The sequence below is a fragment of the Halocola ammonii genome, assembly GCF_049334165.1.
In the GTDB taxonomy this organism is placed as follows: Bacteria; Bacteroidota; Bacteroidia; order Flavobacteriales_D; family Sanyastnellaceae; genus JBEGHD01.
The window spans coordinates 57,672-115,342 of the sequence record NZ_JBEGHD010000014.1 but is presented as its reverse complement, the minus strand read 5'-3'; the positions used below and the strand labels follow the sequence as shown (position 1 = coordinate 115,342).

52 protein-coding genes (1 of these 52 only partly in view) are annotated in these 57,671 nt (G+C 44.4%); 20 read left to right on the top strand and 32 right to left on the bottom strand.

Going from position 1 to position 57,671, the window contains the following annotated elements:
- Positions 1 to 5,385, top strand: the 3' portion of a protein-coding gene (locus ABHV44_RS14000) for an HYR-like domain-containing protein (RefSeq protein WP_459075331.1). The gene continues 1,173 nt to the left of window position 1, outside the view; the window shows 5,385 of its 6,558 coding nt (coding positions 1,174–6,558); its start codon lies beyond the left edge, outside the window; the stop codon is at positions 5,383 to 5,385.
- A 118-nt stretch (positions 5,386 to 5,503) separates the two neighbouring features.
- Here the strand turns inward: ABHV44_RS14000 and ABHV44_RS13995 are convergent, their stop codons facing one another.
- The 3 genes from ABHV44_RS13995 to ABHV44_RS13985 all read right to left on the bottom strand — a co-directional run bounded on the left by ABHV44_RS13995 (position 5,504) and on the right by ABHV44_RS13985 (position 8,394).
- Positions 5,504 to 6,868 carry a PhoH family protein gene (locus ABHV44_RS13995; protein WP_459075330.1) on the bottom strand — a complete coding sequence of 455 codons (1,365 nt, stop codon included), beginning with the start codon at positions 6,866 to 6,868 and terminating at the stop codon, positions 5,504 to 5,506.
- Positions 6,869 to 7,088: 220 nt separating this feature from the next.
- Complete coding sequence (gene rimM, locus ABHV44_RS13990; RefSeq protein WP_459075329.1) at positions 7,089 to 7,622, bottom strand: ribosome maturation factor RimM; 534 nt, start codon at positions 7,620 to 7,622, stop codon at positions 7,089 to 7,091.
- A gap of 91 nt (positions 7,623 to 7,713) precedes the next feature.
- Positions 7,714 to 8,394 (bottom strand): 30S ribosomal protein S16, encoded by a 681-nt coding sequence (locus ABHV44_RS13985; RefSeq protein WP_459075328.1) that lies wholly within the window; start codon positions 8,392 to 8,394, stop codon positions 7,714 to 7,716.
- Positions 8,395 to 8,627: 233 nt separating this feature from the next.
- On the opposite strand from ABHV44_RS13985, the gene ABHV44_RS13980 reads away from it, so the two are divergent.
- The 5 genes from ABHV44_RS13980 (at position 8,628) to ABHV44_RS13960 (ending at position 11,364) form a co-directional block, all read left to right on the top strand.
- The gene (locus ABHV44_RS13980) at positions 8,628 to 8,918 is read left to right on the top strand and encodes a muconolactone Delta-isomerase family protein (protein WP_459075327.1); all 291 of its coding nucleotides are present in this window, start codon (positions 8,628 to 8,630) and stop codon (positions 8,916 to 8,918) included.
- Positions 8,919 to 8,998: 80 nt separating this feature from the next.
- Positions 8,999 to 9,658, top strand: a complete 660-nt coding sequence (locus ABHV44_RS13975) for an HD domain-containing protein (protein WP_459075326.1) — start codon at positions 8,999 to 9,001, stop codon at positions 9,656 to 9,658.
- 83 nt (positions 9,659 to 9,741) lie between these two features.
- Positions 9,742 to 10,197, top strand: coding sequence for an OsmC family protein (locus tag ABHV44_RS13970; RefSeq protein WP_459075325.1), 456 nt, complete (start codon positions 9,742 to 9,744; stop codon positions 10,195 to 10,197).
- Positions 10,198 to 10,225: 28 nt separating this feature from the next.
- Positions 10,226 to 10,555, top strand: a complete 330-nt coding sequence (locus ABHV44_RS13965; RefSeq protein WP_459075324.1) for a hypothetical protein — start codon at positions 10,226 to 10,228, stop codon at positions 10,553 to 10,555.
- A 47-nt stretch (positions 10,556 to 10,602) separates the two neighbouring features.
- Entirely contained in the window at positions 10,603 to 11,364 is a 762-nt protein-coding gene (locus ABHV44_RS13960; RefSeq protein ID WP_459075323.1) for an exodeoxyribonuclease III, read from the top strand.
- Between the two features lie 57 nt (positions 11,365 to 11,421).
- Here the strand turns inward: ABHV44_RS13960 and ABHV44_RS13955 are convergent, their stop codons facing one another.
- Together ABHV44_RS13955 and gyrB are read right to left on the bottom strand one after the other, a co-directional pair.
- On the bottom strand, positions 11,422 to 12,840 hold the full coding sequence (locus ABHV44_RS13955; RefSeq protein WP_459075322.1) for a Glu/Leu/Phe/Val family dehydrogenase: 1,419 nt from the start codon (positions 12,838 to 12,840) through the stop codon (positions 11,422 to 11,424).
- A gap of 164 nt (positions 12,841 to 13,004) precedes the next feature.
- Complete coding sequence (gene gyrB, locus ABHV44_RS13950; RefSeq protein WP_459075321.1) at positions 13,005 to 14,957, bottom strand: DNA topoisomerase (ATP-hydrolyzing) subunit B; 1,953 nt, start codon at positions 14,955 to 14,957, stop codon at positions 13,005 to 13,007.
- 446 nt (positions 14,958 to 15,403) lie between these two features.
- On the opposite strand from gyrB, the gene ABHV44_RS13945 reads away from it, so the two are divergent.
- Entirely contained in the window at positions 15,404 to 17,713 is a 2,310-nt protein-coding gene (locus ABHV44_RS13945) for a hypothetical protein (protein WP_459075320.1), read from the top strand.
- A 74-nt stretch (positions 17,714 to 17,787) separates the two neighbouring features.
- On the opposite strand, the gene rplS is transcribed toward ABHV44_RS13945, so the two are convergent.
- The 3 genes from rplS to trmD all read right to left on the bottom strand — a co-directional run bounded on the left by rplS (position 17,788) and on the right by trmD (position 19,899).
- Positions 17,788 to 18,150 (bottom strand): 50S ribosomal protein L19, encoded by a 363-nt coding sequence (rplS, locus tag ABHV44_RS13940; RefSeq protein ID WP_459075319.1) that lies wholly within the window; start codon positions 18,148 to 18,150, stop codon positions 17,788 to 17,790.
- 215 nt (positions 18,151 to 18,365) lie between these two features.
- On the bottom strand, positions 18,366 to 19,211 hold the full coding sequence (locus ABHV44_RS13935; protein WP_459075318.1) for a formimidoylglutamase: 846 nt from the start codon (positions 19,209 to 19,211) through the stop codon (positions 18,366 to 18,368).
- Complete coding sequence (gene trmD / locus ABHV44_RS13930) at positions 19,204 to 19,899, bottom strand: tRNA (guanosine(37)-N1)-methyltransferase TrmD (RefSeq protein WP_459075333.1); 696 nt, start codon at positions 19,897 to 19,899, stop codon at positions 19,204 to 19,206. Before trmD ends, ABHV44_RS13935 begins: the two co-directional genes overlap by 8 nt.
- Before the next feature lie 227 nt (positions 19,900 to 20,126).
- Here trmD and purB point away from each other — a divergent pair, with 227 nt between their 5' ends.
- From purB to ABHV44_RS13915, 3 genes are all read left to right on the top strand, one after another.
- On the top strand, positions 20,127 to 21,482 hold the full coding sequence (gene purB, locus ABHV44_RS13925) for an adenylosuccinate lyase (RefSeq protein WP_459075317.1): 1,356 nt from the start codon (positions 20,127 to 20,129) through the stop codon (positions 21,480 to 21,482).
- Positions 21,483 to 21,525: 43 nt separating this feature from the next.
- The gene (locus tag ABHV44_RS13920; RefSeq protein ID WP_459075316.1) at positions 21,526 to 23,358 is read left to right on the top strand and encodes an ABC transporter ATP-binding protein; all 1,833 of its coding nucleotides are present in this window, start codon (positions 21,526 to 21,528) and stop codon (positions 23,356 to 23,358) included.
- A gap of 110 nt (positions 23,359 to 23,468) precedes the next feature.
- The gene (locus tag ABHV44_RS13915) at positions 23,469 to 24,383 is read left to right on the top strand and encodes a YihY/virulence factor BrkB family protein (RefSeq protein ID WP_459075315.1); all 915 of its coding nucleotides are present in this window, start codon (positions 23,469 to 23,471) and stop codon (positions 24,381 to 24,383) included.
- A 5-nt stretch (positions 24,384 to 24,388) separates the two neighbouring features.
- Here ABHV44_RS13915 and tamL read toward each other — a convergent pair whose 3' ends face one another.
- The 4 genes from tamL to ABHV44_RS13895 all read right to left on the bottom strand — a co-directional run bounded on the left by tamL (position 24,389) and on the right by ABHV44_RS13895 (position 33,171).
- Positions 24,389 to 26,686, bottom strand: a complete 2,298-nt coding sequence (gene tamL / locus ABHV44_RS13910; protein WP_459075314.1) for a translocation and assembly module lipoprotein TamL — start codon at positions 26,684 to 26,686, stop codon at positions 24,389 to 24,391.
- Positions 26,687 to 26,718: 32 nt separating this feature from the next.
- Positions 26,719 to 31,704, bottom strand: a complete 4,986-nt coding sequence (locus tag ABHV44_RS13905) for a translocation/assembly module TamB domain-containing protein (protein WP_459075313.1) — start codon at positions 31,702 to 31,704, stop codon at positions 26,719 to 26,721.
- 72 nt (positions 31,705 to 31,776) lie between these two features.
- Complete coding sequence (locus ABHV44_RS13900) at positions 31,777 to 32,619, bottom strand: hypothetical protein (protein WP_459075312.1); 843 nt, start codon at positions 32,617 to 32,619, stop codon at positions 31,777 to 31,779.
- A 120-nt stretch (positions 32,620 to 32,739) separates the two neighbouring features.
- The gene (locus ABHV44_RS13895) at positions 32,740 to 33,171 is read right to left on the bottom strand and encodes a DUF983 domain-containing protein (RefSeq protein ID WP_459075311.1); all 432 of its coding nucleotides are present in this window, start codon (positions 33,169 to 33,171) and stop codon (positions 32,740 to 32,742) included.
- Between the two features lie 148 nt (positions 33,172 to 33,319).
- Here ABHV44_RS13895 and ABHV44_RS13890 point away from each other — a divergent pair, with 148 nt between their 5' ends.
- Complete coding sequence (locus ABHV44_RS13890) at positions 33,320 to 34,084, top strand: DUF4252 domain-containing protein (protein WP_459075310.1); 765 nt, start codon at positions 33,320 to 33,322, stop codon at positions 34,082 to 34,084.
- A 62-nt stretch (positions 34,085 to 34,146) separates the two neighbouring features.
- Here ABHV44_RS13890 and ABHV44_RS13885 read toward each other — a convergent pair whose 3' ends face one another.
- Positions 34,147 to 35,451: an Nramp family divalent metal transporter gene (locus ABHV44_RS13885; RefSeq protein ID WP_459075309.1), complete on the bottom strand. Its 1,305-nt coding sequence runs from the start codon at positions 35,449 to 35,451 to the stop codon at positions 34,147 to 34,149.
- A 96-nt stretch (positions 35,452 to 35,547) separates the two neighbouring features.
- On the opposite strand from ABHV44_RS13885, the gene ABHV44_RS13880 reads away from it, so the two are divergent.
- A complete protein-coding gene (locus ABHV44_RS13880) occupies positions 35,548 to 36,024 on the top strand; it encodes an Mpo1 family 2-hydroxy fatty acid dioxygenase (protein WP_459075308.1) in 477 nt (158 codons plus the stop codon).
- Between the two features lies 1 nt (position 36,025).
- Positions 36,026 to 36,991 (top strand): AlbA family DNA-binding domain-containing protein, encoded by a 966-nt coding sequence (locus tag ABHV44_RS13875; protein WP_459075307.1) that lies wholly within the window; start codon positions 36,026 to 36,028, stop codon positions 36,989 to 36,991.
- Here ABHV44_RS13875 and ABHV44_RS13870 read toward each other — a convergent pair.
- Positions 36,978 to 38,015 (bottom strand): App1 family protein, encoded by a 1,038-nt coding sequence (locus ABHV44_RS13870; RefSeq protein WP_459075306.1) that lies wholly within the window; start codon positions 38,013 to 38,015, stop codon positions 36,978 to 36,980. The two genes, ABHV44_RS13875 and ABHV44_RS13870, sit on opposite strands and share 14 nt — an antisense overlap.
- Positions 38,016 to 38,073: 58 nt before the next feature.
- Here ABHV44_RS13870 and ABHV44_RS13865 point away from each other — a divergent pair, with 58 nt between their 5' ends.
- The 3 genes from ABHV44_RS13865 to ABHV44_RS13855 all read left to right on the top strand — a co-directional run bounded on the left by ABHV44_RS13865 (position 38,074) and on the right by ABHV44_RS13855 (position 39,718).
- On the top strand, positions 38,074 to 38,994 hold the full coding sequence (locus tag ABHV44_RS13865) for a diacylglycerol/lipid kinase family protein (RefSeq protein ID WP_459075305.1): 921 nt from the start codon (positions 38,074 to 38,076) through the stop codon (positions 38,992 to 38,994).
- A 161-nt stretch (positions 38,995 to 39,155) separates the two neighbouring features.
- Entirely contained in the window at positions 39,156 to 39,323 is a 168-nt protein-coding gene (locus ABHV44_RS13860; RefSeq protein ID WP_459075304.1) for a YegP family protein, read from the top strand.
- Between the two features lie 227 nt (positions 39,324 to 39,550).
- Complete coding sequence (locus ABHV44_RS13855) at positions 39,551 to 39,718, top strand: hypothetical protein (protein WP_459075303.1); 168 nt, start codon at positions 39,551 to 39,553, stop codon at positions 39,716 to 39,718.
- A 220-nt stretch (positions 39,719 to 39,938) separates the two neighbouring features.
- Here the strand turns inward: ABHV44_RS13855 and ABHV44_RS13850 are convergent, their stop codons facing one another.
- From ABHV44_RS13850 to ABHV44_RS13840, 3 genes are all read right to left on the bottom strand, one after another.
- Positions 39,939 to 40,361: a hypothetical protein gene (locus ABHV44_RS13850; protein WP_459075302.1), complete on the bottom strand. Its 423-nt coding sequence runs from the start codon at positions 40,359 to 40,361 to the stop codon at positions 39,939 to 39,941.
- Between the two features lie 336 nt (positions 40,362 to 40,697).
- Complete coding sequence (locus ABHV44_RS13845) at positions 40,698 to 41,189, bottom strand: VOC family protein (protein ID WP_459075301.1); 492 nt, start codon at positions 41,187 to 41,189, stop codon at positions 40,698 to 40,700.
- 82 nt (positions 41,190 to 41,271) lie between these two features.
- Positions 41,272 to 41,745, bottom strand: a complete 474-nt coding sequence (locus ABHV44_RS13840) for a gliding motility lipoprotein GldH (RefSeq protein WP_459075300.1) — start codon at positions 41,743 to 41,745, stop codon at positions 41,272 to 41,274.
- A gap of 215 nt (positions 41,746 to 41,960) precedes the next feature.
- Between ABHV44_RS13840 and ABHV44_RS13835 the strand changes: the two genes are divergently transcribed.
- Positions 41,961 to 42,587, top strand: coding sequence for a protein-tyrosine phosphatase family protein (locus ABHV44_RS13835; protein WP_459075299.1), 627 nt, complete (start codon positions 41,961 to 41,963; stop codon positions 42,585 to 42,587).
- A gap of 90 nt (positions 42,588 to 42,677) precedes the next feature.
- Here ABHV44_RS13835 and ABHV44_RS13830 read toward each other — a convergent pair whose 3' ends face one another.
- From ABHV44_RS13830 to ABHV44_RS13780, 11 genes are all read right to left on the bottom strand, one after another.
- Positions 42,678 to 43,427 carry a DUF6090 family protein gene (locus tag ABHV44_RS13830; RefSeq protein WP_459075298.1) on the bottom strand — a complete coding sequence of 250 codons (750 nt, stop codon included), beginning with the start codon at positions 43,425 to 43,427 and terminating at the stop codon, positions 42,678 to 42,680.
- Positions 43,428 to 43,512: 85 nt separating this feature from the next.
- Positions 43,513 to 44,277, bottom strand: coding sequence for a DUF6090 family protein (locus ABHV44_RS13825; protein WP_459075297.1), 765 nt, complete (start codon positions 44,275 to 44,277; stop codon positions 43,513 to 43,515).
- On the bottom strand, positions 44,274 to 44,966 hold the full coding sequence (locus ABHV44_RS13820) for a hypothetical protein (protein ID WP_459075296.1): 693 nt from the start codon (positions 44,964 to 44,966) through the stop codon (positions 44,274 to 44,276). Before ABHV44_RS13820 ends, ABHV44_RS13825 begins: the two co-directional genes overlap by 4 nt.
- A gap of 29 nt (positions 44,967 to 44,995) precedes the next feature.
- Positions 44,996 to 45,781 (bottom strand): DUF6090 family protein, encoded by a 786-nt coding sequence (locus ABHV44_RS13815; protein ID WP_459075295.1) that lies wholly within the window; start codon positions 45,779 to 45,781, stop codon positions 44,996 to 44,998.
- Between the two features lie 3 nt (positions 45,782 to 45,784).
- The gene (locus tag ABHV44_RS13810) at positions 45,785 to 46,552 is read right to left on the bottom strand and encodes a DUF6090 family protein (protein ID WP_459075294.1); all 768 of its coding nucleotides are present in this window, start codon (positions 46,550 to 46,552) and stop codon (positions 45,785 to 45,787) included.
- 3 nt (positions 46,553 to 46,555) lie between these two features.
- Entirely contained in the window at positions 46,556 to 47,329 is a 774-nt protein-coding gene (locus tag ABHV44_RS13805; RefSeq protein ID WP_459075293.1) for a DUF6090 family protein, read from the bottom strand.
- Positions 47,326 to 48,057: a hypothetical protein gene (locus tag ABHV44_RS13800; protein WP_459075292.1), complete on the bottom strand. Its 732-nt coding sequence runs from the start codon at positions 48,055 to 48,057 to the stop codon at positions 47,326 to 47,328. The genes ABHV44_RS13805 and ABHV44_RS13800 overlap by 4 nt, the downstream gene beginning before the upstream one ends.
- On the bottom strand, positions 48,054 to 48,782 hold the full coding sequence (locus ABHV44_RS13795; RefSeq protein WP_459075291.1) for a DUF6090 family protein: 729 nt from the start codon (positions 48,780 to 48,782) through the stop codon (positions 48,054 to 48,056). The genes ABHV44_RS13800 and ABHV44_RS13795 overlap by 4 nt, the downstream gene beginning before the upstream one ends.
- A 19-nt stretch (positions 48,783 to 48,801) precedes the next feature.
- The gene (locus ABHV44_RS13790; RefSeq protein ID WP_459075290.1) at positions 48,802 to 50,193 is read right to left on the bottom strand and encodes an MFS transporter; all 1,392 of its coding nucleotides are present in this window, start codon (positions 50,191 to 50,193) and stop codon (positions 48,802 to 48,804) included.
- Positions 50,190 to 51,494 carry a DUF418 domain-containing protein gene (locus ABHV44_RS13785; protein WP_459075289.1) on the bottom strand — a complete coding sequence of 435 codons (1,305 nt, stop codon included), beginning with the start codon at positions 51,492 to 51,494 and terminating at the stop codon, positions 50,190 to 50,192. Before ABHV44_RS13785 ends, ABHV44_RS13790 begins: the two co-directional genes overlap by 4 nt.
- 150 nt (positions 51,495 to 51,644) lie before the next feature.
- Entirely contained in the window at positions 51,645 to 52,277 is a 633-nt protein-coding gene (locus tag ABHV44_RS13780) for a DUF2202 domain-containing protein (RefSeq protein ID WP_459075288.1), read from the bottom strand.
- 235 nt (positions 52,278 to 52,512) lie between these two features.
- Between ABHV44_RS13780 and ABHV44_RS13775 the strand changes: the two genes are divergently transcribed.
- The 3 genes from ABHV44_RS13775 to ligD (ABHV44_RS13765) are packed head-to-tail and all read left to right on the top strand — an operon-like array spanning position 52,513 to position 54,985.
- Entirely contained in the window at positions 52,513 to 53,097 is a 585-nt protein-coding gene (locus ABHV44_RS13775) for a DNA polymerase ligase N-terminal domain-containing protein (RefSeq protein ID WP_459075287.1), read from the top strand.
- Positions 53,094 to 54,083, top strand: a complete 990-nt coding sequence (ligD, locus tag ABHV44_RS13770) for a non-homologous end-joining DNA ligase (RefSeq protein ID WP_459075286.1) — start codon at positions 53,094 to 53,096, stop codon at positions 54,081 to 54,083. Before ABHV44_RS13775 ends, ligD (ABHV44_RS13770) begins: the two co-directional genes overlap by 4 nt.
- 32 nt (positions 54,084 to 54,115) lie before the next feature.
- Positions 54,116 to 54,985 carry a non-homologous end-joining DNA ligase gene (gene ligD / locus ABHV44_RS13765; RefSeq protein ID WP_459075285.1) on the top strand — a complete coding sequence of 290 codons (870 nt, stop codon included), beginning with the start codon at positions 54,116 to 54,118 and terminating at the stop codon, positions 54,983 to 54,985.
- A 14-nt stretch (positions 54,986 to 54,999) separates the two neighbouring features.
- On the opposite strand, the gene ABHV44_RS13760 is transcribed toward ligD (ABHV44_RS13765), so the two are convergent.
- The 4 genes from ABHV44_RS13760 to ABHV44_RS13745 form a co-directional block, all read right to left on the bottom strand.
- Positions 55,000 to 55,350: a hypothetical protein gene (locus ABHV44_RS13760; RefSeq protein WP_459075284.1), complete on the bottom strand. Its 351-nt coding sequence runs from the start codon at positions 55,348 to 55,350 to the stop codon at positions 55,000 to 55,002.
- 76 nt (positions 55,351 to 55,426) lie between these two features.
- A complete protein-coding gene (locus ABHV44_RS13755) occupies positions 55,427 to 55,825 on the bottom strand; it encodes an endonuclease domain-containing protein (protein ID WP_459075283.1) in 399 nt (132 codons plus the stop codon).
- Positions 55,826 to 56,098: 273 nt separating this feature from the next.
- Complete coding sequence (locus tag ABHV44_RS13750) at positions 56,099 to 56,806, bottom strand: hypothetical protein (RefSeq protein ID WP_459075282.1); 708 nt, start codon at positions 56,804 to 56,806, stop codon at positions 56,099 to 56,101.
- A gap of 235 nt (positions 56,807 to 57,041) precedes the next feature.
- Positions 57,042 to 57,599 (bottom strand): hypothetical protein, encoded by a 558-nt coding sequence (locus ABHV44_RS13745; RefSeq protein WP_459075281.1) that lies wholly within the window; start codon positions 57,597 to 57,599, stop codon positions 57,042 to 57,044.
- Positions 57,600 to 57,671 lie beyond the last annotated feature (72 nt).

Here is a 57,671-nt window from a genome sequence, read left to right as displayed (position 1 = left end):
GTTTGGACGATCAATGTAGAAGACAAAACAGCACCTGTTATCACAAACGTACCGGAGGCCCAAGTGCTTGAGTGCGGAAATGAAGGTGAAGTTGTTCTTCCAGATGCGACTGACAACTGCGATAGTTCGGTAGTTGTGACTTATGCGGACTTTGACTTAATCACTCCGTGGGTATTCACTTCTACTTCCGGAGACGGCTTTGGCGAAGCTAACGAAGATGGACTGACACTAGAAAGCTCAGATTCAGGAACACTGGTTAGCCAGATTGTAGCCCTCACATCAGCAGCAAAAGCGCTGACCATTAGCTTCGACTGGGATTACCTGACCACCGATGTAGACGGACCAGCTTATGAAGAGTTCGGCTACACCTTAGACGGAGTGTTCACACAGCTGTCAGACAATGCAGGAGCAAACGATCAGTCAGGCAGTGCTTCTTTCGAAGTACCAGCCGGCAGCGAGATCGCCTTCATCATCAACGCAACAGACGACCAGCTCGGATCGGCCGTAGCCAACGTAACGAACATCACGATCACAGCCACCCCACTGGAATGCCCGGTAGTGGATTGCTTCATCAGAGAGTTCACAGCAACAGACTCGTGCGGTAACTCTTCTGTAGCATACCAGTTCTTCACAATCGAAGACAACACTGCTCCTGAAGTGCTAAGCGCACCTGATGATGCGACAGTTGAATGCAGTGATGAACTTCCTCAAGTGGAGCCAGTGTTCACCGACTCTTGCGATGATTCACTCGATGTAGTAGTCGCTTCAAGTATTGTTCCTCAGGAATGTGGATACATAATCAACCGAAGCTGGACCGCGACTGATGATTGTGGAAACTCAACTACTGTAGATCAGACGATCACAGTGATTGATACTACTTCACCTACTGTAGTTTCGGCTCCGGAAGACGTAACTATCGAATGCGGAGAGCCAGAGCCAACCGATCAGCCAGTGTTCAGCGACAACTGCGATGAGGAGCTCCAGATCACAGCTATTAGTTCTATCTCTAACAATGAGTGCGGTTACACAATCAGCAGAAGCTGGACAGCGACCGATGATTGTGGTAACTCGACAAGTGTTAGCCAGGTGATCACGGTAGTAGACACAACTGCACCGGTGATTAGTGGAGAAGATAGCACAGTGGAGCTGGCTTGCAATGTTCAGCCGACAGTGATTGAGCCGACAGTAACCGACAATTGCGATGAAGACATCTCACTTGAATTTGAGATCGAAACCATCGATGGTGACTGTCCGAACAACTACACTCAGAACTACATCTGGACAGCAACTGATGCTTGTGGAAATAGCTCGCAAAGAGTGTTCACATTCATCTTCACTGATACTGAAGCTCCAATATTGAGCGCTACACCAGAGAACCTGACGATCGAATGTGATGAAGAGGTACCGGCTTACGAGATCACAGCTAGCGACAACTGCAGCCCTGAAGTGGCAGTATCGTTCAACGAGTCAGTTGAATCTCTTGACTGTGGATACGCTCTGAACCGCACCTGGAGTGCGACAGACGAATGTGGCAACACAACTACTCACACTCAGGTGATCACTGTGACAGACACAACTGCACCGATAGTGGTTTCTGCCCCAGAAGATGTAACCATCGAGTGCGATCAGCCAGAGCCAACCGATCAGCCAGTGTTTAGCGACAACTGCGATATAGAGCTCGAACTGACAGCCATCAGTTCAATCTCCGCTGGAGACTGCGGATACCAGATCCAGAAAACATGGTCAGCGACAGACGATTGCGGAAACTCAACTTCTGTTAGCCAAACCATCACGGTTGTGGATACCACTGCTCCTGTTCTCAGTGAAATGCCTGAAAACCTAACGGTAGAGTGTGATGAAGAAATTCCATCGTACACAATTACAGCTACTGACAACTGTACAGACACTGTGGAAGTGTTTATGGCAGAAGGTCTGGAAGTGCTGGATTGTGGTTACACATTGACTCGCACCTGGAGTGCTGCAGACGATTGTGGAAACACCGCTTCTCATACTCAGGTGATCACTGTTGTCGATACAACGGCTCCAGTGATTGAAGCAGAGATTGAAGTTGAAATGTCTTGTGACAACATCAACATGGCAAATCTGGTTTCAGCTACTGATAATTGCTCAGAAGAGTTGGAAATCAGCTTTGTTGATAACCCAGCTTCAGGAGGTTGTGCAGGTAGAATCCTCAGAAATTACACGGTAGCAGATGAGTGCGGAAACGAAGCTTACTTCGAGCAAATCATCACACTCATTGATACTGTTGCTCCGGTTTTCGAATCATTCCCACAAGATCTCACGGTTGAGTGTGATTCTGAAATCCCTTCTGCAGATGGAGTTGAAATTCTCTTCAGTGACAACTGCACCGATGTGACTCTCACTTATGAAGGTGAAAACATCATTGGAGGTGATTGCCCTCAGAGCTACATCATCGAGCGCACCTGGACTTTGATTGACGAATGCGGAAACGAAACAAGTGCCGTTTGGACGATCAACGTTCAGGATACAACTGCACCTGTTCTCCATGGAGTGCCTGCTGATGAAACTATCAGCTGTGATGAAGCGCTTCCTCAGTATCAAATTACAGCGACAGATAATTGCGATCCAGACGTGTTGATCACAATGGTTTCTGATGTTGTTGAAATGGATTGCGGAGCACAGGTTATCAGAATTTGGACAGCAACTGACGACTGTGGTAATTCAAGCTTCCACACACAAACAATTACGATTGTAGATGAAGAAGCTCCGGTCGCTGAATCAGTTCCTCAAGATGTAACCATCGAATGTGGAGATCCTGAGCCAACCGATCAGCCAGTGTTTAGCGACAACTGCGATGAGGAGCTTCAGATCACAGCGATCAGCACCATTTCGCAAGACACTTGCGGATACCAAATCTCAAGAAGCTGGACAGCTATTGATGATTGTGGAAATGAAACAACCGTTAGCCAGGTGATCACAGTGGTTGACACAACTGCACCGGTGATCAGCGGAGAAGACAGCACAACAGAACTTGCTTGCAACGTTCAGCCGACAGTGATTGAGCCAACAGTGACCGACAACTGCGATGAAGACATCGAACTTGAATTTGAGATCGAAACCATCGATGGTGACTGTCCAAACAACTACACTCAGAACTACATCTGGACAGCGACCGATGCTTGTGGAAACAGCTCGCAACGAGTGTTCACATTCATCTTCACTGATATCGAAGGACCAATGTTGAGTGCTACTCCAGAGAACCTGACCATCGAGTGCGATGAAGAGGCTCCAACTTACGAGATCACAGCGACTGACAACTGCAGCCCTGAAGTGGCGGTAGTGTTCAGCGAGTTCACTGAAGATCTCGATTGTGGATACGCTCTTAACCGCACCTGGAGTGCAACAGACGAATGTGGTAACACAACTACTCACACTCAGGTGATCACGGTAACTGACACAACTGCTCCGGTAGTCGTTTCAGCTCCGGAAGACGTAACAATTGAGTGCGACCAGCCAGAGCCAACAGATGCGCCAGTGTTTAGCGACAACTGCGATCCAGAGCTCGAATTGACAGCAATCAGTTCTATCTCCGCTGGAGACTGCGAATACCAGATCCAGAAAACATGGACAGCCACAGACGATTGCGGAAACTCAACTTCTGTGACTCAGATTATCACAGTGATTGACACAACAGCTCCAGCAGTAGTTGTAGGTGTTGAAGATCTCACATTCGAATGTGGTCAGGTTGGTGAAACTGGCGAGCCGCAATTTGCAGACAACTGTGACGAAGAGCTAGAAATCTTCTATGCAACTACGGACATCGTTCAGGAATGCGGATACCAAATTGAAAATGTTTGGACAGCGGTTGACAATTGCGGAAACGAAACAACGGTTACGCAAGTGATCACTGTTGTAGATACTACAGCGCCTGTAATTATCGGTGAAGTAGAAGATGCGACAGTAGCTTGTGCTAGCGATGTGCCAGCACCAGCTCAGCTGACTGCAGAAGACAACTGCTCTGGAGTAGAGTTTACGTTTAGCGAATCAGTAGTTGGAGACGAAACTTCTTGCGAGTATCAAATCGTGAGAACGTGGACAGCAACTGATGCTTGTGAAAACTCAGCTCAAGTTCAGCAAACAATCACTGTTGCTGATACAGAAGCACCTGTCTTTACAGCAGTTCCAGAAGACCTCACTCTCGAGTGCTCCGATGAGATACCTTCTTCTGAGGCATTTGCTGAAGACAACTGCGGAACAGCTACAGTGACATCTGTTGATAACACGCTTCCTTCAGATTGCCCAAGTGAGTATGTGATTGAGAGAGTCTTTACTGCAGTTGATGAGTGTGGCAACCTCGCTTACTACACCCAGACAATTACAGTTCAGGATACTCAAGCACCAACGTTGAGCGAACTCCCAGAAGATATCGTTCTCGACTGTGAGTCTGATCTTCCGGAAGTTCCTTCAATTACAGCATCTGATGTTTGTGATGGAGACGTTGACGTGACTTTCGAGCAAACTTACATTGGTGAAGCACCAGACGAGGAAGCTGAAGGTCAGTGCATGCTTGTTCAGCCTGAGAGTCCTTACTACAACCCTGATTGGGCGTTGTTCCTCAATAGCTTCCCTGGTGGATACGAGTACTACACATTGGTAGACGGATCGTGGATGGAGTATGAAGATGGTTCTGCTCAAATTACAGCAACAGTTGTAAGTGTGGACAATCCGAATGCCGGATGGGAAGTGAGCATCCTGTTGGAAAATGGCTTGCCATGGAACCAGTGGAGTACTCAAGGTTTCGCCAACAGCTATAAAGATGACTTTGGAATTGCTGGTGACAACTACGAAGATTGGATCTACTACATCATCAACAACGAGGAGTCAACGCTTACTGGTTGGGGAGATTTCGCTGGATCTGATCTGAGTCTGAGTCACGCGCCTTCAAGCTACTACTACGGATACCAGCTTGGTGTAGCTGCCAACAACGTAAACGATCAGTACGGTAGCGGTGGATGGTTCAGCTACGATGGACTCTTTGTAGATGCTAGCACACAATTTGAAGACGAAGTAAGTGGAGCAGGAGATGTGGCATTCAACCACGATTGCTGCCCACAATACGAAGTGGTTTGGACGTGGACTGCAACAGACTGTGCAGGAAACACAACAACTCACTCAATAAACATTTCTTTCGAAGACTTCGAAGACGATGTTACTGAAGAGCCACAAGGCTGCCCAGGTGACTTCAACTTCGATGGCTACATCGGAACAGGTGACTTACTCATGTTGCTCTCAGGAATGGGATGTCAGCAAGACTGCGGAATCCTTGATGTGAACGGTGACGGAAAAGTAGGAACAGAAGAGATTCTATTCGAGTTGTCAGTCTTCGGAACAGAATGTGACTAAAGGTTTAACTACTGAGGTCTCTACACTCTATTGAACAAAAAATCGCCCCGTTTGGATTTCCAAACGGGGCGATTTTATTTGAGACAGCCTGCTCGGTGTTGTTTGAATTTCAGATCTGTTACAGAAACTCGTTGGCCAGATTAGCGAGTTCAGAACGCTCTCCTTTTTCCAGTGTTACGTGACAATAAAGAGGATTTCCTTTCAGCCTGTCGATGACGTAGGACATTCCGTTCGATTGCTCATCCAGATAAGGCGTATCGATCTGTCTCACATCTCCAGTAAGAATGATTTTCGTGTTTTCTCCTGCTCGGGTAATGATTGTTTTCACCTCATGAGGTGTGAGGTTTTGAGCTTCGTCTACAATAAAAATGATGTTCGACAAGCTGCGACCACGGATGTAGGCAAGTGGAGTAATCTGAATTTTACCGCTCTCTTGCATTTCTTCTATTGCCCGGTACTTCTTTTCGTTTTCTCCAAATTGACTCTTGATGAACTTTAGGTTGTCCCAGAGCGGCTGCATAAAGGGATTGATCTTCTCTTCAGCATCACCGGGCAAAAAACCGATGTCTTTGTTGCTTAGTGCTACAATAGGACGGGCAAGAATGATTTGCTCGAACTTGTTTTTTTGTTCGAGCGATCCGGCAAGCGCGAGTAGCGTTTTTCCAGTACCTGCCACCCCGGCTATGGTTACGAGTCTCACGTCTGGGTTCATGATGGCGTGCATGGCAAAGGCCTGCTCCGCATTTTTAGGTTTGATTCCGTAGGCGTAGCGCTTGTCTACTCGCTCAATAGTTTTGTCCCTGTCGCTGTAGAAGGCGAGGGCAGAGGAGGTACAATTTTTTAAGATGTAGAAATGGTTGTTCGACCGCTCTTTTCCAAGGGAAGTGATTTTTCGACTTTTGCCGCTTTGGTAAATCTTCCGAATCACTTCGCTGTCTACATTCTCTACAACTGACCTTCCTGAATAGGTGATGTTTTTGCCCTTCACTTTTCCGGTCCTGAAATCTTCTGCCGGGAGTCTGAGAGCTTTGGCTTTTAGCCGCAGATTGATGTCTTTGGAAACAAGCGTTACTACTGCTTTCGGCTCTTGTTTGGTCAGTAGCAAAGCTGCATTCAAAATCTTGTGATCGTTCTTTCGATCGTTGAAAATTGAAGTGGCATCTCCATCTTCTGGCGGCCCGTTCATAATTATTTTGAGCATTCCCTGGGGAGGCTCTTCCATTTCTTCATCATCTTCAGTTCTGGAAATCGGAATCCAGTCCTGGAGGGTGTAGTCTTTCGAAATCCTGTCGATAGTCCGGATAGATTCCCTCGCCTCAAAATTTCTTGTTTCGTTGCCGACTTTGAAATTGTCGAGCTCTTCTAAGACGGTGATTGGGATGGCGATGTGATTGTCTTCAAAGCTGAGAAGAGAACTGTGATCGTGGAGGAGAACTGACGTGTCGAGAACGTAGATTTTCTTCACTTTTTTCTTTGCGCTCATAGTCTGGAGAGTGTTTTGTGGGTAAAAACTGCTTTACTACCGGCCGTTGCCGGAGGTGAGCTTTGGGGCTCACAACTCTTCCTAATGTAATGAGTTAACGAAGTGAATATTGGTTTGTGAGGTGAGAGTTATCCACTTTCTATCCATGGAAAAAACGAGTTTGCTGTTTTAACCTCGGCTTAACTTCAGAAAATTAATTTGCCGTTTTTTCCGGTCCGGTTTAGCTGAATAGCTCGAAGAATCCCTCAGGTGTAGAGATATAGATTTCTTTCTTCGTCTTATCTATTCCGCGAAAGAAAGCATCATTAATAGGTATCAGAATTTCTTTTTCATCACGCTCCACCACGAGCATATGGTTTGCACCCTGATCTGCAACTGAAGAAACGATGCCGACTTCACCGTGGTCTTCGTCAACCACTTTGAAATCGATGATTTCGTGGTAGTAGAACTGATTCTCACCTAATTCTGGTAATTCTTCAAGAGGTAGATAAATGGCCTTGTTGACGAGTGTCATAGCCATCTCTTCGCTGTCGATGTCTTCAATACGAACCCTAAAATGTTTGTCTCGCTTTTGCTGCAATTCTTCAATAAAGTGCGGAACCAACATAGATTGCTTTGGGTTCATTTCTACATAGAACATGTCGAGCTCTCGATAGACCTCAGGTTGATCTACGTCCAGAAAAATCTCCAACTCACCTTTAAAGCTGTGAAGCTTGGTGATTTTCCCCAGGTAAAAGCACTCTTCTTTTGTCATTGCTAAATGGTTGATCAGTGGTTAGAAAGCATAAAAAAACCGCCACGGTCGAGCCGGGGCGGTTTTAGCGAGATTTATGAAATAAGGAAAATTATTTGTCTTCTTTCTTGTCATCCGCAGACTCGTCTTTCGCTTCGTCTTTTGGTTCTTCTTTCTTCTCCTCGGCCTTAGGCTCTTCTTTCTTCTCTTCTTCCTTTTTCTCTTCAGTTGCTTCTGCAGCCTCTTCTTTCGCTTCTGCTTTCTCTTCGGCAGGAGCTTCTTCAGTTGCAGCTTCTGCAGCTGGTGCTTCTTCAGCCTCTGTTTCTTCTACTTCAGGAGCATTGGCAGCAGCCAATTCTTTTGCTCTTGCTTCGCTAACTTCTTTTTCTTTAGCTAGACGATCCGCAGCTTCTTTGGCTTCAGATTCACTGAGTGTTTCTTTCTTTTTCTCGATTTTTTGCTCTTTCTCCGCTAGCCATTGCTCGTACTTTTTGTCAGCTTCTGCTTCCGTCAAAGCACCTTTTCTAACTCCGCGAAGAAGGTGGTTGCGATAAAGCACACCACGGTAAGATAAAATCGCTCTTGCAGTATCGGTGGGAACAGCTCCATTTTGCAACCATCTCAAAGCAGCATCTCCATCGAGCTCGATGGTGGCTGGGTTGGTGGTTGGGTTGTAGCTTCCGAGGCGTTCGATGTAGCGTCCATCTCGCTTGGCTCTAACATCTGCTGCCACAATGTGGAAAAATGGTTTTCCTTTTTTCCCGCGTCTCTGTAGTCTGATTTTTACTGGCATGTAATTAATTGTTAAAAGGGTCCGAAACCCAGTTAATTAATAAAACTTGATTTTTTAAGGGTGCAAATGTAATCAATATCTTTTGACCTTAAGAGGTTAGGCCAAAAAAATATTCGTGCTGGAAACATACTCCAAATTTGACTTTTTGTCAGGCGCCAAAAGGGATTGCAAAGAACGGAATTGTTTTTGTTCTGACGATGGAGAATAACACTTAAAAAAGGAAGAGTTACGATATGTATTATATGATAGAATTTAAAGTTCCGCCCATCACCAAATCGCTAAGCAGGATGATCCCTATCCAGCAGATGAAAGTGGACGAACTGATGACTTCTGGACGAATGATTAGTTATGCACTTTCAACAGACAGAAAGAAACTTTGGGCTGTGGTAGATGCTGAAACAGAATTTGAAGCGATGGATATTATTGCAGAGTTGCCAATGACGGTTTACATGAAAGCAGATGTGCAGCCGTTGATGTTTCACAATAGTGCTCAACACGTAATGCCAACATTTTCGGCCAACTAGATAGTTTTAGACAATAAATTTTTGAAAAGCATTTTGAGCCCTCATCGAAACTACGGTGAGGGTTTTTTAATTTAGTGCAAATGGAAGATTCACAGAAAACAGTAATCGAAGCTGTCGAGCAGGATGTCAAAAAAAGATTCGAAGGTGAAGGAACCGGGCACGATTGGCATCATATCGACAGGGTTAGGAAAATCGCTCTCAGGATCGCTAAAGAAGAGAATGCCGATTTATACATCACCGAGCTAGGAGCTTTGCTGCACGATATTGCCGACCACAAGTTTTTCGAAGGAGATTTGGAAAGAGGGCCGCTGCAGGCTGAAATGATCTTGAGAGAACACAGTGCTGACAGTGCTACTATTGACGCTGTCAAGGAAATCATCAGCGAAGTGAGTTACAAGGGAGCTGGAGTAGAAACTCCCGTAAGCTCCAAAGAAAGTGCTTGTGTGCAGGACGCTGACAGGATTGATGCTCTGGGGGCCATTGGCATCGGCAGAACCTTTGCATACGGTGGTTTTGTAGGTAACTCAATGCACGAACCTAAGCTGAAGCCAGAAATGCACGATGACTTTAAAGAATATTCATCTGCTAATGGCTCTACAATCAATCATTTTTACGAAAAACTCCTTTTATTGAAAGACAGGATGAACACAGCCGAAGGAGAGAAGATAGCAGTGAGTAGGCACGAATTTATGGAACAATACCTCGATAGGTTCTTCAAAGAATGGGAAGGAGACTGTTGAGATTCCAAGAATCCGGGAATGAGTATTAGCTTATTTCAATAGATTCGATCACCTTAGTTTTATCAACTAACTTCACTAAAATCATGATTCAGAAAATTTCAGTTTCTGCCAGTAAACAGGAAGGGGCCGATCACTTTGTCGGTCAAAATCCCGAAGGTCTTCAAATAACCTTAGATGGAAATAAAGAGAGTGGCAAAGGAGTGACGCCTTTGGAGTGTCTTCTTTTGTCTGTTGCTGGTTGCAGTGGTGCAGATGTTGTAGATTTTCTCAAGAATGAAAACGACCAGGTGAGTGAGCTCAAAATAGATGTGTCTGGTTGGCGCGATAAATCGACAGCGCCAGCCCCAATTCAAAATATTGCTATAGATTATATAGTCATCGGTGAAGTCCGCGAGTCGAAACTGAAACGCGCTGTTTCCCTGTCGATAGAAAAGTACTGCGCTGTATTGAAGAGCCTAAACACCGATGTGAATTTGGACTACACGGTTCACTTAAATGGCGAAAAACTCGAAATTGTATCTGAGCTTAAAGAGATCTGAGTATCTTTTTCAAAAATTTATTTAACCGATGGAAGATGTAAAAAAATGGTCTAGAGATCAGTATCACGCCTTTATTTTGGTTTATGCCGCTCACGCTGATCTGCAGGTCAATCAAGAAGAAAAAATCTTTATCTCAGAGAAAGTTGGTATCGAGAATTATCGCTTTGCCGAAGATATTTACGAAGAATACTCCGACTATGAGAATGTCCAAATGGTCATCGAAGGACGAAAGCATTTTTATCCTTCGGAAGATGACAAGAAAAGATTGGAGTCGGAGATTCAGACTTTGTTCGCTGCCAACCACGACTACGACACACTGGAAGAAAATTTACTTTTGGCACTGAGAAAAGTGCTTTAAAAATAAACTCCCCGGCACAACTTTTTAAAACTTTAAAATCACTCTAGATGAACCTGATCTCCTGGAATGTTAATGGCATCAGAGCCATTGCCAAAAAAAACTTTGCAGAACAAATCGAAAAACTCAATCCTGATATCCTTTGTCTGCAGGAGACAAAGGCGCAACAAGATCAGGTAGTGGAAGCCATTGACCATGTAAACGGGTATCACGTTTTCACAAACTCTGCAGATAGAAAGGGCTACAGTGGAACAGCAATTTTGTCGAAAGAGGAGCCTAAAAATCTGATTTATGGAATTGGTGTTGAGCACCACGATACAGAGGGGCGTGTGATCACCGCAGAATTTGACGACTATTTTGTAGTTACGGCTTATGTACCGAACTCTGGACAAAAGCTGGTCCGCCTTGATTACAGAGAGCAGTGGGACCGCGATTTTCTGGCTTTTGTGAAAGATCTCGAAAGCACCAAACCAGTGATATTGTGTGGAGACCTCAATGTGGCTCATCAACCAATTGACATTGCCAGGCCAAAGGCGAATTACAACAAATCTGCCGGCTACACCCAAAAGGAAATTGATGGGATGACCAGATTCCTGGAATCAGGATTCGTAGATACCTTCAGAAGGTTTTATCCAGACGAAGTGAAATACAGCTGGTGGAGCTACAGAATGAATGCCCGTGAGAAGAACATCGGGTGGCGGCTCGATTATTTTCTGGTGAGCGAAAAGCTATTCTCAAAAGTAGAAGAGGCATTTATCCTCAACGACTTCTATGGCTCGGACCACTGTCCTGTTGGCATTCAACTGAAATAGAAATAAAAAACCCGATGTCATTAGATCATCGGGTTTTTGTTCATTTCCTCTTTTGGATTATGGGAAAATTCCCAGGTCCATGTAGCTAACAGAAATCTTTTCAAGCGCAAGCACGAAGGCCGCAGAGCGCATGCTGTCTATATTTTTCTTCTTGCGTGTTTCATTCATTTTGTGGTAAGCGTCTACCATGCTTTCTTCCAGTCCAGATTGAACCAGGTCTCTCTCGTCAGCTCCCTGAATGATAATGTCCTTTTGCTCCTGGCTAAATCGTTTGCCGGTAGCTTTCTCGATGCTTTCCACCAGAGTGTTGTACTTCTGCATGTCGTAGCGTTTTTCGAGCTTCCCAAAAGATACTCGCGAAAGGTTTTTCAACCACTCGAAATATGAAACCGTAACACCACCGGCATTGAGATACATATCCGGGATGATGAGAATGTTGTTCTTCGAAAGTATTTGTTCTGCCTCTTTGGAAACTGGTCCGTTGGCCGCCTCTCCAATAATTTTTGCTTTTATCCCAGAGGCGTTTTCCTTCGTGATTTGGTTTTCTAAAGCAGCAGGAATGAGCACGTCACACTTAGTTTCAAGCAGTTCGCCCGGTTTCTCTACAAACTTTGCTTTTTCGTAGCCTTCGAAAGTTTTGTTTTCCTTGAAGAAATCTTTGGCAGCGCCAACGTCAATTCCGTTTTCACTGTAAAGTCCTCCGTTGTATTCTGCGATTCCAATGATTTTTGCTCCGGCTTGTTGCAGGTAAAGTGCTGTATAGTAACCCACATTACCAAGTCCCTGCACGATCACTTCCTTGCCGTCAAGTCCGGTGGATAGACCGAGTTTGTCCATGTCTTCTTTCACTGAAACGGCTTCTCTGATTCCCAGAAAAACTCCCATACCAGTGGCCTCAGTCCTGCCGTCAATACCGTGTTGCGAAAGTGGTTTTCCGGTGACACAGCCTTTGGCGTTAATCACTTCTGGATTAAATGCCTGATAAGTGTCAACTATCCAGGCCATTTCTCTGGCTCCGGTTCCGTAGTCGGGAGCGGGAACATCAATGGCGGGTCCTATAAATTTCTTATTTATCAGCTCAGAAGTATAGCGTCTTGTGATTTTTTCTAGCTGTTCAACAGTATATTTTCTGGGATCGATGCGCACACCACCTTTCGCACCTCCAAAAGGAACATCAACGAGCGCGCATTTGTAAGTCATTAGCGCTGCCAGACCTTTCACCTCATCCGCATTTACTTGCTCACTGTAGCGGATACCACCTTTTGTGGGAGTCTTGTGGTGAGAGTGCTGAACGCGATACCCACTCAGGACTTCGTAAGTGCCATCGTCCTTTCGCATGGGAAAGCTAAATTCATAAACACTGTTGCACTGCTTTATTTGGTTGACCAACCCAGGGTGGATGTCCATGTATCGAGCAGCATCGTCAACAAAGCTGCTGACATCATTGAATAAATTAAACTTTGAATTATTTGACATAAAATGAAATTGTTTATTCGACAGTACTGTTTTTAAGCAGTTTTGTCGGCTATTTTGTTTTCAGAATCGGCTATATTTTTCATCGAGGAGAAATGTAATTTCATAAAAAAACCCGGAAATAAAAACCGGGTTTTTTTCAATATGTGTATTATACAATTATTCTGCTATGCATCGATGTTAGCGTATTTCGCATTCTTTTCGATGAATGCTCTACGTGGTGGTACTTCATCGCCCATGAGCATACTAAAGATGTGGTCGCTCTCAGCAGCATTTTCAATTGTCACCTGGCGGAGAGTTCTGAACTCAGGATTCATGGTGGTGTCCCACAATTGCTCTGCGTTCATCTCACCAAGACCCTTGTAACGCTGGACAGAAATACCGGCTTCCGATCCTGAAGGACCTTTCAGCTCTTTTACTTTAGCCTGTCTGGCTTCCTCTGACCAGGCATATTCCTGTGTTTTTCCCTTTTTGATAAGGTAGAGTGGAGGCGTGGCGATGTAGATGTATCCTCTTTCGATCAACTCTTTCATGTGGCGGAAGAAGAAAGTAAGAATCAATGTTTCAATGTGGCTACCATCCACATCAGCATCACACATGATGATGATTTTGTGGTAACGCAGCTTGTCCATGTTCAGGGCTTTGCTGTCCTCCTCGGTTCCGAGAGAAACTCCGAGTGCCGTGTAGATGTTTTTGATCTCCTCGTTTTCAAAAATCTTGTGGGTCATGGCTTTCTCCACGTTGAGGATTTTACCCCTAAGTGGCATGATCGCCTGAAAGTTTCTATCGCGACCTTGCTTTGCTGTTCCACCCGCAGAGTCACCCTCAACGAGATAGATTTCAGAGATTGCAGGATCTTTTTCAGAACAGTCAGCGAGTTTTCCCGGTAGTCCGCTTCCGCTCATCACAGTTTTTCGCTGAACCATTTCACGAGCTTTTCTGGCTGCGTGACGTGCCTGCGCTGCAAGGATTACTTTGTTAACGATGGTTTTCGCATCGTTAGGATTTTCCTCGAGGTAGTCGGCAAGCATTTCGCTCACTGCCTGACTCACTGGCGCAGTAACTTCTCGGTTACCGAGCTTGGTTTTTGTTTGTCCTTCGAACTGCGGCTCTGCCACCTTTACAGAAATGATAGCAGTGAGACCTTCTCTAAAGTCGTCTCCCTGAATGTCAAATTTCAACTTCGAAAGCAAGCCGCTTTCTTCAGCGTATTTTTTCAGGGTGTTTGTAAGACCTCTTCGAAATCCTGAAAGGTGAGTACCACCTTCGTGAGTATTGATGTTGTTCACGTAGGAAAACACATTCTCATTGAAAGTGGAGTTGTAAACCATCGCCACTTCAACTGGGATTCCGTTTTTCTCACTTTCCATGTGAATCACCTTCTCGATGAGCTGGTCGCGAGTTTCGTCAATGTATTCAACAAATTCTGCAAGTCCGCGCTCAGAGTAGTAAGAGTTGGTGATGTAATTTCCTTCTTCGTCTTTTTCACGCATGTCGGTGATTGTCAGACGAAGCTTTTTATTGAGGAAAGATAATTCCCGCATCCTGTTAGCAAGCGTTTTGTAGCTAAACTCGATGGAGTCGAAAATTGTATCGTCTGGAGTGAAAGTTACAACAGTTCCCTGCTTGTCTGTTTCCCCCACTTTTTTCACATCGTATTGCGGCTTTCCTTTTTTGTATTCCTGAGCCCAAATCACACCTTCTCTGTAAACTTCGGCTTTCAGATCGTTAGAGAGTGCGTTCACACAAGAAACCCCAACACCGTGGAGTCCCCCGGAAACTTTGTAAGAATCTTTATCGAACTTACCACCGGCACCAATTTTTGTCATCACAACTTCGAGGGCACTTTTGCCTTCTTTTTTGTGCATATCGACCGGAATTCCCCGACCGTTATCTTCCACGCGAATGGAATTGTCTTCGTTGATCACTACTGTAATCGAATCGCAGTAGCCGGCCATGGCCTCATCGATTGAGTTATCCACAACCTCATAAACGAGGTGGTGAAGTCCACGCGTTCCCACGTCTCCAATATACATTGACGGACGCATGCGCACATGCTCCATTCCCTCTAGCGACTGAATACTGTCCGCTCCGTAAACGTTCTTTGGTTTTTCGCTCATTACAAATTACTTTTCATTACAAATAAATCGGTGAGCGTCAGTGCGTACCGACACCCTCCGAAATTGATTTTATTTTCCTTCGGTTTGGCGATGAAAAATCACCCTGCAAACCACTCGAAAATCAGTGTGAAAAACTGAATTTTTCACAGCCAAACAAATATACGTATTGAGGCCGCAATTACCCAGTAAAGACAGGGGAATTAGCATTATTTATCAACATGAAATTAACAGTTTGTCAACAGTTTTTGAACAATTGGAAAAGTGATGCTTTTGGGCGCTTTATTTCAGCAATTCTTGAAAGCGATTATTCGGTCTTTTTCCTACATTATGACACAATTAATTGCCGTATTTTTCCGGTAGTAATATTTAAGACTCAAATTTTGATCAGTGCCTTTCGTTGAAGTCTTTAATGAAAGGTGGTTTTGCCGAATGAAAAGAATAGAAAGTTGAGTGATAATCACAAAGTCGGTTTTCGTGTAAAGTGGAGGAGGTTCGTTTACTTCTTTCCTTTTCGACTGTTGATGCTTCACCTAAAGAAGAATCACTTCCTGCTTTTTTTCTGGGTGTTGTTGATTGGCTTTACAATTAATGTTTTTGCCAGCCGGTATGGTGTAGTTTACCAGTTTCTCTATCCCGAATATCGGGGAACTTCAACTTTTGTATCATTTGCCATGGTTGGCTTTGCTCTGGGTGGATTCATCCTTGCTTTCAACCTCTACACATATATTCTCCACGGGTTTCGCTTCCCGTTTATCGCGACTTTGCAGCGGCCTTTCTACAAGTTTAGTCTCAACAACTTCATCATTCCGCTGGTATATGTAATTGTTTATCTCTACGCTACTATCAAATTTCAACTGGAGAAGGAGCTGCTTGGAGGCTGGGAAGTAGCTCAAAACTGCGCGGGGTTCATCGCGGGGATGTTCATTTTTTTGATCGTCTCTCAATTATATTTTTTCTACACCAATCGCTCTGTGCATCACTTCACGGCAGAAGTAAGTGACGAAGAAGATCTGATCGAAGAAATGGCGAGTGACGAGAACCCTGTGAAAACTACTATTCACAACAAAAATCGTTGGAGTCAAAAGGATTTACATAGCAGAAGTTGGCGAGTGTTGACTTATCTGTCTACCCCGTTTAAGATAAATCTCGCGCGGCAGAGCCAGCACTACCATTCCGATGTGTTGAATAAAGTGTTCTCGCAAAATCACATCAACGCATCGATATTCGAAATAGTCCTGGTTGTATCTTTCATCCTAATCGGCACGTTCAGAGAAAACTCATTTTTTGTGATTCCTGCTGCAGCCAGCGCATTGCTCTTTTTTACAATCTTGCTGATGGTGGTTAGCGCTCTCTTCTCATGGGTGAAAGGATGGACACTTACGTTTTTCATTTTCATCTTCGTGATGATCAACTACTCGTTCGAAAGTCTGCCTTTCATGAATATTGAAAATCACGCTTACGGATTGGACTACTCAGGCGAGAAAGCCGAATATTCTGCAGAGAGAATTGAGAGTTTAAACACAAACGATAGTTTGCTGAAAGCTGACGAATCGAGTACGATTGAGATTCTCAACAATTGGAAAAGCCGCAACACACATTCTGAAAATGGAGTGAGAAGAAAACCAAAACTCGTTATCGTAAACACTAGTGGAGGTGGCTTGCGAAGTGCTTTGTGGACCATGAACAGTCTTCTGCATGCCGATAGTGCCTTGAACGGAAAGCTGCTCGAGCGAACGCAGTTTATCACTGGTGCATCGGGTGGAATGGTGGGGGCTGCCTACCTCAGGGAGCTTTATTACAGAAAGCAATTGGGAGCAGGAATCGACCTCTATGACCCTCGCTACATAGAAAACATCAGCAAGGATCTGCTCAACCCCATTCTGTTTAGCATCGCTACGAACGACTTTTTTATTCGGTACCAATCCTTCGAGTACGATGGCCACTCTTACACCAAAGACCGGGCTCACGCATTCGAAAAGCAACTTCATCAAAATACGGATTACGTACTCGACAAGCAGCTTGGAGAGTACGCTGTGCCAGAGAAAGAAGGACTGATCCCGATGATGGTCTTGAGCCCAACGATCATTAATGATGGTCGAAGACTTTTGATTTCTTCACAGCAGGTTTCTTACCTGACGAGAAACCAGGCTGATCAAAGCGTGCACTCGAGTGCGATTCCAGAAGACGTAGAATTTTCAGAATTGGTGGGAGATGACGAGGCAAACGACCTGAGGTTTTCTAGTGCCTTGCGGATGAATGCTACTTTCCCTTACATTTTGCCTTCTGTGTCGCTGCCTACTGACCCAACGGTGAGCGTAATGGATGCTGGACTTAGAGACAATTTCGGAACCAAAACCACTCTGCAGTACATCTACACGTTTCGCGAGTGGATTAATGAAAATACGAGCGGAGTTGTGATTTTGCAGGTTCGAGATACGCAGAAGACCTTTGGGTTGATTGAGCGCAAGCAGTCGCTGATCGATAAGTTTACTGCCCCTTTGGGTTCGATCTATGGCAATGTGACTCGAATGCAGGAGTACAACAACGACCAGCTCATTCGGTATATCTCAGCGTGGTTTGAGCAGGATGTGGACGTGGTCACTTTTCAGCTCGATGAGGAAATTGAAGATCAGAAAGACACGCACATCTCTCTAAGCTGGCACCTGACGGAGATTGAGCGCAAAAGAATTCTTGACGGAATCAGATCAGACCAAAACCAGAAAGAACTGGAGCGCCTGGTAGAATTGCTCAACTAGATAATCCTGCTTTCAAATTTGGGCATAAAAAAACCCCGAACAAGTCGAGGTTTTGATTTGGAAAGAATCCAAAATTATTTTTCTGCAGTAAAGCGTTTTTTCTCTTTGATTCGAGCTGCTTTTCCTGTTCTTCCACGCATGTAGAATACACGAGCTCTACGCACTTTACCGTGTTTGTTCACTGTGATTGATTCGATGTGAGGAGAAGACATTGGGAAGATTCTCTCAACACCAACACCACTGGACATTTTTCGAACAGTGAAAGTTTCCGTTGTACCGGAACCTCTGCGCTGAAGAACAACTCCCTGGAACTGCTGAAGACGCTCCTTGTTTCCCTCTCTAATCATATAGTTAACAGAAACAGTGTCACCAGCTTTGAATTCCGGCCACTTTTTGGTTTCTGTAAGTTTTTCTGAAATTTCTCTAACAATGTCCATTGTGCTAAATCTTTTTTGCTGCCCGAAAATGAGGGTGCAATATTACGAATATTATTTGAATTGAAATATTTCTTAGAATTATTTTTCGTCAGACAGATACTGGGTTTTCAGTTGTTTCTATCCAAGTCTCAAATAACTCTACGTGAGAACATTTACCATTGTTTCTCAACGAGCGGCAAATAGACAAAGAACTGTCTGGCTCCTGAAAATTATGTCTAGTTTTTTTCCAATTTTGATTGTGCAAAATAGTGACAAGAGGTTGCTGCAAGTCGTGCAGTTACATCATCTCGGTCGAATCGAGGGTTGAGTTCATAGATTCCGAGCGACTTCACTTTGTCGTGACTTCCGCTGAGCTCCATCATTTGGTGCGCTTCAGTAGGTGTAAACCCTTCCACGGCAGGTGCCGAAACTCCCGGAGCAAATGGCGAAGCCACGCTGTCGAGGTCGAAACTCACTACCAAGTGATCGCATCTTGAAGCCAGTTCATTGAGAACTTTCGAGAACTCTTCTTTCACGCTTTTCTCTCGCAACTCGGGGAAAGTCACTGTTTTTACCCCGTGGCTTTTAGCAAAATCCCAGAGTTCGGGAGCGTTGCAGTGTTCCTGAATGCCAAACTCAATGAGGTTTTTTCCATCGATGACACCTTCAGAAAGGGCCACAAAAAATGGGGAGCCACTGGTGAATTTTGGCTTCGGCTCTCGCATGTCGAAGTGGGGGTCGATGTTGATGCAGCCGATGGTCTTGTCTGGGAATGCGCGACTCACACCAGCCAGATGACAGTAGATGTAATCGTGGCCTCCGCCAACAATCACGCTGAAGTCTTTCGACTGAGAAATCGAGCTAATTTTTTCAATGGCCGCTTCGTGTTTTTCACTCAAGCTTCCAGTCCCCAGATCGAAATCAATTTCGTTTTCCAGAGAATCATTTACCGGGAAATGTGGTTTGAGCTTGTTGTAAAAAGTGGAAAACGACTGCGGACCCTGAGCGGCTCCGATTCGTCCACCAACGTTTTTTACTCCTTCGTCATCAGCAATTCCTAAGATGCTCCAATTTTTACTCATTTTTTCCTTCTTCTTTTTGGATTAAGTCCGGTCGCCTTTCGCGCGTTCTTCGCTCTGCTTCCTCCAGGCGCCACTCTTCAATTTTTTTGGTGTTACCGCTAGTTAGCAGCTCAGGGACTTTCATCCCTTTGTAATCCGCAGGCCTTGTGTAGACTGGTGGTGCCAGCAAGCCATCCTGAAAAGAATCCGTGAGAGCGCTGGTTTCATCGTTGAGCACACCGGGCAACAGGCGGATTACGGCATCTGAAATCACAGCAGCCGCCAATTCTCCACCGGACAGCACGTAGTCGCCAATAGAAATCTCTCTGGTGATGTAATGATCGCGCACTCGTTGATCAACACCTTTATAATGTCCGCAGAGAATAATCAGGTTTCCTTTGGTAGAAAGCTCATTTGCCATCTGCTGGTTAAGCGTTTTTCCGTCAGGAGTGGTATAAATCACTTCATCGTAGTCGCGCTCAGATTTTAACTTGTCGATGCAGTCGGCAATCGGCTGAATGCTCATAACCATTCCCGCGCCTCCGCCAAAAGCGTAGTCGTCTACGTTTTTGTGCTTGTCTGTGGAGTAGTCGCGAATGTCGTGAACGTGAACTTCTGCAAGGCCTTTTTCCTTTGCTCGTTTTAAGATAGAATCCGCAAACGGGCTTTCCAGTAGGCGAGGCAAAATTGTGAGAATGTCGATCCGCATGGTTTCCTTTTTATTGAAATCGAAGGTGCAAAGATAGGTATTACAAAGTCTTTTGTCCGCCTTGCGTACACTCAGCTTTTCCAGTTCTGGTCGTTTACAACTGACAGCCTTCAACCTTTTGGAGCTTGATGCACCTATCGAGTTTGCCACGACTTTGGGAGCCCGGTTTAATCGGCCGGATCAATTGATTACTTTTGCTGCTTCAATTCAAGCTAAGAAAAAACAAAATGGAGCTTACATCGCTTACAGCCATTTCTCCGATTGACGGACGTTATAGCCGACACACATCAAGTCTCAGGAACTTCTTTTCAGAATCAGCGCTCATCCGCTACCGGGTGAGAGTGGAAGTGGAATACTTTATCGCGCTTTGCGAGTTGCCGTTGCCACAACTCAGCGGTTTTGATAAATCGAAATACGATTCTCTGCGAAAAATCTACCTGGATTTTACAGACAGTGACGCTGCAAAAGTGAAGTCGACAGAAAAAGTCACCAATCACGATGTGAAGGCGGTTGAGTATTTTGTAAAAGACAAGTTTGATGAGTTGGGTCTCGATAAAGTGAAAGAGTTTATCCACTTTGGCCTCACTTCGCAAGACATTAATAATACTTCAGTTCCGCTTTCAATAAAAGAGGCTCTGGAAGAAGCGTTTTTCCCGTTGATTCTTTCGGTAGTAGAAAGCCTGGAAGGAAAAGCTCAGGAATGGAAGAACGTTCCGATGCTTGCCAAAACACACGGCCAGCCGGCATCACCTACGGTTCTGGGAAAAGAGATTCAGGTTTTTACTGAGAGGATTCGGACACAACTCAGCCAGTTAAGAAGTGTACCTCACTCGGCAAAGTTTGGCGGAGCAACTGGAAATTTCAACGCTCATCAAATTGCATATCCCGATGTGGACTGGGTGAGCTTCGCAAATGACTTTTTGAAAGATCAGCTCGGATTGATCCGCTCGCAAACCACCACTCAGATTGAGCACTACGACAATCTGGCAGCGACTTTTGATGCTGTGAAACGGGTCAACAATATTTTGATCGACTTTAGCCGCGATGTGTGGACTTACATTTCAATGGATTATTTCAAACAGGAAATTAAGGCCGGAGAAGTTGGATCCTCTGCCATGCCTCATAAAGTGAACCCCATTGACTTTGAAAATGCGGAAGGCAATTTAGGACTGGCCAATGCCATGCTCGAGCACCTTTCAGCAAAATTGCCTATATCCAGGCTTCAACGCGATTTGACAGATTCGACTGTATTGCGCAACGTTGGCGTTCCTTTTGGTCATACGATTATCGCCTTGAGGTCTCTCGAAAAAGGAATCGGAAAGCTGAAGTTGAATGCCCAGGCAATCGATCAGGATTTGGAAAACAACTGGGCTGTTGTAGCGGAAGCACTGCAAACGATTTTGAGAAGAGAGGGCTATCCAAAACCTTACGAAGCGCTCAAGGATTTGACCCGCACCAACGAGAAAATGAATCAGCAGAGGATTGTTGAATTTGTAGATGGACTGAATGTTTCAGATGAGGTGAAAGAGGAAATGAAAAAAATTACACCTCAAAATTACACTGGAGTAAACCTCGTGAGGTAATCCGGGGCACTCTCTATCTGCTTAAACCAAACAAGAAAAAATAGTGAGAAAATTCTGGGACATATTTGCTCTAGTGGGCGGCTACAAAGGCTACCTGGCGATGAATGTGATTTTCAACATTCTCAACGCCATCCTCTCACTTTTTACTTTCCTGGCAATTGTTCCATTTCTTCGAATTCTCTTTAGTGAAGCTACTGAACCGGCCTCGCCACCTTCGCCAGACTTGAGCAAGTGGAGTGGCGATTACTGGATGCAACTGGCGAGCTACAAACTGGATGAGCAGATTGCCCAGCACGGCCGTCTCGACATGCTCATGTACATGTGCCTCTTCATCATCACCATGGCATTGCTCAAAAATCTCGTGTTGTACTTTTCGCTTTTTAGCTTGAGCACCATCCGCGTGGGAGTGGTGAGAGACCTTCGAAGAAAACTCTATCGAAAGGTTGTGATGCTTCCACTCAGCTACTACAGCGAGGAACGCAAGGGAGACATTCTTTCCCGAATGACCAACGATGTGATGGAAATTGAGTTTTCCGTTATCGGAACACTTGAAATTCTCTTCAAGTCGCCCATCATGCTTATCGCCTATCTGGGAACACTCTTTTTTATGAGTTGGGAATTGACCCTGTTTGCACTCATCTTTTTGCCATTTAGTGGATACATCATCAGTAGAATGGCCAAAGGCCTGAAAAATGCAGCCGGACGCGGAAAGTCGAAACTCGGAGAGCTCATCAGCGTGTTGGAAGAAACGCTTACCGGACTGAGAATCATCAAAGCCTTTAATGGAGAAAAGATCTTCAAGGAAAAATTTGAGCGGACCAACAACCAGTACTTCAGGTTGATGATCAAGCTTTACAAAAGAGAGTATCTCGCTTCGCCTTTTAGCGAGTTTGTAGGAATTTCTGTCGTTGCCATTTTGCTCTGGTATGGAGGAAGGCTTGTAATCCTGGGAGACAGCGGTCTCGATGGAAACTTCTTCATCGGCTATTTGGTGGTTTTCTCACAGATTTTGCCACCGGCCAAAAGCTTTTCGGATGCGATCTTTAGGATTAACAAAGGAGGAGCTTCCATTGACAGGATTAACAGCATCCTGCATGCCGATGTTAGAATCGAAGACAAACCAGACGCGCTGTCGATAGAATCGTTTAAAGATAAGATCGAATTTGAAGACATCCACTTCAGCTACGATGGTAAAGAAGAGGTGATTAAGGGAATTTCTTTTTCGCTGAAAAAAGGAGAAACCGTTGCCCTTGTTGGCCCGTCAGGAGGAGGGAAGTCGACCATTGCCAACCTGATCGGTCGTTTTTACGACATCAATTCAGGTTCAATAAAAATCGATGGTCACGATCTTCGCGATTACAAACTTTCCAGTGTGCGCGATCTCATGGGCATCGTTACTCAGCAGTCGATTCTATTTAATGATACTGTGCGCAGTAACATCACGCTCGGACTTCCATTGAGAAACCCAGAGGATGTGGAAAAAGCCGCAAGAGTGGCCAACGCTCATGAATTTGTCAGCGAACTGCCCGGAGGGTACAACTTTAACATTGGTGATAACGGGGACAAACTTTCCGGAGGTCAAAAACAACGACTGAGCATTGCACGGGCAGTTTTCAAAAACCCTCCAATTTTGGTGCTGGATGAAGCTACTTCTGCGCTGGATACGCGTTCTGAAATTTTGGTTCAGGAGGCGATCAACAACCTTATGAAAAACCGCACTTCGCTTGTAATTGCCCACAGGCTGAGCACTATTCAGAATGCCGACAAGATCATTGTGATCATGGATGGAAAAATTGCCGAGATGGGAACTCACGATGAGCTGATGGCCAAAAAGGGTAGTTACCACTCGCTGGTGGAGCTTCAAAACTTCGATTAGTCTCTAATTGACTTTAAGGTGAATACTACCCAGGTCTTTGAACATTTTCACCTGTTTTTAACTGTTAACTAATATATCAAAAAATAAAACTTCAAATGTGCTAATTCCTTATGAGTGTAAAGAAGGGAAAACTTAGAGCCGCTTACGACCTGGTAAAAACCAGTCTTTCAGAATTCGGAACAGCCGATCCGATGACTCACGCTGCTGCAATTGCATTTTACACCATTTTCAGTCTGCCGGCAGCCATTTTTATTATCGTCTTTTCTGCCGGTTACATCTACGGTCAGGAGGCAGTGACAGGTGAATTGTTTTATCAGATTAAAGACCTGGTTGGTGAAAATGCCGCCAAGCAAATTCAGGCTATCCTTTCCAATGTGAAGACCTCAGGGAATTCTTTTTTGGCCACACTACTCACCATTGGGGCACTGCTTTTTGGTGCTACCACGGTTTTTATCTCCATCCAAAACGGATTGAATTCAATTTGGGGAGTAAAGCCAAAGCCCTCTTCAGGCATTCTAAAGTTTGCACTCGATCGAATGTGGTCTTTTACCATGGTTTTGAGTCTCGGCTTTCTGCTTTTGGTTTCTCTTATCATCGACACCGTGCTGGTGGTGCTGGCAGACTACGTGGAGCGTTTTCTTCCAGAGGTTTCAGTTTTCATGATGCAGATCGCAAACTTCGCTATTTCCCTGGGGGTGATTGCTGCTGTGTTCACACTCATTTTCAAGGTACTTCCCGATGTGAAAACCGGCTGGCGTCAGTGCTGGGTTGGCGGATTTATCACTTCAGGTCTATTCTTTATCGGTAAATATTTGATTGGTTTTTACTTGAGCCAAAGCGATCTTACCAGCACTTACGGAGCTGCTGGATCGCTCGTTCTTATTTTGATCTGGGTTTTCTACTCTTCAGTTATTCTCTTGCTGGGAGGGAAGGTTACTGAGGTTTATGTCAAGGAAGTAGAAGGTCAGGTTCGACCTTCGAAATTTGCGATTCGTTTTAAGCATGATCACATAACTGACGAATGATTCGGCTAGAACGGATAGCCGATAGCCACGTTCCAAACCAGGTTTTCCCTGCGCCAGTCGGGCATTCCAAATTGAATTTCGTCAACCACCCAACGTTCGGCCCGTGTCCGTATCCAGGGTTTTCTGATCGGGAATCCGACATCGAGCCTCAGCAAAATGAAGGATGCGTCAATGCGCAGTCCCGCTCCAGTACCGACAGCAAACTCACCCCAAAAAGTTTCGATATCGAACTGACCTCCGGGCTTTTCTTCCCGTTCATTGATCAGCCACACGTTTCCTCCATCGACAAACACTGCTCCTTTGAAAATGCTGTTGAAGGAGTAGCGCAACTCGAAGCTGCCGGCAATTTTCATTTCTCCCGACTGATCCAGGAAGGCAGAAGCATCGCCTCCACCAGTAAAGTCAAACGTTCCAGGGCCCACACTGCGCGGCAGGAAGGCTCGAATGCTGTTGGCACCACCCACAAAAAACTGCTTTGAGTAAGGAAGAGTTGAAGAGTTTTGGTAGGGAATTCCCGCAGCTAAAATCCTGCGCATGGCAAAGGTCATTTTCCTGCTGAGCTTCCAGTAAAGTCGATAATCGATTTCTGCCCTGGCATATTGCGAAAAAGGAACTCCACCAATTTGGTAATCGCGAGAATCGCTGGCCGAAAACGCTCTGTAACCTGCAAAAAGTGAATTACCTGCCAACTCCAAAGTTCCCTTGAAATAGTGGGTTGTTTTTTTCTCTTCAGGAACATGACCCTGGTTGCTGTGAGTGTAGGAGTAGATGGTTCCAAAAATCAGTTGATCTTCGAAACTCTCTCGCAGAAGCGCATTGGTACTAATCAAATCCTGAAACTCTTCGCTCTGATCGAGCAGATGGATGTAATTAATATTGATCAGCCGAAGGTCGTGGCTCTTGATTTTTGTCTCCTGCCAGTTGTAACCAAAACCTCCGCTAAAAGAGTTGAGGCTGTAGAAATTGGCGCGATTGAGCAATTCGTACTTGAGCTCGAAAAAAGTCCTCGGAGCAAATCGCGTACTCATTTTATCAAACTTTATCGGCCCAGAGTAACGCGGTAAATAAAGTCGGGAGGTGAGCGTCACGCTGTAACTGTTTAGCCGTTGTCGGTCACTTCCTCCGCCAAACTGAGTTTCATAACCAGCGCTCAAATCGATGGTGAGCAGTTCTGCTCCGCCAAAAGTGTTTCTGTTTCTAAACTGAAAACCAATTTCCGGTCCGGTAAAATTGTTGCTCTTAGTGGTCATCAGGAGCTCAGTCCGGATACTTTTCTTTTTCATCGGGCTCAGCAATACTCTTACATCAAGCGAGTCGGTATTGGCAACTCTGTCAAATCGAATATTCACGAACTGAAATATTCCCAAATTTGACAACTGCTTCAGAGTGATATCGTGTTTGTTGATGTCGTAAAGATCTCCGGGATCGAGTTTAACGGCTGCCAAAATTCGTTTCGGCTTGAACTGGTCTTTCTTAGAGATAAATGCAATCTTATCAACCTTTGTGGTATCAGCTTGCGACCTGGTTGTATCTTTTTCGAGACTGTAATTGGTGTTGACCTGAACGTTTCTCAGGTAGTAGCGCTGAAGAGCCCAGTCTGGAACGGTCTCTTTGAGTTTAAAGTAAATTTCGACCTTGTGGTCACCTTTTGTGCTGTCCACCTGGTAGAGTAGGTAATCGGGCTGAAAAAAGAAAAAGCCTTCTTCTTTCATCCTTCCTGAAATGCGGTCGCGCTCATCAACGAGTTTGTCCAGCGAATAGATTTCACCAGTGTCAAGAGTGGTTTCTTGCAGTGCCAAATCGAGAATTTGAAGTGCAGTTGTGCTGTCGCGTTTTGGTAGGTGAATTTTTTGAACGCGATAAGGATATTTTACTTCGAGTTGGTAAATGAGCTCAGCTGAGTGTTTTCCGAGAGACGTGTCGTGCGAAGCTGTGGCGTAGAAAAAGCCTTCATTAACTGCTTTACCAGAGAGAATCTCTTCGTTTTGGTCGATGTTGACATCGCTCAGTAGAACCGGCTTTTCACCTAGCTTCGTTTTTACGAAGTGACGAAAACCTTTGTCTTTTTCCACTTCTCCAGCAACGTGGTAGAACCAAACCTTTGGGCGACTGAAAAAAATCTTTTGGTTGGGCTCGGGCCTAACGGAGCTTTCGAGGTTTCTCTTTACTCGTTCGGGAACAGAGTCTAGCTTATTGTACTCCACCGAAGCTCCATCGTAGTAGCGCTCGCCTTCTTCGAGCCATTTGTTTCCAGTGCACGAAGACAACGAGATTGCCACTGCAGCAAAAAACCATAGCCACATGTTTTTCAGTGATATTTTATTTCGCCACTGTCTCATTCTTTTTCCTCTTTCACTCGGTTTTGGTCGTCTTCTGGTTTTCTAAAAAGTTCTTTAAATTCGTTGTAATCGCGGGTGAAAATTATTCCTCCACCGGTTTCGGTGACCTGTCCCACAGCAAGGTTTTCGTAACTGTTTACTCTAAACGCTTTAAATCTGTAGCGACCGTCTTCGGTAATTTTGTACTCCAGCACAAGGTCTCCAGTGATGTCGCTGGCATTTTGCCGTTGTGCTGCTTCACCTTCTACAGCGATTGAGCTACCAACACGCAAGATCAGCCTGTCGTTCATCAGACTCTTGCTGACGTTTAGGTTAACGTCCGTTTGTCCGGCAGCACCTCCGCTGGAGAAGTCTTCGTAGGATTCGACATCCACCTGCACATCAACACCCTGAATGTATTTGTCAGAAAGTCGATTGAGCTGATCACTGAGGAAGCGGCTCACCGATTTTCGCGCTGCTGAAGAAGCTGGGTTTGAGCCATCATTGGCTCCGGCAGTGGGATCCTCAGCAATGAAGCTATTGAGTACCAGCAAGGCGAAAACCTGTTTGTTCAGTGCAGATTCGTTTTCTCGAAGTTGATTGAGTCGGGCGTAAACCCGTCCACCCATTGCGTTGCGCTGATTTTCGGGAAGCTCAATGTCGAAATTGATGGCTGGAGACATCAGTTCTCCTTTCATCATCAAGTAGACCTTAAATGGCAGTTGACCTTTGAGTTGTTGTAGTTCGGCATTTGTTCCGGTGGAAGAAATGTAGGGAGCTACAAGGTTATAAGGCGAAGTTCTGGTTTCGTAAATGGCTGTGATATCCATTTGAGCTTCTAGCGGATCACCAGACCATTCCAGGCTACTGCCTTCTTTTATAGAAAACTCTCTGCGCATCACACCAAAGGCTTTCATCTCGTACTTACCTTGCTGGATCACGTAGTTTCCAACCATGTTGATGTCGCCTCCTGGATTAATCCCAACACTCAAAGTAGCTCCGCCCTGAACTGAGAGCTTGTCACCAGTAACCGGATCGATGATGATGTTAACCCTCGTTTCTTTGTCGACCGTCACGGTGGAGTTGAAATTCAAATTCGTAAAATCAGCCTGACTGGCAGCGTCCACCTTGCTTCTGGTCAGAATACTTTCTTCAATGCTCGCATCCGGGTCGATGAACTCTACGATTCCGGCACGGTCTCGCGCTGCCACATCGCTTTGAGGAATCAGCATGTTGAATTCAGTTCCTTTTTCGAGGTTGATGTTTGCCGTCACATCGAGGCTGGTCATCGGGCCCTGCACCTGAATGTCGCTGTCGAGAATTACTGTGCCGTAGTAAAATTCGCTAGACTCTTTGGTGGTAGACATCACCTTGTAGTCATTGGTTTTAATAGAAAGATCAAACTCGTAGTCGGTGAAGTTCTCAGTGAGAACGCTTCCATCGATTTGCGCCTTGTTCCCTGTGCTGTCTCTAACGGTGAAGTTTGGAAATCGAAAACCATCAGTTTTGATGTCGATCCGCTCGTTTTGAAGGTTGAAATAGGAGTTGAGGTAATCGACTTTCATCCAGGCCTGATCGAATTTCAGGTTACCATTGATTTGTGGACTCGAAAGCGATCCGTTCACATTCACCTGGCCACGCAAATTTCCGCTCATGTCTGACAGGTAGCCAAGAGTGAAAGGAGTGAAGCTCTCGAGGGAGATTTTATTGATGGCAGTTTTGAGATCGATAGAAGAAGTGCTGTCGGCCAGTGCAAAAGAACCCGTGCTTCGCAGATTATTTCCATTTCCAGTAAGAGCCAGATCGAGATCATAAGTATTGCCTTCAGGGTTTTTCACTGTCAGGTCGATGTTGCCCAGTGGCTTCTCAAAAATGTGGATGTCATTTATTTGCAAATCGGCAGAGAGGTTCTCCTCCTCTTTCATCGTAATTTTTCCGTTGAGCATTCCCGCGAGTGGCACGATCTCTCCCGAGAGCATTCCAGAAATGGCTGCGAGGGAAAAGTCCTGGGCGTTGATTTCATAGCCGCCTTCGATGTCGCGAGCCGTGAGTCGCATTTGCTGGTGAGATATTTCAAATTCTCTGAAGCTCAGTCCATCGTGGATCAACAGTGCATTTTGAGGATTCGCTTTCCACTCGTTGTAGTGCAGGAGTAGCTCTTCGTCCAGCGATACGGCAATGGTATCGTTTAATCGCTGAATGCTGGCGCCAAGTGCGTACTCCTGGGTTTCAGCAGTGTCCAGGATTCCGAGCTTTAGATTGATGTTGCCCTCTCCAATTCGCGCATCTAAAGCTGTCTTGTGAATTGTGAGCGTATCGAAATCGAGCTTATTAAATCCGATTTTTGACTTCAAACTATCCCGGTCTCCGGTCATTGAAAAGGAGAGACTGTCAATTTCAAAACTGGCGTACTGAAGATTGGGTATGTTGATCGACATGTTGACAGCACCAACTTCAGGCTCGTTGAACTGACCTTCGATTAGTCCCACTTCGAAACTTTTAAGTTCTGGAAGAACGACTTCACTGATCAGGTCGGTTTGATTGATCGAAAATGAAAAGGCAAAATGCGGGTTTTGAGCCAGCGTATCGCTGCCAACTTCAAACAAGTCGATGTAATTGTTGACCTGCTGCTGAAGCGAGAGGACAATTTCATCTGGCGGAAGGTTTCCTCGCAGCCAGCCGTTCAGCATGTCTGAGTTGACCTGGAAATCAGTTTTACTTTCGCCCAGCTCTGCATTCACCAAAAGCGAATCGAGGTAGTAGCGGTCCTTTTCTTTTATTACCAAAGCATTTCTCAAATCCACATCGGCCTTTAAGTCGGTTAATCCTGTTCCGCTGGATTTTGCCTTGAGCTTTCCTTTAAGTCGAATGTCTTCCTGAGCGAAGTTGAGGTTTTGCAGGTCGGCTGCTTCTACGTTAACCAGTACTTCAGAGTCAAAGACATTTTGGAGATTGACCGTGTTTTCCAGCGTAACGATGATGTTGGAGTCGCGGATTCCACCTGCGCTTGTCAGCGTTCCATTTTCAATTTCGCCAGATAGGTCAAACGCACGATAATCGTAGCGGTTGAACTCAATTTGGTGCAGCTTCAGGGCGAATTCGTTGTTCATTCGTGACGGCTCAAATCCACTTCCATTCGCTTGAAGTTCGAAGGAGCACAATCCAACTCCTGTGCTGTCTCCTTTGGTTATGGTTTGCAGGTCGAGGCTTTCAGCCGAAATGTCCACATCATAGGAAGGATGAGTCTCCTTTGTGATGTTGGCAAGATGAACGTTTCCGAAAATCTCTCCGAGCTCACTCGAAATGTCAATTTCTGTGTAGAGATCGTTAATTTTTCCTGAAATGTCATAAGTCCCTGAAGTGCGCGAAGGGAGACCTAAACCTTCTGGTAACAGAGCAGGGTGAAGAAATGCCTTTACATCTGAGGCAAAAATTTCGTGCTCCAAACCAAGGTCGAAAGAAAGTAACTCCGGATCGAGAACATCCTGAGCATTTCCTTCAGCGCTAAACCGAGTTTTTTCTCCAAAGCTTAAAGTCAATTTTTCCAGTACAGCATCGGCAGTGCTTCCTTTGGCGATGAGGGAGAAATTGAAATTCGGTTTTTCGGGATTAAAAATGCTATCCGCCAATTGAGGAACCCAGTAGGCCAAGTCGGCTGTCGACACTGTTCTCGAGTCGAGGTTCAGGTTGAAAGTGGCGTTGTTGAGGTCTTCCAAAAAGGCAGCAAAAGAAGGGTAGTCGAGCCTGGCATCGCCACCTATTTCACTTTTTGAAGTAGCCAAAACCAACCCTGAAGCTCTCATTTGTTTGTTGTTGAAAAGAAGGTCGGCTTTGAGTTCTTCTAGTTTGAAGTCATCGCTGGTTTTCAGGGCCAGGTCATTAAGAGTTGCAGAAAGTTCGCTGTTGGCAAGCTCAAAGTTTTCGAGTCCGAGATCGAAGCCATCAACCGAGATGTGGTTGGCGTCAAAACCTGTTGCGGTGTCTGGAAAAGCACGATTGTGATAGTTGAGTTTTAAGTCACTCAGGTCGAGGTCAGCTAGTGAAATTTCCCAGGGAATGTCTAGCGGAAAACTTTGAGGCGAAGTCTCTTCAGAGTCCTTTTTCGTGGTGTCAGGTTCGGAGAAAATAAATGCGGAAAACGAAGAATTACTCAACTCGAACTCTCCCAAGCCGATCTTCTTTTGTGGAATGTCAAGATTTTCGGAAGTGAGCAACAGTGACGAAATATCTGCCGAAAACTCTTGCTGGCTGGGTTGGTTTCTGTACTTAGCTTCAATCGACTTTAGGTTGATGCTCTCGAATCTTACATCGGGCAGAGTAGAGGTTGTAGTGTCTTCCTTTTCGGGCTCCGGCTGACTGTGGATGGCGAGTTCAGCACTGGTGTTTTCAAGAAGTATTTCATCGAGATAAAACTGCTGTTCTTCCAGGTCGAAGGTGTTAAAAGACGTCTCGAAATTTCCAAGGAAGGCATTGGTGCTGTCTCCAGAGTCGTGGTCGTAGTAGCGAGCCCGAATGTTTTTTAGCGAAATATCTTGAATGGCGAATCCCCAGCCTCCTCCCGAGGATGTGTCCTTTGGAGTTGTAGGCTTTGCAGTAGTATCCGAAAAGGCGGTGATAAAATGATTGAAGTTGAAAGTCGAGTCTTTTTTAATGACTCGTGCATTTAAGTCTGCGAGCTCAATTTGCGTGAGCGTAATGTTTTGCGCCATCAAATCACTGAGAGAAATGAAAACTCCAATCTTTCCCGCGTAGAGCAAAGTGTCTTTGTTTCGGTCTTCGACAAACAGATTTTCAATAGACACATTTTTCGGAAAATTGATGTTGAGCTTGCCTATGTCAACAGCGGTATTGGTTTTTCCTTCGACAAACTCTTCGGCCTTGTCTGCTATGAAACGCTGTGTGACAGGCAACTTGAGAGCTACAAAAGCCAGAATTACAAGCACGAGCAGAACGACCAGTGTTATCCACAAGAATTTCCACGCTTTTCGCAATATCTTCTTCATTCTGCTTTCAGTAAACTATTGGGGGAAAGTAAAAGTTTTTACTGTCCTGAGCTTGCCACTGCAGGAAATAGCTCAGTAAACTCCGTTCAATTCAAAATCAATGTTCTGCACATCGACCTTCTTCAATTGAAGGTCTATTTCGCCATCCGCCTTAATCGAATAATGGATAGAATCCCGATTAATAAATCGCTGCCACAAACGGTTTCCAACCTTACCTGGCGATATCTTCACAGGAAGCTCAACGATGTTATTACTCGTCTTTTCCACCTTGACGGATTCTTCAAGGTTTCCACTTGCCCACTCTTCGTTTTCTACCATAAACTGGTAATTCAATCCTTCGATGATCAGCTCAACATTTCCGTAGTTTATAACTTTCACGAACGCCCTCAGTTCGAGAGGTTCTGTGAGTTTTAGTTTCTTCACTTTCAGATCCTCCAGTTTTATTTCCGGAGGAATAGGCACTTCCACTTTCTTGAGCTTTTTTGAGCTCATTTGTTGACGTCCAGCGATCGGTAATTGGTAGTCGATGAAATAATCCAGCTCCAGGTATGTGCTGTCAGTGCCTTGCAGACTGTCGATGATAGATCGCAATTCTTTTGGGTTCAACTTTAGAGCTAGCGGAATGATCGATTCTTTGTTGTTGATCACCAACGTGTCGAAATTCTGCCTGCCTTCCAAAATAACCTGATCGGAAAGTTTCAGTGTGTAATCGATCCCGTAAACTTTGGTGTCCCAGAAGAATCGTGTATCGAGCAAAATTCTCATGTCGATATCCAGTTGTTCCTGACCTTTAAAGTGAATATCCGCTGTGACCTTTTCGACTTCAACTCCTTTTTTGAAGTATTGCCACGCCAGCGCAGCTACGAGAATAATTAAGACAAGTGAAAATAGAATTCCTTTTGTTTTCTTCTTCAAATCGGTTTGATTGATGATTTCTTCAAACAAGACCAATTTCGTTCCGAAAGGAAATTGGGTTTAAGTAACTGTCAATCAGTTCTCTTAAAGGGTGTGGAGATTGCGGGTGTAGACGAATTTCTACGATTTCGGGTCACAGTCTTTTACGCGCTCTGCCGTCTCCTTATCGAAATTGGTGAAGAAGTTGATCCAAATGGATCTGCTGAGGCGATAGAAGTAGGGAAGCGTGATGATGAGAAGAGCAACCCCAAGTCCTAAAAACAAAAGAGGATCTTCGAAGAAACTGAAGGAAATCCAGCCCAGAGCATCGAAAACAGCCAGTGCTACCCAAAGCGCCACCCACAGCGCTACTGTGAGCGCGTAACTCACGTAGGCAGCTCCGAAGAAAAACCCCGGCTCCTTGGTGAACTTCTCACCGCAGCAAGCACACTCCTTGTTCATTTTTGTGAGCGTGTTAAGCTTGTACGGATTAGGATGTTGATAGAGGTTTCCGCGGTGGCATTTTGCACACTTAAACCTAAAGATTGAATAAAGCTTTGTCCCTTTTAACATGGTGCAAAAATATGGCTTTTGAAGCGGAGAATGATTCTAAAAATTCCTGTTAACGGGTGTTAACTTTTGAGGGTGCTGTTAACTTTTATGAGAGTCGTCCGTCTCCCTTTCGAAATCAAATTAAAAACAATCCAAAAAACTTATAACCATGAAATCCATAGCAATAACCCTAAGTATTTTATTTATCAGTTTGGGTCTTAGCGCTCAAAACAATGTGATCGATCGCCATTTCTCTGATCTCTCTGAGGGAGACAAGGTGATGGAAGTGAGTGTTTCCGGATCGATGTTTCAACTGGCCAATGACATTGAAGCCGAAGACGAAGCCACTCGTGAAGTGATTGAAGCTGCCAAGAAGATCAAAGGCATGAAAGTTTTGATTAACGAAGAAAGTGGTGAAAACGGCAAGGCAGTTTTGAAAAGAGTTGAGAGCACCATAAGTGGTGAATTTGAAGAACTGATGCGCGTGAAGGAGTCCAATATGGAAGCTGTGTTCTTTGTGAAAGAGAGCAACGGAATCATCACCGAACTACTCGGTGTAGTGGACGAAGAAAACGAATGGATACTCATTAACATTTGGGGAGAAATTGACCTCAAGCAAGCGGGCTCCATGCTGAGTAAAATGGACTTTGCAAAATCTGAGGAAGTGCAAACTGAATCTCTCGACCTTGCCGGTAGCATCAGCATTTACCCAAATCCTGCTGGAAGAGACGCGAACGTTCAGGTTGATGTTCCAAAAGATCTTGTCGGCTCGCAAATTTTGGTTTTCAACCAGTCCGGAGCAGTTGTTCGCGACCTGAAAATTCAAAATAAAACACAGGATGTGAGGCTTTACGGTTTGCCATCTGGAAACTACGTGATGAAAATTATGAAAGGAAAGGAGCAGGCTTACACGAAAAAGTTTATCATTCAATAGTCTTTTTAGGTGATATGAGGGAAAGGCCGTTTCGGGAATCTGAAGCGGCTTTTTTCATTTTTCTAAAGCAATTTCCACCAAATGAAAATCAAGGCGAATGAGGTGAGAAAAACGATCCCGGCTATCGCTAGCCAGCGGAGCCACTTAGGAGGCCGGCCGTGTTTCGGCATCAGCTTTCCGCTGACGAGTTTGAAATTTATGAAAGCGATTAAGGGTGCAATTAGAAATGAAATAGTCGTAGAAAGGTCAACGAGATTTTTGAGCGATTCTCCGAAAAAGTAGATGATTCCGAAAGCACCCACACCAACTAAAAGCAGAGTGAAGTTGTACGTTTTTGAGTTCGAATCGAGAATCGTTTCCGGGTCGTCATGCGCAGCCTGGGGCCACTTGGTCAACAGTTTTAGTGTTCTTTCCATCACACGCGAGTAGCCATCAAAAATGGCGATGCAGGTGCCGAACATGATGGAGAAAGCCGAAGCAGCGATCAGGAAGTAGCTCCAGTCGCCCATTGTCTCTGTGTAAAGTCCGATAACTGCATTTGCAAAATCACCCGATCCATGGGGCATGGTTTTGTCCGTTCCAAAAATCAGAAATGCACCGAGGATCAAAAAACACGGTCCTAGTACAGCCGAAGCGATGTAGCCAAAATTAAAATCGAAAAGTGTTTCACTGAGTTTGGGCCGGTAGCCGGTTTGTTTGATTCGTTCCAACGTCCACAGGCTGTTCCACGAAGAGAGGTCGATTGCAGAGGGCATCCAGCCCATGAGCGCTATAAGAAATGGGAAACCCATGTGCTCTGGGTTTAGCACTTTTGTGTTAAGCCAGTTAAAAGGTTCGTCTGTTGCCGGTCCTTTGTTGAGCGTCAAAACAACTGCGAGTACCGTGGAAATCAGCAAGACCGTTCCAATGACTTTTATGAGACTATCGAGTGCTCCGTATTTTCCAGCCAGCAGGATGCCGATGCAAATAGAAAATAAGATTCCCGTTGTCCACCAAATGCCGCGATTGCCAAGCAATGCCGACACTCCAAAGAGATTATCCATAAATCCTGCTGTGACAGCACCTACAGCTGCGGCAACAAAAAACATAGAAGCGAGCGTGAGGATGAAGTAGAGCCAAAGCATCCACTTTCCCGTTCTTCGATAGCCATCGATAATACTCTCGCCTGTAGCGTTTGCATAGCGCGACCCAAACTCGAAAAAAGGATACTTGAAGAGATTGGCTGCTGCCACTGCCCAGAGCAAACCAAATCCGTAGACGGCACCAGCACGTGTACTTTGCACAAGGTGGCTTACCCCAATGCATGTGCTGGCAAAGAGAATCCCCGGCCCGAGAGATTTGAGTAAGTTGGTTAGGCGCTCGTTCATCGAGTCGGAAAATTAAAAATTTGATACTCACCAGCCAAGGTTAGAGAATTCTTTTGGCGAAGTCTTATATTTACGTAGAACCAATTTTGCGCCATCATGAAAACTATGCAGCAGTGGTTTGACGATTACGGAGTGAGTCATCAAAACGCCACCAACAAAGCCATTCACTGGATTTGCGTTCCAGCAATTTTCTTCTCCATCGTTGGTCTGCTCTCGCTTGTTCCACTGCCTTTTGGTAACTTTTCAGCAGGAGTGGAACCTCACATCCATCTCGGCTCACTGGTGATTTTAGTCGGATTGCTTTTCTACCTGCGGATTTCTTTTCCAATCTTTTTGGGGATGGCCATTTTCTCTGCAGCAGTGCTTTGGCTGGCAGCAACAGTAAACGCAGCTTTTCCCGAAAACGCCTGGTTGGTTTACCTCACCATTTTTGTTGTCGCCTGGATAGGTCAGTTTATTGGTCACAAGATCGAAGGCGCAAAACCGAGCTTTTTCAAAGACATTCAATTTCTGATGATCGGCCCTGCCTGGTTGCTCGGCTTCATTTATCGCAGTCTGGGGGTGCGCTACTGATATGAGCTCAGGAGAAATAAAAATCGATTATCCTCTCAAAATCCGAAGGTACACCCGGGCCCACCTCGATTATCTTATAAAATCGCAGGCTGAAGAATCTATTCACCTCGAATTTAAAGCCGGCTGGGCGATCGAGAACACCGACTACAAAAAGAAGGAGATCAGCAAGGACGTTTCAGCCATGGCAAACTCCGATGGAGGAGTGGTGATCTATGGACTCAACGAAGAAAATCACAAGGCCGATTCTTACAGTTTTATTAATGGAAATGAGTACAGTAAGGAATGGCTTGAGCAGGTGATCAACTCCAGGATCAAAAGAAGAATTCCAGATTTGACGATCGATGTCATTCGCGTTCAAAACAAAATCAGCAAGTCGATTTACGTTGTAAAAGTCCCCCGAAGCTATGAGGCTCCCCACATGGCAGCAGATGGGCGCTACTACAAGCGGTTCAACTTTGAGTCGGTGAGGATGGAAGAGTACGAGGTGCGAGATGCGTTCAACCGGATCACCGAGACCATGCTAAAAATCCGCCCCCTGGAGTTTAGCGGCAAGTTGAGAAACCTGAAGAAAACCGGAGTTTTTTACGAGCTGGATGTGGTAGCTGATGTGCAAAACATCAGCAAGTCCATTGAACACACTTACAAAACGATTATCAAAATCCCCAGACAGGTTTACGATCAATCGAGCGAATCGAAAGACCTGTACAGCTTTTTTCAGAAATACGAGCGAGACTATGCAGTTCTTGCCTTTCCCGGAGAAAACCCACTTTTCCCCAAGGAGATCACAACAGTTGTAAACTGTAAATTGAACATCGATCAACACGGCTATGAGGCTTGCCAACGATTCCCTCTAAAGTTGAGACTTTACTATGGAAACGGAGTCTACCAGCGGGAATACTATCTCACCAAATATTTGCGTCACAACTCGAAACTCGTGAAGGAGAAAGATTTCGTCACTGAGAAATAAGCCCTTTTTTTCGAGCGTCCTCCATGGCATCGGCAGAATCTTTCACAAGTAGCATCTCTGTAGTTGGGTGATCTAGATTTTCAGCAAGCTTCCGAACTTCGCGATCGCGTTTTTTCTTAGTGACATCTCTAATATAAATGCTAATGATCCTCGCGGGAAACTCGAGCGTGATTTGAGAGTAGAGCTCGGGGTCGTGCTGTCCGCTGTCGCCAATCAGCACAAAATTCATATCTGGATAAGTCTCCAGAATAGATCTGATTTTTTCGAGTTTGTGATCGTGTTGGCCACCTCCGGATTTCAGAAGTTTTATGAGGCTTGCTTTGAGTGGTTTCAGGAGAAACGGCCCCTTGGGAATGTTGTGAAACTTGCAAAAGTCGACAAGCAAATCGTACAGGTTCCATTCGCTACTGGAAACAAAGAAGATCGGATTTTTACCGCTTTTGCACAATCCGTGATAAAATTCGCTGACACCCTCAAAAGGCATTCGAGTGTGGGCATTTTTAGTGAGCATCAGTCGCATTTTTTTGCGCAGCTTGGCCGAGTAAGAAACCATAAATGTGTCGTCCACATCGCTGATCACGCCAAATTCGGGATTGCTCTTTGGGATCAGAACTTCGCCCTCTGCACTTATTTCTCCCTGGTTTTCGATCAGTTCATCGAGCAACTTCACAGAATAGGGAACCCAATCTTCGGCCGAGTTGAGTGGTTTCGAAAGTTCTATTTCGAGATTGAAGATTCCATTATCATCTGTAGTGACCTCAATGCACTCTTCACCAATTTGAATTTCGACACGCACTGCCGGAATGTTATCGCTGATATATCTCCTCAACATGGCGCCCATATTTCTCCACACATTTGCTTCCACTCTTGGCTGAGCCAAACCCCGATCTTCCATCACACGACCGCGCACCACAATTTTGTTTTCATTCCCGAATCCCCTGAATGGCAGAATCACTGGCTTACCGAGCATTCCTAGTTTTTGCTTGAGAAAGAGAGATACCTTTTCGGTGAGAGGTTTTAACATCGGCAGATATTTTTAGGCTTCGGATTTATTTTTGCAAACTTGTCTCCAACAATCGTCAATGATGCAAGAAAAGAAATTCCTCTTCGTAATCAATCCTATTTCCGGAGGTGTAGACAAGTCGCTTCTGCCGCAAAAGATCGAAATTTTTTCTAAGCGCTACAGTCTCCAAACGGAGATCATAAAGACAACCGGAGAAAACGATCCGGAGCGAATTGAGGAGCTAATCGAATCCTTTGCACCCGACACTCTTGTGGCTTGCGGAGGGGACGGAACTGTGAATATGGTAGCGCAAATTGCCTTCAAGAGAAATTGTGAACTGGGCTTAATTCCCGGAGGGTCGGCCAACGGAATGGCTACCGAGCTGGGCATTCCAGATGATTTTGATGAGGCACTCGATTTTTTGGTCGAGTCTAAAACCATTGCATGTGACCTGTTGCGTGTCAATGATCATTTGTGTATCCACCTGGCAGATGTTGGTCTGAATGCAGCTTTGATCGAGCGATTTGAGAAAAGTAATCAGCGCGGCTGGTGGGGCTATGCCCGGGAGTTTGTGCAGCAGTGGAAGGAGCGTTACGAAGTTCGCTATCAAGTGAAAACAGACGGAGAATCCAAAGAGAGAAAAATCAAAGGACTGGTAGCTATCATTGCCAATGCTACTGTGTTTGGAACCGGAGCATGCGTGAACCCGAATGGTAAGATTAACGATGGAGTTTTCGAAATTATCGTGTTCAAACCGCAGGGTATTTTTGGCTTTTTAGGAACCACACTGAGGTCATTTTTTGGCAAGTTGAGCAACAGTCCTTTTGCGAAGACTATCTCAGCGAAATCCGCACAACTCACTTTGAGCAAAGAGCAACCGCTTCAAGTTGATGGCGAGTTCATTTGCAAAACCAGGAGGGTGGATATTTCGGTAGAAGAAAGCGCCCTCAAAATTATTGGCTCCAACCGTTATCAAAACGGTCTTCAAATTTTCGACTAGTTGTTCGCCTATCCTGCTGTTTGCCTGTACTGTAGAATTCTGTCTACAATTAGAATTGACATGCTCGTCAATGATCCTTAAATTAGCTTCCAGATAGAGAAGGAAATTGAATGAAATTTCTTCGCGCTATTTACAGTTAAAGGATAAAAGGCTCGACAAGAATGGGACTTCATAGATGGGAGTTTTTTGAAGATAGAAACGGAGAGTTCAGGTGGAGAAAAACTGCCGGGAATGGGATGATCGTTGGAGCTTCAGTGAAATCTTTCAAAAGTCGCAAAGGCGCGATTGACGATGCCAGACTGAACGGTTACACGGATGAAGAACTGTAATCTGTTCTTGATACAGTTCAACTCATGCCTGATCACTTGAGCCTCACGCCCTTTATCTAGTGCTTCAGGACATTCTAAATTTGTTGAATTCGTCTGTAATCAAAGGCAGCTCCTGATTGGAGCCCGATTCATTAAGATTATCTCAAACATTTTTTTGCCGTACAATCGATTTTATTCTTAAATTCATAATCCCTTTTTTAAGACAACTAAAAGCTAAATCACTCTTTATGAATGAACTCGACCAACTAAAGCTGAGGCTGGAAACAGTTAAAGCGAAAAAAATGCTGATTGTGAAATCTTCCAATTACTCGCAGGTTTCCCACCTGAAACAGGAAGAAAAATCAATCCTCGATCGAATTCGAGATTTTAGGTCTAAAGAGAGCAAAGAGGCTTAATCGCCTGGATGCTTTTTTCAAAAAGCTTTGAAAAACCCGGACAGCGAAAGCTCGTTCGGGTTTTTTGTTGCCATTCAAAGAGAACGAATAGGTTCAGATAGCCCAACCCTCGGCTGTGGTTTCCCGATAAATCATTAAGATTCTAGCTGAAGTAGGGAATAGAAAAGCCAAATCATTCAATTGATAATCCCAGCGTTGGTAAAAGATTGATCAGAATATCCTAGTCTTCACTTGCTTCAATTGATAATGTTCGGTTTTCAAAATCTGAAACATCAATTGAATAGGTGAAGTTACCTGTTCCAAGTGGTTGCTCTCCAACAAAGTCTATAGGCTGAAGTATAAATTCTTTTTCCTCAATGATGAGGTTCACGTATGCGTACCTGTAAGCTGTCTCAAACGGTCTATAGCAAGTTGTTTCACCTTTTTCTATGATTCCATAATTTGTGAGGTTCCCATTCGGATCGATGACTACGTTGCAAAAGTCGTAGTCACTCACATTTTTAACTCTAATATTGGACTGAGTAGTGTCAACAGCACAAGGTGCCACTGTATGTTCCTCACAAGTTGTTTCATCTTCTTTTTCACATGAAGAAAGAAGTAGAAGAGTAAAAAGTACGGGAAGTAAGAATATCAGGCGTTTCATATAATTTTGCGTTAGTTTGGTTTGTATTTCGGATATATTACATGAGTATAATCAGATATGTTTTATTAACTCCGAAACATACAGAATATTTTAATGAACCATTTGGCTTTATTTTCAATATCTATGATTCCTGTGGTATTCGAATTATTAGTCTTCAGTCCTTCATGTTTGGTAATGGCATAGTTTGCAATACTCTTTGGATCAAGACTCTCATGGTTTTCTCTACTTCAATTATACAATAATTTCATTTTCCAATCTTTATAAATCTGTGAGTCAGTGAATAACAATCCATCTTGGAGTAAAGCTGCTATTTAATGCACTGTGCAAACTCTAGTGTCATTTCAACTCTTCTAGTAATTGATTTAGATCTAGTGGCCGGGTATACATTTCGATTGAGCCATCCGATTTTTTGGGCCATTGGTCTTTCGACCTGTCCCAGTAAAGTTCAACCCCATTTCCATCCGGATCATCGAGATACAGTGCTTCGGAGACTCCGTGATCTGCGGCTCCAGTTAAAGGGTAATCAGCCATCTGAATTCTGTGAAGAATGTATGCGAGGTCTTTACGCGTTGGGAGAAGTATGGCTGTGTGAAAAAGCCCCGTAGTGTTTCTGGGAGCCGAAGGGCCATTTTTGCTGAACCAGGTGTTCAACCCGATGTGATGGTGGTAGCCGCCAGCGGAAATAAACGCAGCATCGCTCCCATAAGTAGTTATCAACTCGAAACCCAGAAGCCCGCAGTAAAAGTCAAGCGATTTCTGCAGATTTGAAACTTTCAAATGAACATGCCCTATCCGTGTACCTGAGGGGATTTTGTAGTCTTCATTCATCTCCATCGATTTGTCTTTGTGTTTGTTGAAAGCATTGATTCGTCTGTCAAAGCAATAGGCGTTCACCTGTCAATTATATTCATCAATCCACCTTGTCAACGATCAGGCCTATTTCCATTGCATAGTGCAAGGGATCCACTGGCATTATGTGCTCAACTACATAAGTGTAGGTTCCTGTCTCGTCAAATTTCTTATCCGTCTCTACCAGGTGCTCACTGTCCCAAATGTCGAGGCCGGGGTCGCCAATGTATTCACCATTCTCATCTCTCACTTTTAGCTCGTACTCGTTAACTGACTCATCGCCACTGGGGCTCGTTTCAGTAACTTTAACCCTGACAACCTGAAACTGATAACCAGTGGCGTAGCGAAACGATAAGCTCAAATTATAGAGTGCACTGTTGTCCTCCACAGGCACATTGAACTCGCGTTTATCTTCCTTCAACCACTCAACATCCGGTGACAATTCTTTGTGGTCGGCATAAACTTGTCCTTCGGGTTTACAACCGATTAGAATGGTTGCTAAAAACAGTATTGATAAAAAGAAGTTGGTTTTCATGTATAATGATTTTTTCAAATTGGTTAAAACTGGTAATGACAGGTATTTCAAAAATGCAACGTTGTTTTGAAAGGAATATTCACTCAATGAACCTCAATTGTGAGGCATCGTGACTTTTGAATTTCAGAATGTACTTTTCATAACTGCGATTTTAGGCAGTTTATCAGAATAAAAAAATGTCGATCTTGTCGATTGAAACATTACAACCTCCGAATATGTCAAGGAACCAGGTTTTTACTCCTTTTCTGCTGCTCTGTGTTTTGTCCGTTTCCGCTGGATGTAATTTCTCTGCGGAAAACGAGGACAAATCAAGGGTGCCAAATACTCATACTATGGAAACTCCTCAGGACAGCTCATCAAGTAGCTACAAAATTTATCCTTTCCCGGTCGGAGACAACTTCGTGGCAATTTCGCCATTGCCCGGTAAAGAAAACCTCGAGGAGGATGTGAAGATGTTGAAAGACCAAAATATCACAGCCGTAGTTTCACTGGTTTCAAAAGAAGAGCTGAAGGAGAAGGGGCTGACGAATTTTTTCGAGGTTTTTGAGTCACACGGAATTGAAGTTTACCATTCGCCAATAGTAGATTACGGACTGCCTGAGCAAAGTCAAATGGATAGCATTCTTAACTATGTGCAATCTCAGCTCGACAGCGGAGAAAATGTGCTGGTGCACTGCATGGGAGGCTACGGGCGCAGCGGCACCGTGATGGGCTCCTATGCAAATGCCATTCTCGGTGTGGATGATCCGATAGAATATGTGAGGGAAACTCGCGGCCAGGACGCGATTGAAACAAAAGAACAGGAAGAGTTTGTGAGGAGTTATACTAATTTAGTAAAATGAAAGTGGGCCTGTTTTCTCACGTAGATGAAGAGCAAGTGAAAGTGCTCGGGAAAATTATATTAGAAATAGTCGATAAAAAATCAATCAATCTTAAACCTGGGCTATTAAGCTTGTTTCTCTTAGGATTTCGTCTATAATGTTCTCGAGTCTTTCCAGTTTTGTCAAATAATTGGTAATTCCCCAGGCTTGGTTATCCATGTGGTTTTCAAATTCCAATTCCTGAAAAAGCAGGTGATTTTGCGGTGGAAATTTCGATGGTCCGTTCATTTTCAGAAGCCCGTATTGGTCAATATCTTTCAACGATCCGTTTCTGGTGAGATACGGCAGTGTTTGGGTTGAGCTCATTTCGTCCATGGTGTCATAGCCTTCTTCTTTTTCATCTATGGCACTACCCCAATCAAAGATTAGCATGCGCAACGATTCGGATGAAATCAGGTTGAGTTTTCCGGAAGAAATCAACTCGGAGATCACTGATTCACTCGGACTGAAGTCACTGTAATCGAGGGCGAGATAGAGGAGGCTGTCGGTGTTGTGCTGTAAAATCAACTCTTGAGTTTCACCGATCAAATTCATCACTTCTTGCGTTGCTTTAAAAAGAGCCCGGTGGTAATTGATGGTAGAATCGAGCTTCACTTTGTTCTTTTCAAATTCCTTGCGGAGATCAAGTATGATAAGTTTTTCTTTGTCCTTGTTGATGCGGTTTTCATTCCAGGAATTAATCTGCAATGCGATTAATATCCCAATCACCACCAGCACGATTTCTCCCACGGCATAGGTGAAATAGCGTGCAATACGGCCTTGGACTAGTAACTTTTTTCGAATTCGGTGGAAGATTTTCATAATTAGTCAGTATACATAGTGTTCAGCATTTCGCATTGATAAAGCGTATTTGAATTGTCGATAACATCTGTTTTTCAGGCAGTATTCATGGCTTCTTTTGAGCGACCGTTTCCAGCATTTCAATAAAATCTGTGACGTCATTCAAAATGAGTTCGAGATCAGCGATACAATCTTTATTTATCCAATAGTGGAGAGCTGCATTTCGCATGTAAATATCCCGGTTGTTTCTCAGCATTTTCGCTAACTCATTATTGGTTTTATCTGGAAAAAGATGGGAGGTATATGCGGTATCAAAGATCAAAGCATCGGTTTCGGTAAATAATGTGGCATCAATAGGCATTGCCCAGTCCGAATTTACATTGAAGCTCCAGTCAATGTATTGGTATCTGTGATAATGAAATACTATCCGGTCTCTCAATTCTGTATCTTTTATAATACTGAGGTTTCCTGTGCTCGATAAATCCTCGTAGGTAGATTTAGAAGGATTAAACTGCGGATAGAGGGAGCCGTAAATTATAAAATTCTGAGCCAGGACAATGATTAACGAATCACTGCTACCGGGAGATTTTAGAGCATCGGTGAATGCAGCGATTTTTTCATTATTGTTTGTAAGTAGCTCTAGCTGACTGGTCAGTGTGGTGACATCACTTTTGTTTTCAGCTATTAATCGGCTGATATATGTTTTTTCCTGATTGATTAGTTTGCGGTTTTCATTCCAGGTATTTACTTGAAGAGCCAGTAAAATTCCAATCATCACCAGTACTATCTCGCCTATAGCGTATAGCAAATAACGGGTTACTCGGTTTTGAGCGAGCAAGTTTTGGCGGATTTTTCGAAAGAATGAGATCATGAATTTGTCTTTAAATGTAGCTCAATCGTCTTTTTCAGTTTTCCGGCTTCATTTCGATATTCCCGAAGACCTTCCTCGAGCCTTAGCAGAACTATGCGATACCAGGAGAGCTTATTTCTGAAGATGGGATCGTTGGTGGCATTTGCAGCAAGGGGCTTCAAATTCCGGTCAGCAATCGCAGCGGCAAACCATTCTGCATTTTCCTCCCAATAAGCGATATTCCTGTTGTAGCTGAGATTGGCCTCTATCGTCCTCACTTCGACCATCACGTTGAATTTTTGGTAGAAATCCGCAATCTGATTATTTATCAAACGTGTGGGGTCATCATAGGGTAGTATGTTCTTGAGCACTTGAAAACGCGCCTGGGAAATACCGAAATCAGGAAACGAGCTGAATGAGTTAAAGAGGGAGTCGTTTTGAGACCATTCTTTTGCTGGAACTCCATGCTTTACAATACGGGTGAGTATTTCGTTTTTCCATTGAAATTCAGGAAGGTAGATATCCAGTAGATCCATGTCGGCAGTTAATTCGTCTGCAATGGACGCATAAACTGTAAACATCTCCTCCCGCTGATGGCTTTCTCTGTTGTTTTCATTCACTTGCAGTGCAATCAAAATTCCGATAACCACTAATAGCACTTCGCCAATAGCGTACTTCAGATACTTGCCTGCTTTATTTTCTTGTACCATCTTTTGGCGGATAGAGCGAAAGAAGCGGATCATTCTATTTTTTTATTGGTTAATTCTTGATCAATCATCTTAATGGTGATATCTATAAAATCCCTAATGTTTAATTCGTTTATAACCACGTAATCTTGATTATGCTCATGATGCCATATTTGATTCTCAAATTCTAAGAGGTCGTCTTCAGATAGATTATACTTAAAGGGCGATTGTTCTTTGTATGTCTGCAAATAATTATTCTTGTCAAAGGGTAGTTTTTTTGAAAGTTCGCCATTTGCCAGAGGAAATCGCTTCATTAAAAATGGCATTAAGTTCATGGTATAATTATCGGATCTAAAAAGAATATCCTCTTCCTGATCTACTAAAAGCGTCAGCCAATTCACAAGTTGTTTGCGCAGTTCGTCATTTTTTAAGATGCTCAATTTTCCTGAATTAACGATTTCACCAGAGACACCGGTTTGCGCATCAAAAGAATTAAATGTACTTAATGAAATTAATAAATTGTCAATTCGTTTAGGCTCATTGTTGATCGTATTTGTTCGTATAATTTGGGTAAGTCTCACACAAGCTTCGGTTACCTTATTATTCACCACTATACTTTGGTTAAGTTCTTCAAGATTATTTTCAAATTCATCCCTAATTCCAACCAGCAATTCTATTTCTTCTTTATTTTCAACACGTTGCTGATTCCAGGTATTGATTTGCAAGGCGATTAATATTCCAATCACCACCAGCACGATTTCTCCCAGAGCATAAGTGAAATAGCGTGCAATGCGGCCTTGGGCTAGTAATTTTTTTCGAATTCGGTGGAAGATTTTCATACGCTAGTTTTTCTGTAATTCACGATCAATTAATTCCATCAGCTCTTCCGAGAGGGTTTTCATTTGCTCCAGTTGGCCATTCATCACGGTAAATTCGAACACGGCCATCACAAAGCCGTTCTTGTGTTCTATATCGAGAAGCAGCTTTTTAAAACTTTCAGTGGGTAGTGACAAATCTGCACCGACCTGGCCATTGCTCGCATCGTACATGTACTTTTTGGTGATCGGGTTTAAATCCAAAATCTTAAATGAAGGCTTGTAAAGCAATTCTTCAGTATCAAATCGATAATGCTCTTCTTCGCCCTTTAGCTCTTTAAAAAGCGCATCCTGATTGAGCAGGTTATTCTTTATAGAATCATTGGAGATTAAAGCCAGGTTCCCGGAATTGACCAACTCCAAAAAAGTGTTGTTGACCTGATAGAACTTATGCCAGATGTATACATTCAGACAGTGCCCGCTCAAGTCACTGATGTCGTTCAGCGGTTTACCTTCGTAGTAATCCAGCACAATATTGGCCGACTCAATCTTCGTGTTTCTGGTTTCGATAAACTCTTCGATGTTAGCGATATTCAGCAGCAAATCAGTCTGGATGTTCTTCAGGTAGTTGATCTCCTTGGCTCGTGCCTTGCTCGATTCGTTGGCGTTATTTATTTGAAGGGCGATGAGGATTCCCAACACGACCAACACAATCTCTCCGAGAGCGTAAATCAAATAACGCGTAATGCGTCCTTGCTTGAGTAGCGTGTGACGAATACGGTGGAAGATTTTCATAGACTAGTTTTTAGGTAATTCATCGGATTTATTTTGTTCTAAACTGTCGGGCGACAATCTGTTAAGGTGTTCATCGATTTGTTGGTTGAGCGCTATAATGAGCTCCCGGACTTCGCTGTATTGATTTTGCATGTAGTGACGCCACATCAGATTCATTTTGATGACTTGCTTAAACTCCCTGTCGGTGGCAAGTTTTTGCTGGTCAACGGGTTTAGCAGACTCCCACAGTTGATCCACATCAATATTTTCGATTAGCTGTGGATAAAGATAATTCCATTGGTATCGATCATCGAGCCCCTTCTCTAAATTCTCGAGGTACGCATAGCGGGTCGAATAAAGAGAAGATATTGAACTCCTCAGCTTGTTGTCGGAAATGAGATCCACACCGATGGACTTTAAATTTTCCCATGCAGTGGTATTTTCAGAAAGCTGGAAGTTCCCAAAGAAATTACCAAAGAAAAAATCTGCTGAGTCAGTATGGTTATTGGTCCCATTCAGAATTTCGAGGACAGCATAGTTCGACCGGATCCGGAGTGCATTACCATCTAAATTGAAGTTTATGTCCGCGAGATCCAACTGCAGGTTCTCTTGCATTTCCTTCAGCAGGATGACTTCCTTCTTTCTGAGTTTCTGAGTCTCACTGTAATTGTTGATTTGCAGCGCGATCAAAATTCCAATCACCACCAATACAATCTCGCCAACAGCATAAATCAAATACCTTGTAAAGCGGTTTTGAGCGAGTAAACGATGGCGGATGGAATTAAAAATTCGACTCATGGTAATTCGTTTTTGGCTAGTTCTTTTCGAATCATTTTAATGAGTTCGCTGGTTTTTCTGCGGGCGATCTCATACTCTCTGGCAATGTGGTTGTTGGTGACTGACTTCCATCGAACTACAGTCTGAAATTCAAGATCATCCATCAAGGCAATGTAGTCGTGTGGCGAGGAATTCCACCAGGGTTCATTAATGCGGACCCTTTTGAGCACAACCGGAATGATGTTGTGGACCTGATCATCCGACAACATTTCCTTCTCTAGCTTGAGCAAGCGCGTAATGTCTAAGGAGTACAACCTGGTGAGCGCTATGCGGATGCTGTCGTTGCTGATCAGGTCGAAGCCAATGCTTTTGAGATTATCATAGGCAGAAGTATTCAGCGTGGCGACACCATGCAACAGCAGCATTCCGTAATGTAGTTTCATTGAATCTTGCCAGGCAACCCTGTCTTCCAGGCCATCTACTACAAAACCGGCCGAAGCACCCACATCCAGGCTCCAGTCGCGGTTGCCCGCATGGTCCAGGGAATCCATCCGCAGGTTTAGCAACAGTTCTTTCAATATCTTTTGTTCCTGGTTGGTTTGCTTGCGTTCGTTGTTCCAGTTATTCACTTGCAGCGCCAGCAGGATACCAATCATCACTAGGGCAATTTCGCCCAGAGCGTACATCAAATAACGCGTAAAGCGATTTTGCGCGAATAGCTTTTGGCGAATTTTTCGAAAAAATTTCATGGCTTTCTGTTTTCTAATTCACTGTCTATATGCGCGATCAGGTTTTGTAAATCACGTGATAAGTTTTTGTATCGTCCCATCATGGATTGCCGCACTTTCACATTCATGCGTAGGGTTCCTTTAAAGGCATCATCATTTTGCAAAACAGGGAGATTGATCGGTCGCCCCGTTTTAGTGCTGTCGTCCAAAACCACCTTGGCATTGAGTTGTGGGATGACTTCATTCAGTTGATAGATGTTGTCGTATTCCAGCTCCTGCCTTTCGATGTAGTAATAGCGCTCTGAGTAGATGGCCGTGATGATTCGCCTCAAGCTGTCGTTTTGAATCAGGTCGATGCCCTTGGCCTTCAGGTGGTCGTAAGCCGACATGTTTCTGCGCTGGGTGGTGGAATAAATCAGATTTCCATAGTGAAAATGAAGTGAATCGTCTAAAGCTGTGTGGTCTTCCAAATGTTGAAGCACAGCGCTATTGGATCGGCTGAAATCCTTTTGTTTGTTGATGTTCCAGTAGCAGTCCTCCAGGTCACTGGCCAGGTTGTGGCGCATTTCCTGCAAAAGTTTTAATTCTTCCTTAGTGGCCTTTTGCTCTGCGTTCCAGTTATTCAACTGCAGGGCAATGAGGATTCCCAATACTACCAGCACAATTTCACCTACAGCATAAATGAGGTAGCGCGTGAAGCGGTTCTGGGCGAGGAGGCGTTGGCGGATTTTTCTGAATAGCTTCATATCGTACTTCTTATTAATGTCAGGCAATGAGTGCTTCAGGTTTGTCTATCGGCCGGGATTTTTCCAGAGCAGCGGTCTCCAATCTGTCAATGGCCGTCAGCTGCTGTCTGATCCGGATAAAGCCAACAAGTAAAATGGCCACAATCAGTACGAGAAGAACCACCGCGAATGTGTAATGCCAGTTGAGGAATTCCCGTGCATAACCAACAGAGGCAGCACCTACCGATCGGCCTAAATTCGAAACCGTCATGTAGAGTGTAAATTGAGTAGCAGAAACTCGCGTCCAGCAATGAGCCATGCATATGGTGAAGACAGCGATTGTTGTGAATGTTGCGGTAGTGCGAATGGCGAAAACGCTAAATGAAGCCATCTTGAAGCCAAACCAATCCAACTGATAAAACAGAAAGAGCCCAAAAGAAACCACCCAAAGGATGAGGTAGATAAAAAGCATCTTTTTCTTTCCGAAGAAATCGACCAACGCTCCTGCGATGAGCATGCCTAGAATTCCACCAACCAGGCTAGCAGAAGCGTAGATATTGGAGTACTCGCCATTGTCCCACCCCAATTCCTGAATAGTGAACAGCGGAAATAAAGTGCTGCCATAAGCCAGGGCAAATCCAATCAGAAACATGATGCCTATTAGAATCAGGCTCGAAAAACGGCTAGCTACCCGATAGGTGTCACGCAGTATTTGCCAGAAGTTAGCCGGCTGTAAGATCTTGGACATTGTTGAAGCCTGACCAGTCGTCCAGGGAAGCCGCTTTTCTCCTCTTCTTTCCAGAAAATATAAGGGAACGAAAATGAGAATTGTTGTAAATGTCGCGGGCACAAGTAAGCCGGTAGAAAAGCCAAATTCATTCATCATAAAAGTTCCCGCAGCTAGTGACACGGATGTGCCGATCACCTTACTTCCCCACATCAAACCGTTGGCCCGAGCCTGTTCATTGAGCGGAATAATATCCACGGCCATGCTGTCTGTGGCAACGTCCTGAAAGCAGCCAAAGAAACTGATAATAAAGCCCATGGTCATGAGTAGTTCAATGTTTTGGAGCGGTTCAGGTACTGCGCTCATCGCCAAAAAGCTACCGACCAAACCAATTTGACCAAATATTACCCAGGGACGTTTCCGCCCCATAGATTTTATAGTAAATCGGTCCATCAGTGGTGCGAGGATCAACTTCAAGCTCCACGGCAGAGCTACCATTGCCACATAGCTTCCGATTAAGATCGATGAAATGCCATTCATGGCCAACCAGGCTGGGATAGCAAAAAAGGTGAGTCCCTCAGGAACGCCCTGTGCAAAGTAGAGCATTGAAAAAGTAAAGTATCTGGAACCTGCGCTCTCAGCCAGTACCGGCTTGAGCTGAAGGTCGGACTTCTTCGGTAGGAATTTTTTGATACGACTATTCACGATCTGGCAATTGGTGATTCTGCCGTAATTTCCGGTAAGGGCTTTTTCTTTCGGATTGCAACCCACTTAGAGTAAGTCATCTGACGCCAGATCCACTCCATAGGGCCGAACCTGAAAAACTTCAGCCAAAGGGTGCTGAACACTATTTGCCACATGAATATCAGAATGGCGATTCCCAGCACAATCGAAAACCCAAAGTCTTGCGTGAAACCGAGACCGATACCGTAGAAAATAAACATCCCAATTCCCGTCTGAAAGAGGTAGTTGGAAAGGGCAGTGCGACCAACTGGTGAAAACCACTTTAGGGCTTTCGGGCGCGATTTCACAATGAGTGCAATTCCGGCTGCATAACCACAGGCCAATGGAACGACACTCGCAGCGTAAAGGACGTATGACAAAAAAGTGTAGAAGGCGCTATTAAAGTTTCCAAACTCGAGCACTGATCGAAACACACTGAACGGTATACCAATGACCAGCCCCCAGATGGTTATCTTTTTGAGCAGTGCAGTATTCTCTAAAAGTCCGTTGCGAAGTATTTGCCGTCCGGCCCAGATGCCAATCATAAAAAGAGCGAGTATTTTGAAGAGCCTTCCTTCGAGTAGCAATAGCCCGAGACGCATGATGGGCAGACGAATTTGCATTTCAAACCACCTTGCAAAATTTTCAGTAGCCAATTGAGCACCTGGGTCGTACATTGGAAATTTCGTACCGGCAGTTTCCGGAATTATCAATCCCAACTTGGCTCCATATTGACTGACATAACCAAATAGCGGATAAGGATAAAAATTATCGGTGAAGTACATGAAACACCAGTGAACGATAGGCAGGAGTAGGAGCACAATGGCCCAGCAAATAAGGTTCCTATTGCTAAAATCTTTGAACAGGATCAAAACCAATCCAATGAGAGCATAGGTCGTGAGGATATCTCCCGGCCAGAAGAACACCAGGTGAATGCTGCCAATTAACAACAGCCCGAGCATCCTGCGGGTGAAAAATGGCACGAAAGGTCGGTTTCCATTTTTGAGCTTCTCGTATTGCACTGCGAAGCCGATTCCAAAAAGAATGCTGAAAATCGAATAGAACTTACCATCGATCAGTGTAAAAGAGAACACCTTTAGTGAGTAGTCAAGGTTGGCTGTAGGAAAACTCGCGGCCAACGCCTCAGAGTAAAAATACGTGCCGGAGAGGTAGGGGATATTGGCCAGAAATATGAATAAAATCGCTATTCCCCGAAGGATGTCGAGATAGAGAATACGGTTATTCTCCGCAATGGGCGCAGTGCCCGGGTTAGTATTTTTCACGGTTGGATTTGGTTAAGTCCAGAGCATAGATAGAATCCTGTGTAATTTGCTAAAAATAAATCAGATATCCGATTTTATTTTTGCACTGCGACTCTCCTGAAACCGATTTGGAAAAACTTTAACTATCCGGGCATTTTACTTCATTTTCTTTTATTGGCATCCACCGTGAGGCGCATCCAGGATTTCCTGATATTCTTCCTGGGTGAGATATTGAGGAGTGTAAGAGCTACCGAAGTTGGTCAATCCTTGCGTGAAGCCCTGCATGTGGTTTCCAGATCCGCAGAGGAGCTGCTCCAGCACCTGAATTAAATCGGCTTTGTTGGTGCTTTCTATGGACTGTCGCAAATCGAAGATGTCGAGGTCTTCTATTGTTGCGCCAACTGTGAGTGCAGCTACTTCGCTCTCTTCACCAATGATTATAAAATCATCGTAAAGCGACTGCAGGTTGGGATTCGAAAATTCACCTTCGGGAAGGATCTCGTAGTCAACTCCATAACTTGTGAGCAGAGCTGCGACTAACTCCATGTGGTTTTGCTCGCTGTTTTTGATGTTGGCAAATTGGTTGAGCCCCCAGTAGTTATCGAAATAGATGTAGGTATCTCTGGCGAGCTTCTCTTCCTCGAGCATAAAAAGAAGCATGTCTTCTTCTGATTGAGTCAGTGTGGTGGTCGGTGTGTTTTGTTGAACATTCACTACTTCATCGTTCTTTTTGCAGGATGTATGACTCATGAGTGCAACGCTGATCAGAAGCAGAATTGCAGGTTTTAGAATGGAGGTTTTCATGATTGTGAGTTTAATTGTTACCAGTCACTAAGATAACTTGTGGCCTGCCGGCTCATGGTGACTTAAGTGGCACAACGCTGAAAAAGACCGCTTTCAGAACTCTCAATTTGAGTACGAACTTACCCACTGAGAGGAGCGCTCTACCCGCAAGCCAGGCGCAATTCCTTTACCGCTGGCGAGGAATAATAATTGGAAGGCTTTATTAGAAAATTCGATTTCTTCAAAAAGAAAGAACATGAGCAAAGAAAAATCGAACCTCGAGAAATACAATGAGAAGCGCGATTTCCGATCTACAGAGGAGCCAAAAGGCAAAAAGAAAAAGAAGTCGGAAAATCGATTTTCAATACAAAAGCACGATGCATCCAATCTCCACTACGATCTGAGGTTGGAATACGATGGAGTGCTCAAATCCTGGGCAATCCCCAAAGGTCCGAGCACCGATCCCAGTGAAAAAAGACTGGCCATCAGAACTGAAGATCATCCAGTGGACTATCTGGACTTCGAAGGGAATATCCCCGAAGGAGAATACGGAGCAGGTACGGTTCTGCTGTGGGATGAGGGCACTTACGAAAACATTACGCGAAAAGACGGAGACATCCGATCGGTAGAAAAAAGCCTGGACGAAGGCCACCTGCTGTTAAATTTGAAAGGGGAAAAGCTGCAGGGCGGATACGCACTCACCAGAATTGACAGCGATGAAGGGCAGTGGCTTTTTGTAAAAATGGACGATGAAGATGCCGATGCGAGAAGAAAACCCACCAGTACCCAGCCAGACTCAGTGAAAAGTGGCAAAGGCCTGGATGAAATTGATAACTCATGAGCTCAGCACTTTCGAAAAAGCAACAGCAAGAAGCAGCAAAAAAGAGTCAACCCGATTGGATGGAACCCAGTTTAGCGAAGCTTACCAAAAAATATTTTTCCGATCCAGATTGGCTTTTTGAGCGCAAGCTCGATGGGCTGAGGTGCCTGGTTTTTAAGAAGGGTTCTGAGGTGGAGCTACTTTCGAGAAATAAAAAGCTTCAGAATGATTTTTATCCCGAGTTGGTGGAAGCTCTAAAAAAACAGGAACCCGACTTCATTGCCGATGGCGAAGTGGTGACCTTTAAAGACGATGTCAGTAGCTTTTCGCTTTTACAAAACCGCATGAATGAAAAAGATCCGGATGAAGAGTTGCTGAAGAGAGTTCCGGTCACTCTATACCTTTTCGACTGCATGTTCATTGATGGATACGACATCAGTTCATTGAACAATCGTGAGCGAAAGTCTATACTCAAAAAGGGATTGGAGTTTTACGACCCAATAAGGTATTTGCCGCACGTAAATGAGAACGGTAAAAAATATCACCAGGAGGCTTGTCAAAAAGGATGGGAAGGTATCATCGCCAAAGATGCCGGAAAGCCTTACGCCCACAGTCGAACGTCAAACTGGCTTAAATTTAAATGTGTTAACAGACAGGAGTTTGTGATTGGAGGATTCACCGAGCCTGAAGGTTCAAGGGTAGGGTTTGGAGCAATTTTAATTGGCTTTTACGAAGGCGACAAACTCCGCTATGCCGGCAAAGTGGGGACGGGCTTTTCTGACCAGGAGTTGGAAGAGATTCACAGTGAGTTTCATCAACTGGAGAGAAAAACGAGTCCTTTCGCTGACGAAGTTGATGAAGATACCGCTCACTGGATTACGCCAAAGGTCATTGCAGAGATTGGATTTACCGAATGGACAAACGATGACAAGCTCCGTCACCCACGATTTTTGGGACTTCGTCCCGATAAATCCCCGTCAGAAGTAGTAAAGGAAGAGGCAGAGTAAACACAAGTCTCGAAAAGAAAACAAAGAATTTTATGAAAGTAGACACCAGCAATTTAGACAAGGTTTTCTTTCCCAGGGCAGAGCTTACCAAAGGCGATCTCATCGACTTTTATGAAAGCATCTCTGACTTCATCTTGCCTCATTTAAAAGACCGCCCGCTCACTCTCCAGCGCTTTCCCGATGGCATTCAGGCCGAAGGGTTTTATCAAAAAGAGGCCGGGGATTATTTCCCGGAGTGGATCGAGACAAAGCAAATAAAGAAGGAGGGAGGCACAGTGAATCAAGTGATCTGTAACAACAAGTCTACCTTGAAATATTTGGTTAATCAGGGGACGATTAGTTTCCACACCTGGCTGAGCAAAAAAGAAAGCCTTCACAAGCCCGATATGTTTATCATCGACCTGGATCCTCCACAAGACGATTTTGAAATCGTCAGGGAATCGGCTTTTGCCCTCCACGAGTTTTTCAAAAAGGCGAATACCGAAGTGTTTTTAATGACGACCGGATCACAAGGCCTACATCTCGTTTTACCATTGCAGCCGGAAAGCGACTTTGACCATGTGCGCGAAGTAGGGAAGAAGCTCGGTGAAAAGATGACAAATGAGCACGCAGACCTTTTTACCACGGAGCAGCGGAAAGACAAAAGGAATGGCAAGCTGTATTTCGATATTCAACGGAATGCTTACGCACAAACCAGCGTGACGCCATATTCAGTGAGACCAATCGAGGGCGCACCCGTGGCGACTCCACTCAGTTGGGACGAACTAAAAAAGAGTGAACTCAACTCTCAGAGCTACACTGTTTCCAACCTAAAGAGAAGACTTTCGCAGAAGGAAGATCCCTGGAAGGGTATGAACAGGCATCGTATCAAAATTGAAAGCCTGGCGGAGTGGCTGGATTAAAGAGTTGTGTATTCTTAGTCTTCGCCAGCAATGTCAGAGAGGCTGTATTCGAAAGGTATTTTATTTCTTCTGGTGACCGCACCCGATTGTTTGACCTCCTCAAAAACTACCCGAAATTTGTCGAAGACATTTTCATTCTCAATCGAATTGACAACGATCTTCATCGCTTCTTGCCCGATCTCTTTCAGTTCGGCATCTTCTTCGGGGAGGTCTTTGCCGTTGATCAGGTTCACGACAAGATAGTAAGTTGAAGTGTCCTTGAAACTTCGCACATTCCATCTGATATCCGCATTTTCAAAGTTACTCAGCTCTTTCAGTTCAACTATGAGCTCTTCGGTATCTCGTTCGAATTTTGGCCTTTTCATCTCCGGCATCTTGCAGGACTGGAACAAAAACAACGAGATGGCAATTGGAAAAATCAGGCGAGTTAAGTGGATCATTTTATTGTTCATTTTCCCTGCGCTGGCCCCTGTCCCCTGAAGGGGTAGCTGCGCGCAAGATTTCGTTTATCGAATCTATTGATTTTTCAAATTCACTCATGATTTCTTTATTACTATATCTGTACTCAGTAACTCCCAAACTCTCAAGATGAGCTGTTCTTTCTTCATCTCTTTCTTTTTGCTCGGAAGAAAGATGATATCCACCATCTACTTCGATTGAAATGCGGAGCTTATGGCAGTAGAAATCTAATACGAAATTTCCCATTGGGTGCTGTCTTCTGAATTTATAGCCATGTGGTTTTCTCCTTAAATATTCCCAAAGCTTTTGTTCTGCTTGAGTCATATTTTCGCGAAGCTTAGATGCATTTCTGTAGATCTTTGGCTTTGCTCCATTGCTCATTCCCGATATTTTAAGTGGGTCTCGTTCCATCATTTCATTTCTTTAGAGATTTGTGTGAAAGCACGCCCCTTCAGGGGCTGGGGGCAGCGGAAGGCTTCCAAAACCCTAATCTTTACCAGCACAAATCCACCTACTGCATAGATGAGGTAGCGAGAGAAGGGGCTTTTAGCGAGAAAACGTTGACGGATTTTTCGGAAGATGTTGTTCATGTTATTCTTCATTTTCCCTGCGCTGGCCCCTGTGCCCTAAAGGGGTAGCTGCGCGCAGGATTCCTTACTCCGGAAATTGATGAATTCTGCTAAACGTTCGGGTAACTGTCGAGTCTGTGTTTAATCGATTCAGGATGATTTGGTCTTCATTGAAATCGACCTTCCAAAAATCTCTTTCGAACTGGTCTCCGTAGGGGATCAACTCAACTTCTGGTCGATGTCCGTTGACATTGTAAACACCATTAATTCTACCGGCTTGGGTTTGCATGACGAATCGTTTGTCCCACCTGAAGAAAATGTACTCTGCTTGATCTGTTGACTCCGATTGCTGGAAATAGGGGCCGTTGTCGGAGAGTTCGTCTAACTGCCAAAGTCCCAGAATCTGATCGCTATAAGTGAATGGGAGTTCATCTGTGCGCTTTAGAATTACTTCGACTTTCTGTCCTTCTTCAGTCCGCATCCAGGTCATTTCATTTTGTTTCACTGACACCTTGAATGGCTCATACACATCCTCCAACCCATTGGTCGACTTCAGGGCTAATTCGTTTGATTCTGGACTGAAGTTGTACTTCCCAAACGAATGAGAATACTTGCCGTTGCCGGACTCAAAGGTAGAGTCTGAATGGAATCGGGCCCACCTGGCATTAGGAGTCATTTCCTGATCGCCAACTTTCACGTTTTCCACTATCCACAATCCTTCGAGCGAAGGTTGTTCCCCACAGGCAAAAGCCAGAGTAGTGATTAAGAGAAGAAGTAATGCAGTCTTTTTCATGACATTAGTGGTGTTAGCTGTGAAGTAACATTCGTTCGAGCAATGGCTCTGGTTAATTTCAAATGAGCTAAAGATATGAAAGTGAGGGATAGGGAACGGACATGGCTAGCAATGGCAAGCTGTTTTAGTATTGAATGACGACTTGACGAATGAAGAGCAAAATAGAGAAGCAGGAAGTTATAAGTATGTAACTGAAGCATTTCTCAAGTGAATTGTGATTGAGGGAACGCGGACATTAATCAATTTCTTCTTTTGAAAGCATGAGCATCTTCTCGAAATTATGCAGCAACCAATCCACTTCAATTTTTGACTGATAGCAATTGTCGTTGGCCCTGGTTTCAACTAATTCACCGTCATTAAAGTACAGCTCATTTCTCATCTCAATCCAACCGCATGACCCAGGTCTGCTGTTATCCGCATAAAGCTCATGGATGTAGATCAACTTTTGATCTTTCAGGAAATAATCGATACTCGATTGACCAAAACTGTTTAGGACAGCAACAAACTCAACACGAGGTGATAAGTATATCCGCACTATTTCGCCTTCTGTAAGATAAACATCAGCCTTGTAAAGCTCCTTAGCGTTAGAAAATTTGTCAGTCAGCTCGACACTGTCAATACGAACTTGTTCCAGTGTTTTTTCCTGGCGGATCGTTTCAACCAACTGCTCGATCTTTTTCGTTTCTAGAGAATCAGTGGCTACGGCTTTTTGAGAAGCAGCTCCTCCCTGCTGGCCGATTGCGAAACCAGAAGACAAAAGGGTAATAAACAAAAGACAAACGCTAACTTTCATGATACTCTTTTCAAAAAGCTAAAGATATGAAAGAGAGGGAGAGGGGAGAAGGTGAAGCCGGAAGAGCCAAAT

Bases quoted from the DNA above. Each gene is read 5' to 3' on its own strand.
- ABHV44_RS13975 (WP_459075326.1), top strand. From the start codon at position 8,999: ATGGAAGATTCACAGAAAACAGTAATCGAAGCTGTCGAGCAGGATGTC.
- ABHV44_RS13850 (WP_459075302.1), bottom strand. From the start codon at position 40,361: ATGAAACGCCTGATATTCTTACTTCCCGTACTTTTTACTCTTCTACTT.
- ABHV44_RS13820 (WP_459075296.1), bottom strand. From the start codon at position 44,966: ATGGTACAAGAAAATAAAGCAGGCAAGTATCTGAAGTACGCTATTGGC.
- ABHV44_RS13810 (WP_459075294.1), bottom strand. From the start codon at position 46,552: ATGAAAATCTTCCACCGTATTCGTCACACGCTACTCAAGCAAGGACGC.
- ABHV44_RS13805 (WP_459075293.1), bottom strand. From the start codon at position 47,329: ATGAGTCGAATTTTTAATTCCATCCGCCATCGTTTACTCGCTCAAAAC.
- ABHV44_RS13885 (WP_459075309.1), bottom strand. From the start codon at position 35,451: ATGAACGAGCGCCTAACCAACTTACTCAAATCTCTCGGGCCGGGGATT.
- rimM (WP_459075329.1), bottom strand. From the start codon at position 7,622: ATGACAAAAGAAGAGTGCTTTTACCTGGGGAAAATCACCAAGCTTCAC.
- ABHV44_RS13895 (WP_459075311.1), bottom strand. From the start codon at position 33,171: ATGTTAAAAGGGACAAAGCTTTATTCAATCTTTAGGTTTAAGTGTGCA.
- ABHV44_RS13755 (WP_459075283.1), bottom strand. From the start codon at position 55,825: ATGAGCAATGGAGCAAAGCCAAAGATCTACAGAAATGCATCTAAGCTT.
- ABHV44_RS13750 (WP_459075282.1), bottom strand. From the start codon at position 56,806: ATGAAAAAGACTGCATTACTTCTTCTCTTAATCACTACTCTGGCTTTT.
- ABHV44_RS13745 (WP_459075281.1), bottom strand. From the start codon at position 57,599: ATGAAAGTTAGCGTTTGTCTTTTGTTTATTACCCTTTTGTCTTCTGGT.
- trmD (WP_459075333.1), bottom strand. From the start codon at position 19,899: ATGCGGATCGACATTCTCACAATTTTGCCTCGCCTACTGGAAAGCCCG.
- ABHV44_RS13855 (WP_459075303.1), top strand. From the start codon at position 39,551: ATGAATGAACTCGACCAACTAAAGCTGAGGCTGGAAACAGTTAAAGCG.
- ABHV44_RS13870 (WP_459075306.1), bottom strand. From the start codon at position 38,015: ATGTTAAAACCTCTCACCGAAAAGGTATCTCTCTTTCTCAAGCAAAAA.
- ABHV44_RS13780 (WP_459075288.1), bottom strand. From the start codon at position 52,277: ATGAAAACCTCCATTCTAAAACCTGCAATTCTGCTTCTGATCAGCGTT.
- ABHV44_RS13935 (WP_459075318.1), bottom strand. From the start codon at position 19,211: ATGAGTAAAAATTGGAGCATCTTAGGAATTGCTGATGACGAAGGAGTA.
- ABHV44_RS13880 (WP_459075308.1), top strand. From the start codon at position 35,548: ATGAAAACTATGCAGCAGTGGTTTGACGATTACGGAGTGAGTCATCAA.
- ABHV44_RS13835 (WP_459075299.1), top strand. From the start codon at position 41,961: ATGTCAAGGAACCAGGTTTTTACTCCTTTTCTGCTGCTCTGTGTTTTG.
- ABHV44_RS13995 (WP_459075330.1), bottom strand. From the start codon at position 6,868: ATGAGCGCAAAGAAAAAAGTGAAGAAAATCTACGTTCTCGACACGTCA.
- ABHV44_RS13860 (WP_459075304.1), top strand. From the start codon at position 39,156: ATGGGACTTCATAGATGGGAGTTTTTTGAAGATAGAAACGGAGAGTTC.
- ABHV44_RS13825 (WP_459075297.1), bottom strand. From the start codon at position 44,277: ATGATCTCATTCTTTCGAAAAATCCGCCAAAACTTGCTCGCTCAAAAC.
- ABHV44_RS13905 (WP_459075313.1), bottom strand. From the start codon at position 31,704: ATGAAGAAGATATTGCGAAAAGCGTGGAAATTCTTGTGGATAACACTG.
- ABHV44_RS13815 (WP_459075295.1), bottom strand. From the start codon at position 45,781: ATGAAAATCTTCCACCGAATTCGAAAAAAATTACTAGCCCAAGGCCGC.
- ABHV44_RS13830 (WP_459075298.1), bottom strand. From the start codon at position 43,427: ATGAAAATCTTCCACCGAATTCGAAAAAAGTTACTAGTCCAAGGCCGT.
- ABHV44_RS13960 (WP_459075323.1), top strand. From the start codon at position 10,603: ATGAACCTGATCTCCTGGAATGTTAATGGCATCAGAGCCATTGCCAAA.
- rplS (WP_459075319.1), bottom strand. From the start codon at position 18,150: ATGGACATTGTTAGAGAAATTTCAGAAAAACTTACAGAAACCAAAAAG.
- ABHV44_RS13955 (WP_459075322.1), bottom strand. From the start codon at position 12,840: ATGTCAAATAATTCAAAGTTTAATTTATTCAATGATGTCAGCAGCTTT.
- ABHV44_RS13890 (WP_459075310.1), top strand. From the start codon at position 33,320: ATGAAATCCATAGCAATAACCCTAAGTATTTTATTTATCAGTTTGGGT.
- ABHV44_RS13915 (WP_459075315.1), top strand. From the start codon at position 23,469: ATGAGTGTAAAGAAGGGAAAACTTAGAGCCGCTTACGACCTGGTAAAA.
- ligD (WP_459075286.1), top strand. From the start codon at position 53,094: ATGAGCTCAGCACTTTCGAAAAAGCAACAGCAAGAAGCAGCAAAAAAG.
- ABHV44_RS13980 (WP_459075327.1), top strand. From the start codon at position 8,628: ATGTATTATATGATAGAATTTAAAGTTCCGCCCATCACCAAATCGCTA.
- ABHV44_RS13965 (WP_459075324.1), top strand. From the start codon at position 10,226: ATGGAAGATGTAAAAAAATGGTCTAGAGATCAGTATCACGCCTTTATT.
- tamL (WP_459075314.1), bottom strand. From the start codon at position 26,686: ATGTGGCTATGGTTTTTTGCTGCAGTGGCAATCTCGTTGTCTTCGTGC.
- ABHV44_RS13760 (WP_459075284.1), bottom strand. From the start codon at position 55,350: ATGAAAAGGCCAAAATTCGAACGAGATACCGAAGAGCTCATAGTTGAA.
- ABHV44_RS13795 (WP_459075291.1), bottom strand. From the start codon at position 48,782: ATGAAGCTATTCAGAAAAATCCGCCAACGCCTCCTCGCCCAGAACCGC.
- ABHV44_RS13985 (WP_459075328.1), bottom strand. From the start codon at position 8,394: ATGCCAGTAAAAATCAGACTACAGAGACGCGGGAAAAAAGGAAAACCA.
- ABHV44_RS13800 (WP_459075292.1), bottom strand. From the start codon at position 48,057: ATGAAATTTTTTCGAAAAATTCGCCAAAAGCTATTCGCGCAAAATCGC.
- ABHV44_RS13840 (WP_459075300.1), bottom strand. From the start codon at position 41,745: ATGAAAACCAACTTCTTTTTATCAATACTGTTTTTAGCAACCATTCTA.
- gyrB (WP_459075321.1), bottom strand. From the start codon at position 14,957: ATGAGCGAAAAACCAAAGAACGTTTACGGAGCGGACAGTATTCAGTCG.
- ABHV44_RS13775 (WP_459075287.1), top strand. From the start codon at position 52,513: ATGAGCAAAGAAAAATCGAACCTCGAGAAATACAATGAGAAGCGCGAT.
- ABHV44_RS13970 (WP_459075325.1), top strand. From the start codon at position 9,742: ATGATTCAGAAAATTTCAGTTTCTGCCAGTAAACAGGAAGGGGCCGAT.
- ABHV44_RS13875 (WP_459075307.1), top strand. From the start codon at position 36,026: ATGAGCTCAGGAGAAATAAAAATCGATTATCCTCTCAAAATCCGAAGG.
- ABHV44_RS13845 (WP_459075301.1), bottom strand. From the start codon at position 41,189: ATGAATGAAGACTACAAAATCCCCTCAGGTACACGGATAGGGCATGTT.
- purB (WP_459075317.1), top strand. From the start codon at position 20,127: ATGGAGCTTACATCGCTTACAGCCATTTCTCCGATTGACGGACGTTAT.
- ligD (WP_459075285.1), top strand. From the start codon at position 54,116: ATGAAAGTAGACACCAGCAATTTAGACAAGGTTTTCTTTCCCAGGGCA.
- ABHV44_RS13865 (WP_459075305.1), top strand. From the start codon at position 38,074: ATGATGCAAGAAAAGAAATTCCTCTTCGTAATCAATCCTATTTCCGGA.